The sequence below is a fragment of the Aeromonas sp. BIGb0405 genome (assembly GCF_024807335.1).
GTDB classification, from domain to species: Bacteria; Pseudomonadota; Gammaproteobacteria; order Enterobacterales; family Aeromonadaceae; genus Aeromonas; species Aeromonas rivuli.
On record NZ_JANUEP010000006.1, the window covers coordinates 1 to 57276 of the forward strand.

The 57276-nt window shown below is 57.8% G+C and carries 54 protein-coding genes and 3 tRNA genes (1 of these 57 only partly in view); 13 read left to right on the plus strand and 44 right to left on the minus strand.

Going from position 1 to position 57276, the window contains the following annotated elements; all coding sequences use genetic code 11:
- Nucleotides 1-207: 207 nt before the first annotated feature.
- The 22 genes from gmhB to M2366_RS14495 form a co-directional block, all read right to left on the minus strand.
- The gene (gene gmhB, locus M2366_RS14390; RefSeq protein WP_259237195.1) at nucleotides 208-750 is read right to left on the minus strand and encodes a D-glycero-beta-D-manno-heptose 1,7-bisphosphate 7-phosphatase; all 543 of its coding nucleotides are present in this window, start codon (nucleotides 748-750) and stop codon (nucleotides 208-210) included.
- A gap of 100 nt (nucleotides 751-850) precedes the next feature.
- Nucleotides 851-2035, minus strand: coding sequence for an elongation factor Tu (gene tuf, locus M2366_RS14395; protein WP_042644447.1), 1185 nt, complete (start codon nucleotides 2033-2035; stop codon nucleotides 851-853).
- Between the two features lie 54 nt (nucleotides 2036-2089).
- On the minus strand, nucleotides 2090-4195 hold the full coding sequence (gene fusA, locus M2366_RS14400; protein WP_042043649.1) for an elongation factor G: 2106 nt from the start codon (nucleotides 4193-4195) through the stop codon (nucleotides 2090-2092).
- A gap of 78 nt (nucleotides 4196-4273) precedes the next feature.
- A complete protein-coding gene (gene rpsG, locus M2366_RS14405; protein ID WP_005901834.1) occupies nucleotides 4274-4744 on the minus strand; it encodes a 30S ribosomal protein S7 in 471 nt (156 codons plus the stop codon).
- A gap of 93 nt (nucleotides 4745-4837) precedes the next feature.
- Nucleotides 4838-5212 carry a 30S ribosomal protein S12 gene (gene rpsL / locus M2366_RS14410; RefSeq protein ID WP_005901832.1) on the minus strand — a complete coding sequence of 125 codons (375 nt, stop codon included), beginning with the start codon at nucleotides 5210-5212 and terminating at the stop codon, nucleotides 4838-4840.
- A 183-nt stretch (nucleotides 5213-5395) separates the two neighbouring features.
- Nucleotides 5396-5674: a sulfurtransferase complex subunit TusB gene (gene tusB, locus M2366_RS14415; RefSeq protein ID WP_259237194.1), complete on the minus strand. Its 279-nt coding sequence runs from the start codon at nucleotides 5672-5674 to the stop codon at nucleotides 5396-5398.
- An 8-nt stretch (nucleotides 5675-5682) separates the two neighbouring features.
- Complete coding sequence (gene tusC / locus M2366_RS14420) at nucleotides 5683-6039, minus strand: sulfurtransferase complex subunit TusC (protein WP_224431770.1); 357 nt, start codon at nucleotides 6037-6039, stop codon at nucleotides 5683-5685.
- Between the two features lie 7 nt (nucleotides 6040-6046).
- Entirely contained in the window at nucleotides 6047-6439 is a 393-nt protein-coding gene (tusD, locus tag M2366_RS14425) for a sulfurtransferase complex subunit TusD (protein WP_224431769.1), read from the minus strand.
- Between the two features lie 83 nt (nucleotides 6440-6522).
- A complete protein-coding gene (locus M2366_RS14430) occupies nucleotides 6523-6903 on the minus strand; it encodes a RidA family protein (protein WP_042043656.1) in 381 nt (126 codons plus the stop codon).
- Between the two features lie 23 nt (nucleotides 6904-6926).
- Nucleotides 6927-7643: a transcriptional regulator gene (locus tag M2366_RS14435; RefSeq protein WP_040319155.1), complete on the minus strand. Its 717-nt coding sequence runs from the start codon at nucleotides 7641-7643 to the stop codon at nucleotides 6927-6929.
- A gap of 193 nt (nucleotides 7644-7836) precedes the next feature.
- A complete protein-coding gene (gene rpoC, locus M2366_RS14440; RefSeq protein ID WP_224431768.1) occupies nucleotides 7837-12141 on the minus strand; it encodes a DNA-directed RNA polymerase subunit beta' in 4305 nt (1434 codons plus the stop codon).
- A 91-nt stretch (nucleotides 12142-12232) separates the two neighbouring features.
- The gene (rpoB, locus tag M2366_RS14445) at nucleotides 12233-16261 is read right to left on the minus strand and encodes a DNA-directed RNA polymerase subunit beta (protein WP_042043659.1); all 4029 of its coding nucleotides are present in this window, start codon (nucleotides 16259-16261) and stop codon (nucleotides 12233-12235) included.
- Between the two features lie 220 nt (nucleotides 16262-16481).
- Nucleotides 16482-16844: a 50S ribosomal protein L7/L12 gene (rplL, locus tag M2366_RS14450; RefSeq protein ID WP_042043660.1), complete on the minus strand. Its 363-nt coding sequence runs from the start codon at nucleotides 16842-16844 to the stop codon at nucleotides 16482-16484.
- A gap of 51 nt (nucleotides 16845-16895) precedes the next feature.
- Complete coding sequence (gene rplJ / locus M2366_RS14455) at nucleotides 16896-17396, minus strand: 50S ribosomal protein L10 (RefSeq protein WP_005901820.1); 501 nt, start codon at nucleotides 17394-17396, stop codon at nucleotides 16896-16898.
- 247 nt (nucleotides 17397-17643) lie between these two features.
- A complete protein-coding gene (gene rplA / locus M2366_RS14460) occupies nucleotides 17644-18345 on the minus strand; it encodes a 50S ribosomal protein L1 (protein ID WP_042043661.1) in 702 nt (233 codons plus the stop codon).
- A gap of 4 nt (nucleotides 18346-18349) precedes the next feature.
- A complete protein-coding gene (rplK, locus tag M2366_RS14465) occupies nucleotides 18350-18778 on the minus strand; it encodes a 50S ribosomal protein L11 (RefSeq protein WP_016352267.1) in 429 nt (142 codons plus the stop codon).
- Between the two features lie 134 nt (nucleotides 18779-18912).
- Complete coding sequence (gene nusG, locus M2366_RS14470) at nucleotides 18913-19440, minus strand: transcription termination/antitermination protein NusG (protein ID WP_198135309.1); 528 nt, start codon at nucleotides 19438-19440, stop codon at nucleotides 18913-18915.
- Between the two features lie 33 nt (nucleotides 19441-19473).
- Nucleotides 19474-19845: a preprotein translocase subunit SecE gene (gene secE, locus M2366_RS14475; RefSeq protein WP_005901810.1), complete on the minus strand. Its 372-nt coding sequence runs from the start codon at nucleotides 19843-19845 to the stop codon at nucleotides 19474-19476.
- Between the two features lie 60 nt (nucleotides 19846-19905).
- A tRNA-Trp gene (locus M2366_RS14480) sits at nucleotides 19906-19982 on the minus strand.
- Nucleotides 19983-20034: 52 nt separating this feature from the next.
- On the minus strand, nucleotides 20035-21219 hold the full coding sequence (gene tuf / locus M2366_RS14485) for an elongation factor Tu (protein ID WP_224431767.1): 1185 nt from the start codon (nucleotides 21217-21219) through the stop codon (nucleotides 20035-20037).
- 172 nt (nucleotides 21220-21391) lie between these two features.
- Nucleotides 21392-21466, minus strand: a tRNA-Gly gene (locus M2366_RS14490).
- A 38-nt stretch (nucleotides 21467-21504) separates the two neighbouring features.
- A tRNA-Tyr gene (locus tag M2366_RS14495) sits at nucleotides 21505-21589 on the minus strand.
- A gap of 259 nt (nucleotides 21590-21848) precedes the next feature.
- Here M2366_RS14495 and coaA point away from each other — a divergent pair.
- On the plus strand, nucleotides 21849-22787 hold the full coding sequence (coaA, locus tag M2366_RS14500) for a type I pantothenate kinase (protein ID WP_005897673.1): 939 nt from the start codon (nucleotides 21849-21851) through the stop codon (nucleotides 22785-22787).
- 53 nt (nucleotides 22788-22840) lie between these two features.
- Here the strand turns inward: coaA and birA are convergent, their stop codons facing one another.
- Both birA and murB read right to left on the minus strand, forming a co-directional pair.
- Entirely contained in the window at nucleotides 22841-23806 is a 966-nt protein-coding gene (gene birA, locus M2366_RS14505; protein WP_259270049.1) for a bifunctional biotin--[acetyl-CoA-carboxylase] ligase/biotin operon repressor BirA, read from the minus strand.
- A complete protein-coding gene (gene murB / locus M2366_RS14510; protein WP_259270050.1) occupies nucleotides 23803-24840 on the minus strand; it encodes a UDP-N-acetylmuramate dehydrogenase in 1038 nt (345 codons plus the stop codon). The genes birA and murB overlap by 4 nt, the downstream gene beginning before the upstream one ends.
- Nucleotides 24841-25249: 409 nt before the next feature.
- Here murB and M2366_RS14515 point away from each other — a divergent pair, with 409 nt between their 5' ends.
- Both M2366_RS14515 and M2366_RS14520 read left to right on the plus strand, forming a co-directional pair.
- Nucleotides 25250-25903 (plus strand): TrkA family potassium uptake protein, encoded by a 654-nt coding sequence (locus M2366_RS14515; RefSeq protein WP_042039944.1) that lies wholly within the window; start codon nucleotides 25250-25252, stop codon nucleotides 25901-25903.
- Nucleotides 25900-27258 carry a TrkH family potassium uptake protein gene (locus M2366_RS14520; RefSeq protein WP_259237190.1) on the plus strand — a complete coding sequence of 453 codons (1359 nt, stop codon included), beginning with the start codon at nucleotides 25900-25902 and terminating at the stop codon, nucleotides 27256-27258. Before M2366_RS14515 ends, M2366_RS14520 begins: the two co-directional genes overlap by 4 nt.
- A 65-nt stretch (nucleotides 27259-27323) precedes the next feature.
- Here the strand turns inward: M2366_RS14520 and M2366_RS14525 are convergent, their stop codons facing one another.
- The gene (locus M2366_RS14525) at nucleotides 27324-29321 is read right to left on the minus strand and encodes a DNA topoisomerase III (RefSeq protein ID WP_259237189.1); all 1998 of its coding nucleotides are present in this window, start codon (nucleotides 29319-29321) and stop codon (nucleotides 27324-27326) included.
- Nucleotides 29322-29705: 384 nt separating this feature from the next.
- Between M2366_RS14525 and M2366_RS14530 the strand changes: the two genes are divergently transcribed.
- Nucleotides 29706-30836, plus strand: coding sequence for a NapC/NirT family cytochrome c (locus tag M2366_RS14530; RefSeq protein ID WP_259270051.1), 1131 nt, complete (start codon nucleotides 29706-29708; stop codon nucleotides 30834-30836).
- 22 nt (nucleotides 30837-30858) lie between these two features.
- Entirely contained in the window at nucleotides 30859-33339 is a 2481-nt protein-coding gene (gene torA, locus M2366_RS14535; protein ID WP_224431761.1) for a trimethylamine-N-oxide reductase TorA, read from the plus strand.
- A gap of 266 nt (nucleotides 33340-33605) precedes the next feature.
- On the opposite strand, the gene M2366_RS14540 is transcribed toward torA, so the two are convergent.
- The 4 genes from M2366_RS14540 to M2366_RS14555 form a co-directional block, all read right to left on the minus strand.
- Nucleotides 33606-34067 carry a hypothetical protein gene (locus M2366_RS14540; protein ID WP_042039939.1) on the minus strand — a complete coding sequence of 154 codons (462 nt, stop codon included), beginning with the start codon at nucleotides 34065-34067 and terminating at the stop codon, nucleotides 33606-33608.
- Nucleotides 34068-34199: 132 nt separating this feature from the next.
- Nucleotides 34200-35549 carry a sensor histidine kinase gene (locus M2366_RS14545; RefSeq protein ID WP_042039938.1) on the minus strand — a complete coding sequence of 450 codons (1350 nt, stop codon included), beginning with the start codon at nucleotides 35547-35549 and terminating at the stop codon, nucleotides 34200-34202.
- Nucleotides 35550-35604: 55 nt separating this feature from the next.
- On the minus strand, nucleotides 35605-36261 hold the full coding sequence (locus M2366_RS14550) for a response regulator transcription factor (RefSeq protein WP_005897690.1): 657 nt from the start codon (nucleotides 36259-36261) through the stop codon (nucleotides 35605-35607).
- A gap of 27 nt (nucleotides 36262-36288) precedes the next feature.
- The gene (locus tag M2366_RS14555; protein WP_224431760.1) at nucleotides 36289-36615 is read right to left on the minus strand and encodes a PepSY domain-containing protein; all 327 of its coding nucleotides are present in this window, start codon (nucleotides 36613-36615) and stop codon (nucleotides 36289-36291) included.
- 63 nt (nucleotides 36616-36678) lie between these two features.
- Between M2366_RS14555 and M2366_RS14560 the strand changes: the two genes are divergently transcribed.
- Nucleotides 36679-36939: a PepSY domain-containing protein gene (locus tag M2366_RS14560; RefSeq protein ID WP_042039936.1), complete on the plus strand. Its 261-nt coding sequence runs from the start codon at nucleotides 36679-36681 to the stop codon at nucleotides 36937-36939.
- A gap of 46 nt (nucleotides 36940-36985) precedes the next feature.
- Here M2366_RS14560 and msrQ read toward each other — a convergent pair whose 3' ends face one another.
- On the minus strand, nucleotides 36986-37648 hold the full coding sequence (msrQ, locus tag M2366_RS14565) for a protein-methionine-sulfoxide reductase heme-binding subunit MsrQ (protein WP_259270052.1): 663 nt from the start codon (nucleotides 37646-37648) through the stop codon (nucleotides 36986-36988).
- A 58-nt stretch (nucleotides 37649-37706) separates the two neighbouring features.
- Entirely contained in the window at nucleotides 37707-38717 is a 1011-nt protein-coding gene (gene msrP / locus M2366_RS14570) for a protein-methionine-sulfoxide reductase catalytic subunit MsrP (RefSeq protein ID WP_042039934.1), read from the minus strand.
- Between the two features lie 393 nt (nucleotides 38718-39110).
- Between msrP and M2366_RS14575 the strand changes: the two genes are divergently transcribed.
- Entirely contained in the window at nucleotides 39111-39599 is a 489-nt protein-coding gene (locus tag M2366_RS14575) for a DUF1097 domain-containing protein (RefSeq protein ID WP_042039933.1), read from the plus strand.
- A gap of 114 nt (nucleotides 39600-39713) precedes the next feature.
- Here M2366_RS14575 and M2366_RS14580 read toward each other — a convergent pair whose 3' ends face one another.
- The 4 genes from M2366_RS14580 to M2366_RS14595 form a co-directional block, all read right to left on the minus strand.
- A complete protein-coding gene (locus M2366_RS14580; protein WP_259270053.1) occupies nucleotides 39714-40994 on the minus strand; it encodes a sigma 54-interacting transcriptional regulator in 1281 nt (426 codons plus the stop codon).
- Nucleotides 40991-41509, minus strand: coding sequence for a hypothetical protein (locus tag M2366_RS14585; protein WP_198135211.1), 519 nt, complete (start codon nucleotides 41507-41509; stop codon nucleotides 40991-40993). The genes M2366_RS14580 and M2366_RS14585 overlap by 4 nt, the downstream gene beginning before the upstream one ends.
- A 5-nt stretch (nucleotides 41510-41514) precedes the next feature.
- Nucleotides 41515-42915, minus strand: coding sequence for a HAMP domain-containing sensor histidine kinase (locus tag M2366_RS14590; protein WP_259237185.1), 1401 nt, complete (start codon nucleotides 42913-42915; stop codon nucleotides 41515-41517).
- 97 nt (nucleotides 42916-43012) lie between these two features.
- Nucleotides 43013-43105, minus strand: a complete 93-nt coding sequence (locus M2366_RS14595) for a YnhF family membrane protein (RefSeq protein ID WP_259270054.1) — start codon at nucleotides 43103-43105, stop codon at nucleotides 43013-43015.
- Nucleotides 43106-43232: 127 nt separating this feature from the next.
- Between M2366_RS14595 and M2366_RS14600 the strand changes: the two genes are divergently transcribed.
- Entirely contained in the window at nucleotides 43233-43763 is a 531-nt protein-coding gene (locus M2366_RS14600) for a 2-amino-4-hydroxy-6-hydroxymethyldihydropteridine diphosphokinase (protein WP_259270055.1), read from the plus strand.
- On the opposite strand, the gene M2366_RS14605 is transcribed toward M2366_RS14600, so the two are convergent.
- Complete coding sequence (locus M2366_RS14605; RefSeq protein ID WP_259270056.1) at nucleotides 43689-44393, minus strand: SDR family oxidoreductase; 705 nt, start codon at nucleotides 44391-44393, stop codon at nucleotides 43689-43691. The two genes, M2366_RS14600 and M2366_RS14605, sit on opposite strands and share 75 nt — an antisense overlap.
- Nucleotides 44394-44573: 180 nt before the next feature.
- On the opposite strand from M2366_RS14605, the gene M2366_RS14610 reads away from it, so the two are divergent.
- Both M2366_RS14610 and M2366_RS14615 read left to right on the plus strand, forming a co-directional pair.
- Nucleotides 44574-44978 carry a CBS domain-containing protein gene (locus tag M2366_RS14610; RefSeq protein ID WP_042039929.1) on the plus strand — a complete coding sequence of 135 codons (405 nt, stop codon included), beginning with the start codon at nucleotides 44574-44576 and terminating at the stop codon, nucleotides 44976-44978.
- 100 nt (nucleotides 44979-45078) lie between these two features.
- A complete protein-coding gene (locus M2366_RS14615) occupies nucleotides 45079-45843 on the plus strand; it encodes an ABC transporter substrate-binding protein (RefSeq protein WP_042039928.1) in 765 nt (254 codons plus the stop codon).
- Between the two features lie 324 nt (nucleotides 45844-46167).
- On the opposite strand, the gene asnC is transcribed toward M2366_RS14615, so the two are convergent.
- The gene (gene asnC, locus M2366_RS14620) at nucleotides 46168-46629 is read right to left on the minus strand and encodes a transcriptional regulator AsnC (RefSeq protein ID WP_042039927.1); all 462 of its coding nucleotides are present in this window, start codon (nucleotides 46627-46629) and stop codon (nucleotides 46168-46170) included.
- Between the two features lie 155 nt (nucleotides 46630-46784).
- Between asnC and asnA the strand changes: the two genes are divergently transcribed.
- Nucleotides 46785-47777, plus strand: a complete 993-nt coding sequence (gene asnA, locus M2366_RS14625; protein ID WP_259237183.1) for an aspartate--ammonia ligase — start codon at nucleotides 46785-46787, stop codon at nucleotides 47775-47777.
- A 505-nt stretch (nucleotides 47778-48282) separates the two neighbouring features.
- Nucleotides 48283-49284: an adenosine deaminase gene (add, locus tag M2366_RS14630; RefSeq protein ID WP_224431750.1), complete on the plus strand. Its 1002-nt coding sequence runs from the start codon at nucleotides 48283-48285 to the stop codon at nucleotides 49282-49284.
- Between the two features lie 90 nt (nucleotides 49285-49374).
- On the opposite strand, the gene hemN is transcribed toward add, so the two are convergent.
- From hemN to M2366_RS14650, 4 genes are all read right to left on the minus strand, one after another.
- Entirely contained in the window at nucleotides 49375-50748 is a 1374-nt protein-coding gene (gene hemN, locus M2366_RS14635) for an oxygen-independent coproporphyrinogen III oxidase (protein ID WP_259270057.1), read from the minus strand.
- A 27-nt stretch (nucleotides 50749-50775) separates the two neighbouring features.
- Nucleotides 50776-51216, minus strand: a complete 441-nt coding sequence (locus tag M2366_RS14640) for a DUF2489 domain-containing protein (protein ID WP_259237198.1) — start codon at nucleotides 51214-51216, stop codon at nucleotides 50776-50778.
- A gap of 11 nt (nucleotides 51217-51227) precedes the next feature.
- The gene (gene yihI, locus M2366_RS14645; protein ID WP_042039923.1) at nucleotides 51228-51794 is read right to left on the minus strand and encodes a Der GTPase-activating protein YihI; all 567 of its coding nucleotides are present in this window, start codon (nucleotides 51792-51794) and stop codon (nucleotides 51228-51230) included.
- A gap of 802 nt (nucleotides 51795-52596) precedes the next feature.
- The gene (locus M2366_RS14650) at nucleotides 52597-53214 is read right to left on the minus strand and encodes a cytochrome c (protein ID WP_042039922.1); all 618 of its coding nucleotides are present in this window, start codon (nucleotides 53212-53214) and stop codon (nucleotides 52597-52599) included.
- A gap of 141 nt (nucleotides 53215-53355) precedes the next feature.
- Here M2366_RS14650 and yihA point away from each other — a divergent pair, with 141 nt between their 5' ends.
- Nucleotides 53356-54006, plus strand: coding sequence for a ribosome biogenesis GTP-binding protein YihA/YsxC (yihA, locus tag M2366_RS14655; protein ID WP_042039921.1), 651 nt, complete (start codon nucleotides 53356-53358; stop codon nucleotides 54004-54006).
- Between the two features lie 1024 nt (nucleotides 54007-55030).
- Here the strand turns inward: yihA and aroE are convergent.
- The 3 genes from aroE to M2366_RS14670 form a co-directional block, all read right to left on the minus strand.
- A complete protein-coding gene (gene aroE / locus M2366_RS14660; RefSeq protein ID WP_259270058.1) occupies nucleotides 55031-55852 on the minus strand; it encodes a shikimate dehydrogenase in 822 nt (273 codons plus the stop codon).
- A gap of 103 nt (nucleotides 55853-55955) precedes the next feature.
- Nucleotides 55956-56864 carry an oxygen-dependent coproporphyrinogen oxidase gene (gene hemF / locus M2366_RS14665; RefSeq protein WP_259270059.1) on the minus strand — a complete coding sequence of 303 codons (909 nt, stop codon included), beginning with the start codon at nucleotides 56862-56864 and terminating at the stop codon, nucleotides 55956-55958.
- 81 nt (nucleotides 56865-56945) lie between these two features.
- A protein-coding gene (locus M2366_RS14670) for an L-threonylcarbamoyladenylate synthase (protein WP_259237197.1) crosses the window boundary here: on the minus strand, nucleotides 56946-57276 show its 3' portion. It continues 260 nt past the right edge of the window; 331 of the gene's 591 nt are visible here — the last part of the coding sequence; its start codon lies off the right edge, out of view; it ends in the stop codon at nucleotides 56946-56948.

Below are 57276 nucleotides of genomic sequence, written 5' to 3' on the forward strand. Positions count from 1 at the left end.
TTCTACTCAACCGCCTTCTCGAGTCAAGCCTTATTTGGTAAGGCTTTTTCGAGGCACCGACCGGCTTGTTTGCGTTGCCGCTTGCCCTGTCGATGGAGGCGCATTATAGGGAGTTGAAATGCGCTGGCAAGAGGTTAATTACAAAAATATGGCTTTCGTCGCTCGTTCGCTCATAAAGCCAACAACCTGTGTGTAAAGCAGTCGAAATCAGCTTATGGCTGGCACAGAAACGGCGAAATCGTGCAGATTGTCATAGACAGCATCGGCCAATGCCATGCCTGCATCGGTGATCGGCTTGCCGGTACGCACCATCACTTTATGGCCAACCTTGGCATTAGCCGCAGCGCTCAGGTCGGAAGGCTTGTCACCCACCATATAAGAACGACTCATATCAATGCCAAGCTCTTGCTGCGCCAGCAGCAACATGCCAGGGGCAGGTTTACGGCAATCACAGGGCGCACCGTGATCCGGGTGATGGGGGCAGAAGTAGATGCCATCCAGATCCACACCCCGATCGGCCAGTGACCAATCCATCCACTCGGTGAGATTCATGAAATCATCTTCACTGAAGTAACCACGCGCGATACCCGACTGATTGGTGACCACGATCAGCTGATAGCCTTTTTGCTTCAGCAGTTGCATGGCGTCAATCACGCCAGGCAGAAAATGGAAGTCGTCGACCTGGCTGACATAACCGGTGTCTTCGTTGATGACACCGTCGCGATCCAAAAAGATGGCAGCTTTGCTCACTCGTCATTACCTCTTGTTATAGGGAACTCTCAGGATGGCATGAGCCAAACGTAAAAAGGGTGGCCTAAGCCACCCTTTTAGTGCGTATTGCAGGGATCGATTAAGCGATCACGCTTGCAACAACACCAGCACCTACGGTACGGCCACCTTCACGGATAGCGAAACGCAGACCGTCGTCCATCGCGATCGGCGCGATCAGGGTAACAACCATTTTGATGTTGTCGCCTGGCATTACCATTTCAACGCCTTCCGGCAGTTCGATGGTACCGGTCACGTCGGTAGTACGGAAGTAGAACTGAGGACGGTAGCCTTTGAAGAACGGGGTATGACGACCACCTTCTTCTTTGGACAGTACGTACACTTCAGATTCAAACTTGGTGTGCGGCTTGATAGAACCCGGCTTGGCCAGTACTTGACCACGCTCTACGTCTTCACGCTTAACACCACGCAGCAGGGCGCCAACGTTCTCACCGGCGCGACCTTCGTCCAGCAGTTTGCGGAACATTTCAACACCGGTACAGGTAGTGGTCACGGTATCTTTGATACCGACGATTTCTACAGACTCACCGACTTTAACGATGCCGCGCTCAACACGACCGGTTACTACGGTACCACGGCCAGCGATGGAGAAGACGTCTTCGATAGGCATCAGGAACGGCAGGTCAATGGCGCGCTCCGGCTCCGGGATATAGGTATCCAGGTGGCCAGCCAGCTCGATGATCTTCTCTTCCCAAGCAGCGTCGCCTTCCAGCGCTTTCAGCGCGGAGCCACGAACTACCGGCAGGTCATCACCCGGGAAGTCGTACTCGGTCAGCAGTTCGCGAACTTCCATCTCGACCAGCTCAAGCAGCTCTTCGTCGTCAACCATGTCGCACTTGTTCATGAACACGATCATGTACGGGATACCAACCTGGCGACCCAGCAGGATGTGCTCACGAGTCTGCGGCATCGGGCCGTCAGTCGCTGCAACAACCAGGATTGCGCCATCCATCTGGGCAGCACCGGTGATCATGTTTTTAACGTAGTCGGCGTGACCCGGGCAATCTACGTGCGCGTAGTGACGGGCAGCAGTGTCATATTCTACGTGGGAGGTGTTGATGGTGATACCACGCTCACGCTCTTCCGGGGCCTTGTCGATCTGGTCGAAGGCGAAGGCTTTGCCACCGAAGTGCTTGGCCAGCACGTTGGTGATGGCGGCGGTCAGGGTGGTTTTACCGTGGTCAACGTGGCCGATGGTGCCGACGTTTACGTGCGGTTTGTTACGTTCAAATTTTTCTTTAGACACGACGTAGTCCTTCTAGGTTAAACCCGCCTACCGTCGTAGGCGGGGAATCTTAAATTACTTGGATTTGCGCTCTTCGATCACTGCCTGAGCCACGTTGTTCGGGGCGTCGGAGTACTTAGCGAATTCCATTGCGTAGGAAGCACGACCTTGGGTAGCGGAACGCAGCGCGGTCGCATAACCGAACATCTCGGCCAGCGGCACCAGAGCACGTACGATCTTGCCGGACGGGCCGTCTTCCATACCTTCGATCAGGCCACGACGACGGTTCAAGTCACCGATAACGTCGCCCATGTAATCTTCCGGAGTCTCAACTTCGACCTGCATGACAGGTTCCAGCAGAACCGGCTTGGCTTTCATGTAGCCAGCTTTGAAGGCCAGGGAAGCCGCGATCTTGAACGCCAGCTCGGAAGAGTCGACATCGTGGTAAGATCCGTAATGCAGACGCACACCGATATCCATGACTGGATAGCCTGCCAGCGGGCCGGATTTGAGCTGCTCGCGCAGACCCTTATCAACACCTGGGATGTATTCACCAGGGATCACGCCACCTTTGATATCGTTAACGAATTCATAGGTTTTGCCAGCTTCCAGCGGGTACATGTCGATGATGACGTGACCATACTGACCACGACCACCAGACTGCTTGGCGTGCTTACCTTCGATATCCTTGACGGTTTCACGAATGGTTTCACGATAGGCAACCTGCGGTTTACCAACGTTCGCTTCAACCTTGAACTCGCGACGCATACGGTCAACGATGATGTCCAGGTGCAGCTCACCCATACCGGCGATGATGGTTTGGCCAGATTCTTCGTCAGTCCATACACGGAAAGACGGATCTTCCTGCGCCAGACGGCCGAGTGCCAGACCCATCTTCTCTTGGTCAGCCTTGGTTTTAGGCTCAACCGCGATGGAGATTACCGGCTCCGGGAATTCCATACGCTCGAGGATGATCGGGGATTTTTCGTCACACAGGGTGTCACCAGTGGTCACGTCTTTCAGACCGATGGCAGCAGCGATATCGCCTGCGCGAACTTCTTTGATCTCTTCACGCTTGTTGGCATGCATCTGAACGATACGGCCAAAACGCTCACGCTTCTCTTTGACGGAGTTCATCACTGAGTCGCCGGAGTTAACCACACCGGAGTAAACGCGGAAGAAGGTCAGGTTGCCCACGAACGGATCGGTAGCAATCTTGAATGCCAGTGCAGCAAACGGCTCGTCATCAGACGCATGACGCTCGTCTTTAGTCACGCCATCCAGCTTCAGGCCGTCGATAGCAGCAACGTCGGTCGGTGCCGGCAGGTAGTCAACAACGGCATCCAGCATGGCCTGTACGCCCTTGTTCTTGAACGCGGAGCCACAGGTAACCAGGATGATTTCGTTGTTCAGAACGCGCAGACGCAGAGCAGTCTTGATCTCTTCCTCGGTCAGCTCTTCGCCGCCCAAGTATTTTTCCATCAGCTCTTCAGAGGCTTCAGCGGCAGCTTCAACCAGGTTCAGACGCATTTCTTGCGCCTGCTCCAGCAGCTCAGCAGGGATCTCTTCGTAATCGAAGGATACGCCCTGATCTGCTTCGCTCCAGTTGATGGCTTTCATCTTGACCAGGTCGATAACGCCCTTGAAGTTCTCTTCTGAACCGATGTTCAGTTGCAGAGGAACAGGAACGCCTTTCAGACGGGTTCTGATGTGCTCAACGCAGCGCAAGTAGTTGGCACCGGTACGGTCCATCTTGTTGACGAACGCGATACGGGGAACCTTGTACTTGTTAGCCTGACGCCATACGGTTTCAGACTGTGGCTGTACGCCACCTACGGCACAGTACACCATCACGGCGCCATCCAAGACACGCATTGAACGCTCTACTTCGATAGTAAAGTCAACGTGGCCTGGGGTATCGATGATGTTGATACGGTGCGGTTGATACTGTTTGCCCATGCCGGACCAGAATGCGGTGGTCGCGGCAGAGGTGATAGTGATTCCACGCTCTTGCTCTTGTTCCATCCAGTCCATGGTGGCGGCGCCATCATGCACTTCGCCGATCTTATGGCTAACACCGGTGTAGAACAGTACGCGTTCGGTAGTAGTAGTCTTACCGGCGTCGATGTGAGCGGAGATACCGATATTACGGTAGCGCTCAATGGGGGTTGTACGAGCCATTGTCATCCTCTTACTAAGGAGCTTGTCCCTAGATAATTGAAGGTGCGCAGGATCTTTAGCAGACCCTGCGCAAGCGGATTACCAGCGGAAGTGAGCGAAGGCTTTGTTCGCTTCAGCCATACGGTGAACGTCTTCACGTTTCTTGACAGACGAACCCTTATTGTCAGCGGCATCCAGCAGCTCGCCAGCCAGGCGCTGAGCCATTGATTTTTCACCACGTTTACGAGCGGCATCAACCAACCAACGCATTGCCAGGGCATTGCGACGTACCGGGCGAACTTCTACCGGCACTTGATAGGTTGCACCACCGACACGACGAGATTTAACCTCGACGGACGGACGAATGTTGTCCAGGGCTTCTTCGAATACAGCCAGGTGATCTTTGCCGGATTTGGTGGCAATGATGTCCAGAGCACCGTAAACGATGGCTTCGGAAACAGATTTCTTACCGTCAACCATTACTACGTTGACAAATTTAGCCAGCAACTCTGATCCGAACTTGGGATCTGGCAGGATTTTACGCTGACCAACAACACGACGTCTTGGCATTTCAAATTCTCCGTAACTTCAGGGGTTACCCAAAACTAGAAAGTTATCTAACTAGAAACGAATTAACGTTTGGCCTTACTTAACGGAGAACCATTAAGCTTTCGGACGCTTCACGCCATACTTGGAGCGAGATTGCTTACGGTCTTTAACACCGGCACAGTCCAACGCACCACGAACGGTGTGATAACGAACACCTGGCAAATCCTTGACACGACCGCCACGGATCAGAACAACGGAGTGTTCCTGCAGGTTGTGACCTTCACCGCCGATATAGGAGGTGACTTCGAAGCCGTTGGTCAGACGAACACGGCACACTTTACGCAGTGCAGAGTTAGGCTTCTTGGGGGTGGTGGTGTATACACGAGTGCACACGCCACGCTTCTGAGGGCACGCTTCCAGCGCAGGCACGTTGCTTTTTTCAACGAGCTTAGTGCGTGGCTTGCGAACCAACTGGTTAATAGTTGCCATCAAAAGGCTCCTGATAATGACTTCATAAACATGTGAAAAATCCTCCCCGCAGATACGGGGACGCGAAATTTTATGCCCTGTCGCTGAGGGAGTCAAGATTTATACAATCCGTGCCGTAAAAGGACACAGACCCTGACAGCGATGTAGAGCCAAACCACTGAGTTATAACAATTAATGTTGACGTTAGCATGACCATGAATGTGGCGAACCTTCAGCCTCAATCAGCGCCACCAACCCCGTCATGGTCAGGGATAACCCGGATCCCTCCCCCAAACCGCGGGCCTGCAGATCCTCATTCATCACATAGAGCCGTTCCTCGGCCAATTTGGCCTGCCAGAGCGGGCTGACGGCTGCTACCACCGCATCTTGCATCAGCACCAGGGCATCACCCTGATTTCGGTATCGCAACGCCTGCTCCAGATCCTGGGTCAGGAAGGGCGAGCTCATTATCAAATGGATCATAACCCCTCTCAGAAGCTCAGATGAATGGCATAACTGGCCCAAAGCCGGGTCAGTTCAGCCCTGGGCAGACAACGGGCCTCGATGATGAGGTCATCCGGCTGCAGGCCGCGCTCAGAGAGCGAGTCAGCGCAGACATAGAGCTCCTCCACATCATAGAGCTCCAGCAGCTTGAAGGTCGGGGCGTAATGGCGCTGCAGTATGGCCTGCGGCTGTTGATCCTGGACCAGCTGCAAGACCCCGTCCTCGATGAGAAACAGGGCGAGTGACTCCGTCAGGGCAGAGCTGGCCAGCAGGGCATCGAGCCCTTCTCTGCCCGCCGCAGAGCCATGGGGCCCTCGCCTGCCGATAAAGGCAATCTTGTTCATACCCCTCCTAAAATTGCACGAAACGATCCGCGGTCAAGGTCGCTTCCGCCAGTTGCCCGAGGCCACTCAGGCAGAAGGGCTCGCCCAGATTGAAGTGCGCCTTGCCCACCTCGGAGGCCTGGACCTCGTCCAGTACGCCACGGCGCATGGCCGCCGCCACACAGACATCGATACGGATCCCCTGCTCAACGGCCAGCTCGGCCCATAAACGCACCAGGTCTGTCTCATCGGACGCGGGGGCATGGAGTTGATTGCCGTTGCTCACCCCCTCTTGATAGAAGAACAGGTGAGAGAGGCGATGTCCCTCCGCCAACAGGGCGCGAGCGAAGCGGTAAGCGGTGCTGGCCGATTGGCTGCCATAGGCAGGCCCCGTCACCAACAGGGCAAAACTCAGACTCATAGCCAGATCCCCAAGAGGTAGCCCATCGCAGAGCCACAGACAAAAAAGCCCCTCCGGGAGGGGCTCATCACAGCGATGCCGGATCAGATATGGGCGATCGCTTCCACTTCAACCAACACATCTTTCGGCAGGCGGGCCACCTCAACGCAGGATCGCGCGGGTGCCGAGTCGCCGAAGTAACGGGCATAGACCTGATTGAAGGCCACGAAGTTGTTCATGTCGCTCAGGAAACAGGTTGTTTTCAGCACCTTGCTGGGATCGGAACCCGCCGCCTTCAGCACGGCAACCAGGTTCTTCATCACCTGCTCGGCCTGCGCTTCGACACCCCCACTGACGATCTCCATGGTGCTCGGATCGAGCGGGATCTGGCCAGAGGTGAACACCAGCTCACCCAACTTGGTGCCCTGCACATAAGGGCCAATCGCGGCGGGAGCCTGTTCGGTTGCGATTACTTCTTTAGCCATTCATCTGTCCTCTTCTATGGCGCTCACTCGCTCTCATCTTCACCCTGCTTGCGCTGGCGGATGTAAAGATAGACGGTGTGTTTGGAAATATTAAGTTTGTCGGCGACCAGATTGATCGAATCCTTGATATCGAATATGCCCTTCTCGAACAGCTGGGTCACGATAAAACGATTCTTGGCATTGTTGGCCACGGTCGGATCGCGATTGATCTCGTCGATGGTGTTATCCACCGTCTGGGCGACCAGCTCCTCAACGCTGTTGGCGAAGGTCTCTGGCGACTGGCGCTCGACCTGCTGTGGGGTCGGGAAGAACTCGGCCACAAACTCATGAAAAGGCGCATTGATGTGCAAGTTGATACAGATAAGACCGATCACCTGCTTGTCGCTGTTGCGAATGGCAATGGTGATCGACTTCATCAGCGCACCGGTACGACTGCGGGCGAAGTAGCTTTGTGTGTACTCCTGACCAGCATTCTCTATGTCTTTGAGCATACGCAGGGCCAGATCGGTGATCGGCGCTCCTTCGTTGCGACCCGTGTTGAAACCATTCGCTATCTTGATCACCGACTCGTGCAGATTCTCCAGGGAGTGAAGTACCACCTCACAGTGCTTGCCGAACAACTCGGCCAAGCCCTCGATCAGCCCCTCATAGGAGCGCAACAATTCCCTGTCTTCGTCTGTAAAAGTGCGGCTGACCAGCTGTTCCTCGGGAAGCATTACATCCTCGATACCGACAGTCATCTTTTACCCCTGTAATCACGTTAACTGATCCGAGTTTTCAATTGCGCACTGGCAATGTCAACTTTTTTTGATTTTTTGCTCTATAACCTTGCACTGGATCATCCCCTGCCCCAGCCCGGTGCAGCCTGGGTCAATGTACCAACAACAAAAAGGGCTCCCTGAAGGAGCCCTTTTTAATCACTGCAGCTGAAGATTACTCTTCGTCAAAACTGCCGGATGCATTAAGCAGATCCGCCAGGTTTTGCTGAGCTTCATCGGCTGTCACCTGCGGTACACCGACAGCACGAGCTGCGGCGGCACGCTGGTTGATCCGGCTGTGGTGGTAGGCAAAGCCGGTACCAGCCGGGATCAGACGACCCACGATGACGTTCTCTTTCAGGCCACGCAGTTCATCACGCTTGCCGCCAACGGCCGCTTCGGTCAGAACACGGGTGGTTTCCTGGAAGGAAGCCGCGGAGATGAAGGACTCGGTGCTCAAGGATGCCTTGGTAATACCCATCAGGATATGACGGAAGGTGGCCGGGATCTTACCCTCGGCAACCAGCTTACGGTTGGCAATCTTGACGCGGGCCACTTCAACCTGCTCGCCTTCGATCAGGTCAGTGTCGCCAGCGCTCAGGATCTCGCACTTACGCAGCATCTGACGAACGATGACTTCGATGTGCTTGTCGTTGATCTTAACGCCTTGCAGACGGTAAACGTCCTGCACTTCGTTGGCGATATAGTTGGCGACCGGGCTGATACCGCGCAGACGCAGGATATCGTGAGCAGACTCAGGACCGTCCGCCAGCACTTCACCCTTCTCAACTTTTTCACCTTCGAACACGTTCAGGTGACGCCACTTCGGAATCATCTCCTCGTAGACATCGCCACCATCGGTCGGGGTGATGACCAGACGGCGTTTGCCCTTGGTCTCTTTCCCGAAGGAGATGGTACCGGAGATCTCGGCCAGGATAGCCGGTTCCTTCGGAATACGTGCTTCGAACAGATCCGCAACGCGCGGCAGACCACCGGTGATGTCCTTGGTACCGCTGGATTCCTGCGGGATACGCGCAACCGCGTCACCCACACCCACGTTGGCACCATCTTCCAGGTTCACGATCGCCTTGCCCGGCAGGAAGTACTGGGCGGCAACATCGGTACCCGGGATCATGACATCTTTACCGTTCAGGTCGACCAGTTTAACGGTCGGACGCATCTCTTTACCGGCACTCGGACGCTCGTTGACATCCAGTACGACGATGGAAGAGAGACCGGTCAGCTCGTCGGTTTGACGGGTGATGGTCACGCCATCGATCATGTGTTCGAAGTCCAGGCGACCTGCTACTTCGGTGATGATCGGGTGGGTGTGCGGATCCCAATTGGCCACGGTTTCACCGGCAGTCACTGCCTGGCCATCTTTCACTTCCAGGACGGAACCGTAAGGCAGCTTGTGGCTTTCCTTGGTACGGCCCATCTCGTCCATGATGGTCAGTTCAGTAGAACGTGAGGTGATAACCAGCTTGTCGGCGCTGTTGAGAACGAACTTGGCGTTCTGCAGCTTGATGCTACCGGTGTTCTTGACCTGGATGCTGCTCTCGGCAGCAGCTCGGGATGCGGCACCACCGATGTGGAAGGTACGCATCGTCAGCTGGGTACCCGGTTCGCCGATGGACTGGGCGGCGATAACACCGACAGCCTCACCCTTGTTGACCAGGTGACCACGGGCCAGATCGCGACCGTAGCAGTGGGCACAGTTACCGAAGTCGGTCTCACAGGTGATGGCAGAACGTACCTTCACGCGGTCGACGGAGTTACGCTCCAGCAGATCACACAGATACTCGTCGAGCAGGGTATTGCGCGCGACCAGGATCTCGCCTTCAGTACCCGGCTTGATCACATCATCGGCAACCACACGACCCAACACGCGCTCACGCAGCGGTTCGACCACGTCGCCACCTTCGATCAGCGGAGTCATCCACAGACCTTCGATGGTGCCGCAATCGTCTTCGGTGATGACCATGTCTTGCGCCACGTCAACCAGACGACGAGTCAGGTAACCGGAGTTAGCCGTCTTCAGTGCGGTATCCGCCAGACCTTTACGAGCACCGTGAGTGGAGATGAAGTACTGGAGTACGTTCAGACCTTCACGGAAGTTCGCCACGATCGGCGTTTCGATGATGGAACCATCCGGCTTGGCCATCAGGCCACGCATACCGGCCAGCTGACGGATCTGGGCGGCGGAGCCCCGCGCACCAGAGTCGGCCATCATGAAGATGCTGTTGAACGACGCTTGCTCTTCTTCTTCACCCAGTGAGTTGACATCACGCTCCTTGGACAAGTTCTCCATCATGGCCTTGGAGACGCGCTCGTTGGCGCTGGCCCAGATATCGATAACCTTGTTGTAGCGCTCGCCCGCGGTCACCAGACCGGACAGGAACTGGTCCTGGATCTCGGCAACTTCGGCTTCGGCTGCGGCAATGATCTCTTTCTTGGCATCCGGGATGACCATGTCATCGATACCAACGGAAGCACCAGACAGGGCCGCATAATGGAAACCGGTATACATCAGCTGGTCAGCGAAGATGACGGTGTCCTTCAGGCCCTGCTTGCGATAGCAGGTGTTCAGCAGACGGGAGATGAGCTTTTTGCCCAGCGCCTTGTTGGATACGGATTTGATCCAGTTCTGCGGATTGGCATCCAGGTCAGCCTGCTCTGCAGCAGTCAGCACCTTCGGCTCATCGATCAGAGCATATTCCATGCCTTTTGGCAGGATCAGGCTCAGAATCGCACGACCAACTGTGGTGTTCTTCAGCTCGGTGTGCTCTACCAGCGAATCATCTGCCTGACGCAGGTATTCGGTGATGCGCACTTTGACACGGGCATGCAGATCGGCCAGACCGGCGCGATAGACCTTCTCGGCTTCTTTCGGGCCGGCCAGCACCATACCTTCGCCCTTGGCGTTGATACGGGCACGGGTCATGTAGTACAGACCCAAGACCACGTCCTGGGAAGGCACGATGATCGGCTCACCGGAGGCAGGCGACAGGATGTTGTTGGTAGACATCATCAGGGCGCGCGCTTCCAGCTGGGCTTCCAGGGTCAGCGGTACGTGGACCGCCATCTGGTCACCATCGAAGTCGGCGTTATAGGCGGCACAGACCAGCGGGTGCAGCTGGATGGCTTTACCTTCGACCAGGGTCGGTTCGAACGCCTGGATACCCAGACGGTGCAGAGTCGGTGCACGGTTCAGCAAGACCGGGTGTTCGCGGATCACTTCGTCCAGGATGTCCCAAACGACGGCTTCTTCGCGCTCCACCATCTTCTTGGCGGCCTTGATCGTGGTCGCCAGACCGCGGGTCTCGAGCTTGCCATAGATGAAGGGCTTGAACAGCTCCAGCGCCATCTTCTTCGGCAGACCACATTGATGCAGGCGCAGGGTCGGGCCTACTGTGATAACGGAACGACCAGAGTAGTCGACACGTTTACCCAGCAAGTTCTGACGGAAACGACCTTGCTTACCCTTGATCATGTCGGCCAAGGATTTCAGCGGGCGCTTGTTGGAACCAGTGATGGCACGGCCACGACGGCCGTTATCCAGCAGGGCATCCACGGACTCTTGCAGCATGCGCTTTTCGTTGCGCACTATGATGTCCGGTGCCGCCAGGTCCAGCAGACGCTTCAAGCGGTTGTTACGGTTGATCACACGACGGTACAGATCGTTCAGATCTGAAGTCGCGAAACGACCGCCGTCCAGCGGTACCAGCGGACGCAGGTCCGGCGGCAGCACAGGCAGCACTGTCATGATCATCCACTCCGGCTTGTTGCCGGATTGCAGGAAGGCTTCCATCAGCTTCAGGCGTTTGGTGGTCTTCTTGCGTTTGGTCTCGGAGTTGGTCTGATCCAGCTCCTCGCGCATGGTTTTGACTTCACCTTCCAGATCGATGGCACGCAGCAATGCAAGGATTGCCTCGGCACCCATCTTGGCGTCAAATTCGTCGCCCCACTCTTCCAGTGCGTCCAGATAGTTCTCTTCGGACAACATCTGGCTGCGCTCGAGGTTGGTCATGCCGGGTTCGATCACTACATAGGATTCGAAATACAGCACGCGCTCGATGTCACGCAGGGTCATGTCCAGCAGCAGACCGATACGGGACGGCAGGGACTTCAGGAACCAGATGTGGGCAGTCGGGCTGGCCAGCTCGATATGGCCCATGCGCTCACGACGGACCTTGGTCTGGGTCACTTCTACGCCGCACTTCTCGCAGATCACACCACGGTGTTTCAGGCGCTTGTACTTGCCGCACAGACACTCGTAGTCCTTCACCGGTCCGAAGATACGGGCACAGAACAGACCATCACGTTCCGGCTTGAAAGTCCGGTAGTTGATGGTCTCAGGCTTTTTGACTTCACCGAATGACCAGGAGCGGATCATGTCAGGAGAGGCCAGACCGATCTTAATACTGTCAAACTCTTCGGTCTTAGTCTGAGCCTTCAAAAACTTGAGTAAGTCTTTCACGTGTTTCCCCTGTCAGGAGTCTAACCTCGGCGCCCCTACTGCCAAAGCAGCGGGGCGCCCACGTCAATTCTCGAACAATAAGAGCGGACTCTTACTCTTCGTCCAGCTCGATGTTGATACCCAGAGAGCGGATTTCCTTCAACAATACGTTGAAGGATTCGGGCATGCCCGGCTCCATACGGTGGTCGCCATCCACGATGTTCTTGTACATCTTGGTACGGCCATTCACATCGTCAGACTTGACGGTCAGCATCTCTTGCAGAGTGTATGCCGCACCGTAAGCCTCCAGGGCCCACACTTCCATCTCACCGAACCGCTGACCACCGAACTGTGCCTTACCACCCAGCGGCTGCTGGGTAACCAGGCTGTAGGAGCCGGTAGAACGCGCATGCATCTTGTCGTCTACCAAGTGGTTCAGCTTCAGCATGTACATGTAACCCACCGTGACCTTGCGCTCAAAGGTGTTACCAGTACGGCCGTCGAACAGGGAGATCTGACCGGATTCCGGCAGATCAGCCAGTTTCAGCAAGGCTTTGATTTCGTGCTCTTTGGCGCCATCAAAGACCGGCGTGGCGACTGGCAGACCATTACGCAGGTTCCCGACCAGGGTACGCACGTCGTCATCAGACAGCTCGGCGATGTTCACTTGCTGGCCATCCTTCTCGCCCAGGTCATAGACCTGTTGCAAGAATTCACGCATCTCGTGCAGCTTGCGCTGCTCTTTGATCATGCGATCGATCTTCTCGCCGATGCCCTTGGCCGCGAGGCCCAGATGCACTTCGAGGATCTGACCGATGTTCATACGGGACGGTACGCCCAGCGGGTTCAGTACGATGTCGACCGGACGGCCGAACTCGTCATGGGGCATATCCTCGACCGGGCAGATCTTGGAGATAACACCCTTGTTACCGTGACGGCCCGCCATCTTGTCACCCGGTTGGATGCGACGCTTGACTGCCAGGTAAACCTTGACGATTTTCAGTACGCCCGGCGCCAGATCATCACCCTGGATAATCTTGCGACGTTTGTTCTCGAACTTCTTGTCGAAGTCGGCACGCAGCTCGATGTGCTGTTCGGCGATCTGCTCCAGTTCGATCTGCTTGGCTTCATCTTCGATGGCCAATTCAAACCACTTGGTGCGATCCAGCTTGTTCAGACGATCTTCGCTGTAGCCGGCAGCCAGCAACAGGTTGCGAGTACGGCCAAATACGCCGTCTTCCAGGATCTTGAACTCTTCGGTCAAGTCCTTCTTCGCTTCCTTGAGCTGCATCTCTTCGATTTCTTTGGCGCGCTTGTCTTTTTCCACGCCATCGCGGGTAAAGACTTGCACGTCAACCACGGTACCGTACACACCGTTCGGTACACGCAGGGAAGAGTCCTTCACGTCAGACGCTTTCTCACCGAAGATGGCGCGCAGCAGCTTCTCTTCCGGGGTCAGCTGGGTTTCACCTTTCGGTGTTACCTTGCCAACCAGGATGTCGCCGCCCTTCACTTCGGCACCCACGTAGACGATACCGGACTCGTCCAGCTTGGACAGTGCAGCTTCACCCACGTTCGGGATGTCGGCAGTGATCTCTTCCGGACCCAGCTTGGTGTCACGGGAGATACAGGCCAGTTCCTGGATATGGATGGTGGTCAGGCGATCTTCCTGTACCACACGCTCGTTTACCAAGATCGAATCTTCAAAGTTGTAACCGTTCCACGGCATGAAGGCGACGCGCAGGTTTTGGCCCAGCGCCAGTTCGCCCAGGTCGGTAGACGGGCCATCGGCCAAGACGTCACCGGCCATCACCGGCTCACCCAACATCACGCAAGGACGCTGGTTGATACAGGTGTTCTGGTTGGAACGGGTGTACTTGGTCAGGTTGTAGATGTCGATGCCGGCTTCGCCTGGCAGCAGCTCATCTTCATTGACCCGCAGCACGATACGGGAGGCATCGACATAGTCGATCACGCCGCCACGCTTGGCCACGACGGTCACACCGGAGTCAACGGCTACGGCGCGTTCCATGCCGGTACCTACCAGCGGCTTGTCGGCACGCAGGGTCGGCACGGCTTGACGTTGCATGTTCGAACCCATCAGGGCTCGGTTAGCATCATCGTGTTCCAGGAAGGGGATCAGGGCCGCTGCCACAGAGACAATCTGTTGCGGGCTCACGTCCATATACTGGATCTGATCGGCGTTCATGAAGGTGGATTCACCCTTATGGCGGCACGGGATCAGTTCATCTTTCAGGCGACCATCTTCGGACGCGGCCGCATTGGCCTGAGCGATGACGTATTTGCCTTCTTCGATGGCAGACAGGTAATCCACTTCGTCGGTGATCAGACCGTCGATAACCTTGCGATACGGGGTCTCGAGGAAACCGTACTCGTTGGTGCGTGAATAGACTGACAGCGAGTTGATCAGACCGATGTTCGGACCTTCAGGGGTCTCGATGGGGCACAGACGACCGTAGTGAGTCGGGTGCACATCTCGAACTTCAAAGCCGGCGCGCTCACGAGTCAGACCACCTGGGCCCAACGCAGAGATACGACGCTTGTGGGTCACTTCGGACAGCGGGTTGTTCTGGTCCATGAACTGGGACAACTGGCTGGAACCGAAGAACTCTTTGACGGCGGCGGAGATCGGCTTGGCGTTGATCAGATCCTGCGGCATCAGGGTGTCGAGGTCGCCCAGGGACAGACGCTCTTTCACCGCACGCTCAACACGGACCAGACCGACGCGGAACTGGTTCTCGGCCATCTCACCGACGGAACGAATACGACGGTTACCTAGGTGGTCGATATCGTCCACCTCGTCATTGCCGTTACGGATGTCGATCAGGCGCTTCATGACTTCGACGATATCGTCTTTGGTCAGCACACCCACACCGGTCTCATCTTCACGAGAGAGACGACGGTTGAACTTCATCCGACCCACGGTAGACAGGTCGTAACGCTCGGAAGAGAAGAACAGGTTCTCGAACAGCTGCTCTGCCGCTTCGCGGGTGGGCGGCTCGCCCGGACGCATCATACGATAGATTTCGACCAGCGCTTCCAAACGGTTGGAGCTGTTGTCGATACGCAGGGTCTCGGACATGTAAGCACCGTGATCCAGTTCATTGGTGAACAGAACCTCGAAGTGCTTGAAGCCGGCTTGGGACAGGTTGGCAACCGCTTCCAGGCTCAATGCCTGGTTGGCAGTCACGACCATTTCGCCAGTCTGGGGATGTGCGTAGTTCTTGGCGACAACTTTGCCAACAACATACTCCACCGGCACCTCAATCTGGGTGATGGCGTCCTTTTCCAGCTGACGGATGTGGCGTGCAGTCACACGACGACCGGTCTCGACGACCACAGTGCCATTGGCAATGATGTCGAAGGTCGCGGTTTCGCCACGCAGACGCTCGGGCACCAGATCCATCATCAACTTGCCATCTTTCACTTCGAAACCGATGGTCTCGAAGAAGGTGGCCAGGATTTCTTCGGATCCGAAGTCCAGGGCGCGCAGAATAATGGACGCTGGCAGTTTACGACGACGGTCGATACGGACAAACAGGTTGTCTTTTGCATCGAACTCGAAGTCCAGCCAGGAGCCACGGTAGGGGATAACGCGGGCGTTATACAGCACCTTACCGGATGAATGAGTTTTGCCTTTATCGTGGTCGAAGAAGACGCCCGGGCTGCGGTGCAGCTGGGAGACAATGACCCGCTCGGTACCATTGATAACAAAGGTGCCGTTTTCGGTCATGAGCGGAATTTCGCCCATGTAAACTTCTTGTTCCTTGATGTCTTTGACGGTGCCGGCAGCTGCTTCACGGTCGTACAGAACCATACGAAGCTTGACACGCAGCGGCGCGGAGTAGGTCACTCCACGGATCTGGCATTCTTTTACGTCAAATACCGGCTCACCCAGGCGATAGCTGACATACTGAAGCTCAGCACTACCGGAGTAACTGGTGATCGGGAAAACGCTACGGAAAGCGGCCTCTAGGCCATATTCACCTTCCGGGTCAGCCTCGATGAACTGCTTGAAGGAGTCCAGCTGAATGGACAACAGATAAGGCGTGTCCAGTACCTGGTCTCGCTTACCGAAGTCCTTACGAATGCGTTTTTTTTCGGTATAAGAGTAAACCATAGGGTTCCTCAGCTCGCTGATAAGTGACCCACTCTGTCCCGCAGGACAGCTCTGTCTCAACACCGTTTTGTGTTGACCGGGCGATAATGCGGCCCGGGTTGCTGGTGCACCGAGAGTCGCAAACGGTGTGAAAATGCTCTCAGTCTACAGCGCAAAAAGGCTGGTGAATGAAATTCACCAGCCTTGCCTGTTTTATCAGGCTAATCTACATGAATGCAGATTATTTGATCTCAACAGCAGCACCGGCAGCTTCCAGCTCTTTCTTCAGAGCTTCAGCTTCGTCTTTGGAGATGCCTTCTTTCAGGTTGGCCGGAGCGGACTCAACCAGATCTTTAGCTTCTTTCAGGCCCAGGCCGGTAGCGCCACGAACGGCTTTGATAACGGCAACTTTGTTGGCACCGATAGCAGTCAGAACTACGTCGAACTCGGTTTTCTCTTCTACTGCTTCAGCAGCCGGACCGGCAGCAACAGCAACAGCAGCAGAAACACCGAACTTCTCTTCCATAGCTTCGATCAGCTCAACAACTTCCATTACGGACATGGAAGCAACGGCTTCGATGATTTGGTCTTTAGTGATAGACATGACAAAAATTCCTGATGTTGAATAAACTCAAACAACCTAAATAGGTAAGAATCAAGCAGCAGCTTGCTTCTGATCGCGGACAGCAGCGATAGTACGAACCAGCTTGCCAGCTGAGGCTTCCTTCATGGTAGCCATCAACTTCGAGATTGCTTCGTCGTAAGTCGGCAGTGTAGCCAGACGATCAATTTGTGCTGCGGCGATAAACTCACCGTTAAAAGCGCCAGCCTTGATTTCGAACTTTTGGTTCGCTTTGGCAAACTCTTTGAACAGACGAGCGGCAGCGCCCGGGTGTTCGTTAGAGAAAGCAATCAAGGTCGGACCGGTCAATACGTCGTTCAGGCACTCGTATTCGGTACCTTCTACCGCGCGACGCAGCAGGGTGTTACGCACTACGCGTATGTACACACCGGCTTCACGAGCGGTTTTACGCAGGACGGTCATCTTGTCTACAGTGACGCCGCGAGAATCGGCAACAACTGCGGACAGTGCGCCTTTGGCAGCTTCGTTGACTTCAGCAACAATTGCCTTTTTGTCTTCGAGTCCTAATGCCATTGGCTTAGCTCCTGGATTGAATCTGGGCCACCGAGACCCAGAACTGATACATCCCTCTGAAAACAGAGGAAACGATGCGGTGGCAGGATTCCAGAAGAGAAAATTTTCTCGCTGGGTTTCCGGCACCGTCTACGCAGGAAATATTAAGGTGTTGCCACCTCCTGCGGTCTTGGACGGAGGTCGAAACCCCCAACCAATCAAGGCGCAAAATTATAGATTAAATTTTGCGCCTTGTAAAATCCATCAATTAGGCCTGAGCTTCCAGAGAAGCTTGGTCTACAGCAACACCGGCACCCATGGTGGTGGAGATGCTGACTTTCTTGATGAAGATGCCTTTGGCGGAAGAGGGTTTGCCTTTTTTCAGGGCAACCAGCAGCGCTTCCAAGTTTTCTTTCAGCTGAACTTCGTTGAAAGAAACCTTACCCAGAGTGGTATGGATGATACCATTCTTGTCATTGCGGTAACGGACCTGACCGGCTTTGGCGTTCTTGACAGCCTCAGCAACGTTCGGGGTCACGGTGCCCACTTTCGGGTTAGGCATCAGGCCACGTGGACCCAGGATCTGGCCCAGTTGACCAACAACGCGCATGGCATCCGGGGATGCGATCACGACGTCGAAGTTCATCTCGCCTTTTTTAACCAGCTCAGCCAGGTCGTCCATACCAACCAGTTCAGCACCGGCAGCTTTAGCAGCTTCGGCGTTGGCACCCTGGGTGAATACGGCAACGCGAACGTCACGACCGGTACCGTGCGGCAGCACAGTGGCGCCACGGACGTTTTGGTCGGATTTACGAGCGTCGATACCCAGGTTGACAGCAACGTCAACGCTTTCAACGAACTTGGCAGTAGCCAGTTCTTTCAGCAGGGCAATGGCTTCGTTGATGCCGTACTCTTTGGTACCGTCAACTTTTTCGCGAATAACGCGCATACGCTTGGAAATTTTAGCCATTGTCTTAATCCTCCACTACCAGACCCATGGAACGAGCGGAGCCTGCGATGCAACGTACTTTTGCATCCAGATCGGCACCAGTCATATCCGGTTCTTTGGTCTTGGCAATTTCTTGCAGCTGAGCAACAGTCACCTTACCAACCTTGTCTTTGTTCGGCTTGGCAGAACCAGACTGGATACCGGCAGCTTTCTTCAGCAGGAAGGAAGCAGGCGGAGTCTTGGTTTCGAAGGTGAAGGAACGGTCACTGTAAACGGTGATCACGACCGGAGTCGGTGAGCCTTTTTCCAGCTTCTCTGTACGGGCGTTGAACGCTTTACAGAATTCCATGATGTTGACACCGTGCTGACCCAGGGCCGGACCGACGGGGGGGCTTGGGTTGGCACTGCCAGCTTTAACTTGCAGCTTGATATAAGCTGTGACTTTCTTAGCCATTAGAAAAATACCTCAAAAATGGGTTCAAACGCCTCGGAGACATGCTCCTGCAAACGGCTCCCCAGCTAATAAAGGGGCAGCGAATTATAGAGATAATCGCTGCCCCTGACAACCGTTAAACGTACAGAATTCAATCAGCCTTTTTCGACCTGACCAAAATCCAGTTCTACCGGTGTTGAACGGCCGAAGATCAGAACGGAAACCTTCACGCGGCTCTTTTCATAATCCACTTCTTCGACAGTACCGTTGAAGTCCGCGAAGGGACCATCGGCAACCCGTACCATCTCACCCGGTTCAAACAGCGTTTTCGGACGCGGCTTGTCGTGGGAATCTTGCAGACGATTGAGGATGGCATCGGCTTCTTTATCGGAAATCGGTGCCGGGCGATCGGAGGTGCCACCGATGAAGCCCATTACACGCGGTACATTACGTACCAGGTGCCAGGTGGTTTCATCCATCAGCATCTGAACCAACACATAGCCCGGGAAGAACTTGCGCTCGCTCTTGCGCTTCTGGCCGGCACGCATCTCGACCACTTCCTCGGTCGGTACCAGCACTTCGCCAAACATCTCTTCCATGCCATGCATCTTGATATGTTCGCGCAGGGATTTCGCAACACGGCCTTCATAGCCGGAGAATGCCTGTACGACATACCATCTCATACGTTGTTCACGTTGTTCAGTCATGGCTAATCCTTACACACCGGTAATCAAGTTGACCAACCAGACCAGAGCGCCGTCCAGAAGGAACAACAGCAAGCCCATGATGGCAGTAACCGCCAGCACAATCAGCGTTGTCTGAATGGCTTCCTGGCGGGTTGGCCATACGACCTTGCGGACTTCCAGGCGAGACTCACGGGCAAAAGCCAATGTTGCCTTACCCTTAGTGGTTTGCAGGGCTACCGCACCAGCGGCAGCAATGACAACGACCACACCCAAGGCGCGGACGGCAGCGAGCACATCGTGCAGCAGGTAATTACCCACTACAGCGGCCGCCAGGATGATGAAAACCAGGCCCCAAAGCAGGGTATCCTTGCTTCCGCCCTGATTCTCAGAACTCACATTCATACAACCTACCTGTATCTGACATTACCAAAGACACAAAAGCCCCGTACGAGACGAGGTGCATGGCAGGGGCGGAGGGATTCGAACCCCCAACCATCGGTTTTGGAGACCGCTGTTCTACCAATTCGAACTACGCCCCTGCATAAGAAAGCCCCTATTATAGGGGCTTCGCTTTATTTATGTAAGCCAAGATTAAGCGATCACGCTTGCAACAACACCAGCACCTACGGTACGGCCACCTTCACGGATAGCGAAACGCAGACCGTCGTCCATCGCGATCGGCGCGATCAGGGTAACAACCATTTTGATGTTGTCGCCTGGCATTACCATTTCAACGCCTTCCGGCAGTTCGATGGTACCGGTCACGTCGGTAGTACGGAAGTAGAACTGAGGACGGTAGCCTTTGAAGAACGGGGTATGACGACCACCTTCTTCTTTGGACAGTACGTACACTTCAGATTCAAACTTGGTGTGCGGCTTGATAGAACCCGGCTTGGCCAGTACTTGACCACGCTCTACGTCTTCACGCTTAACACCACGCAGCAGGGCGCCAACGTTCTCACCGGCACGGCCTTCGTCCAGCAGCTTGCGGAACATTTCAACACCGGTACAGGTAGTGGTCACGGTATCTTTGATACCGACGATTTCTACAGACTCACCGACTTTCACGATGCCGCGCTCAACACGACCGGTTACTACGGTACCACGGCCAGCGATGGAGAAGACGTCTTCGATAGGCATCAGGAACGGCATGTCGATCGCGCGCTCCGGCTCAGGGATATAGGAATCCAGGAAGCCAGCCAGCTCGATGATTTTCTCTTCCCAAGCCGCGTCGCCTTCCAGCGCTTTCAGCGCGGAACCACGGATCACCGGCAGGTCATCACCCGGGAAGTCATACTCGGTCAGCAGTTCACGAACTTCCATCTCGACCAGTTCGAGCAGCTCTTCGTCGTCGACCATGTCGCACTTGTTCATGAACACGATCATGTACGGGATACCAACCTGGCGACCCAGCAGGATGTGCTCACGAGTCTGCGGCATCGGGCCGTCAGTCGCTGCAACAACCAGGATTGCGCCATCCATCTGGGCAGCACCGGTGATCATGTTTTTAACGTAGTCGGCGTGACCCGGGCAATCTACGTGCGCGTAGTGGCGGTTCGGGGTGTCGTATTCTACGTGGGAGGTGTTGATGGTGATACCACGCTCACGCTCTTCCGGGGCCTTGTCGATCTGGTCGAAGGCGAAGGCTTTACCACCGTAGTGCTTGGCCAGCACGTTGGTGATGGCGGCGGTCAGGGTGGTTTTACCGTGGTCAACGTGGCCGATGGTACCCACGTTTACGTGCGGTTTATTACGTTCAAATTTTTCTTTAGACATGATCGACCCTCTAAACTAACGCTGAGTACGCAGTGGCAAGCTAACCACAGAACAGTTTATATGATGGATTTGAATTGGGTGGGGAAGAGAAGCGGGTACTGACAGGCCGATTTGAACTGCCGACCTCACCCGAGGCATGGCTCCTGGCATTGCCTGAGCCATATCAGCATCTTGGAGCGGGCAGCGGGAATCGAACCCGCATCATCAGCTTGGAAGGCTGAGGTAATAGCCATTATACGATGCCCGCATTTCTCTAACCCAAAGCACTCAAACCGCAGAGAAATATGGTGGAGGGAGAAGGATTCGAACCTTCGAAGGCAGAGCCGTCAGATTTACAGTCTGATCCCTTTGGCCACTCGGGAACCCCTCCGTACTCGATTGTCACAACGGTAATTCTGCTTGCACCCGTTGCTTTGTCGCCTTTGCCTGGCAAATGGACGACAGACATCTAAGCGTCGCGCATTTTATTGTAAGGTTTTTAGCGATGCAACTGTTGCGGTTGGCAAAATGGCGATTATTGCCATGTTCCCGCCAAAAAAACGGCCCTGCCCTCACGATCCCGACGCGTCCCTTGTCGCTCTCCCCCCCTTGGTGTATGGTCGCCCTGCCCCAAAAACAGTGATGAGCCCATGACGACAGAGCACAATCCCTATCTGCAATTCACCCGCGAACAGTGGGCTGTGTTGCGCGATGCGGTCCCCCTGACCCTGACAGAAATCGATCTCAAAACCTTGAGAGGCATCAACGAGAAGGTGTCACTGCGGGAAGTGGAGGAGATCTATCTGCCGTTGTCACGGCTGCTCAATCTCTACGTCAAGGCCAAGCAGCGCCGTAGTCGGGTGCTGGAGCAGTTTCTCGGCCAGTCCAGGGGCAAGGTGCCTTATGTGATCAGCATTGCGGGCAGTGTGGCGGGGGGCAAGAGCACCACGGCTCGTATCATGCAAGCCTTGCTGGAACGCTGGCCCGAACACCCCAGGGTCGAGCTGGTCACCACTGATGGTTTCCTCTATCCCAACAAGGTGTTGGAAGAGCGTGGGCTGATGCGCCGCAAAGGCTTCCCCGAATCCTATGATATCCGTCGCTTGGTGGAGTTTGTTGCCAACATTCGCGCCGGTCACGAACGGGTCGAGGCCCCCGTCTACTCTCACCTCATCTATGACGTATTGCCCGATGAGACCAAGGTGGTGGAGCAGCCAGACATCTTGATCCTGGAGGGGCTCAATGTGTTGCAAAGCGGCATGGATTACCCTCAGGAGCCGCATCGGGTGTTTGTCTCCGATTTCGTCGATTTCTCCATCTATGTGGACGCCGATGCCGAGCTGTTGCGCACCTGGTATATAGAACGCTTCCTCAAGTTTCGCAGCGGCGCCTTCTCGGATCCTGACTCCTACTTCCACCATTACGCCCAGTTGGCCGAGAGCGAAGCGACCCGGATTGCCAGCAACATATGGCAAGAGATCAACCACCTGAATCTTGAAGAGAACATACTGCCCACCCGGGAGCGGGCCAACCTGATCCTCACCAAGGGTGCAGAGCACGCCATCGAGCAGATCAAGCTGCGCAAATAGCGAGAGGGGGCCAACGCCCCCTCTTTCCATTTCGGCAAAGCACAGTGTTCGCCTCAGTCCCCACGGCGCAGCGACAACTCCCCACCCAGATAGAATTTGATCCCTTCAGCGGTTTCCAGCCGCAAGGCGCCGCGATCATCGATGCCGCGTTCGATGCCACGGATCTCTTGTTCCCCCATCAGCAGCCGCACCGGTCGACCCGCGAAGTGATCGAGCCTGTTCCAGTCAGCAACGAAGTCGCCGAGGCCCGACTGCTCGAACCTCGCCATGGCCTGCTGCAGCGAGGTGATGATCCTGGCGGCCAGCAGGTTACGATCGAGCAGTTCCGGCTGGATATGGCGCAGCTCGGCCCAGGCCTGATCGATCTTCTCCCCCTCCCGCTCCGGCATGGCTAGATTGAGGCCGATGCCGATCACCAGATTGCAGCTCGCACCCGCGCTGCCGCTCATCTCCACCAGAATGCCTGCCAATTTTCGGCCTTGATAATAGAGGTCATTCGGCCATTTCAGCTCGACCCCGTGATAGCCGAGGGATTCGAGCGCCTCGACCACAGCCACCCCGACCGCCAGACTCAGGCCCATGGCCGCCGCCATCCCCTGCTCGAGCCGCCAATACATGCTGAGCAGCAGCTGACAGCCAAAGGGGGAGACCCAGGGCTTGCCGCGACGGCCCCGACCCGCAGTCTGGCACTCGGCCAGGCAGCATTCGCCGGATCTCAGACTCGCCACCCGATCCAGCAGATATTGGTTGGTAGAATCGATGACGTTGTAGACATGGACGGGGGCCAGCGGTATCGCCGATTGCAGCTGTGCCTGATCGTAAAGGGCAAGGGGACAGGCGAGCCGATAGCCCTTGCCCGTCAGGCTGAACAAGTCCAACCCCAGTCCCTTGAGGGCCGCCATGTGTTTGCTGATGGCGGCGCGGCTGATGCCAAGCTGTTCGCCAAGCTGTTCGCCGGAATGGAACTGGCCATCGCTGAGCAGGCCGATCAGGGTTTGTCGAATGGGCGTCAGGCTCATAGCAGCACCTCGTCGAGGCAAGTCTCGCCACGGGCGCCCATGAAGCGCACCTCATGCTCGAGCAGGACACCGAAGCGCTGCTGCACACTCTCACGCACATGAGCGGCCAGGGCGATCAGCTCGACGGCGCTCGCGCCGCCCCGATTGACCAGTACCAGGGCTTGCTGACCATGAACCTGGGCGCCGCCGATGGCGAACCCCTTGAGTTCACACTGGTCAATCAGCCAGCCCGCGGCCAGCTTGCACAGCCCCTCTCCTGCCGGATAAACGGGCAGAGTGGGCCAGGTCGCCTTGAGGCGTTCAGCCTGAGCTACGGGCACCACGGGGTTCTTGAAGAAGCTGCCGGCATTGCCGAGCACGGCCGGATCAGGCAGCTTGGCCATGCGGGTGGCACAGACCACATCGAAGATAGCCTGTGCACTCGGCGCCTCACCCAGGGCGCCGAGGGGGCCATAGCCGAGCACAGGCACCCAGGCCTTGGGCAGCGCCAGTCCCACCGCGATGATCAGGTGACTGTCCTGATAATCATGCTTGAAGATGCTGTCGCGATAGCCGAACTGACAGGCATCGGCGGGGATCCGCTCCTGCTCGCCGGTGTGCCAGTTGAAGGTATCCACATGGCGGCAGAAGGAGGCAAGCTCGACGCCGTAGGCACCGATGTTCTGCACCGGTGCGGCACCCACCGTGCCCGGGATCAACGCCAGATTCTCCAACCCCGGCATGCCCTGGGCCAGGGTGTGGCAGACCAGCTGGTGCCAGGATTCACCGGCGGCCACCTGCAACAACCAGTGATCGCCACCATCCTCTACCTGAATGCCGAGCAGGCGGTTATGCACCACCACGCCGTCGAAATCACAGGTGAACAGCAGATTGCTGCCGCCTCCCAGTATGAGTCGGGGCAGCCCCAGAAATTGAGGATCGGCGGCCAAGGATGGCAACTCATCCACCTGATGGATCTCGGCCAGCCAGCGGCAGTGAGCCTGAAGGGAGAAGCTGTTGAGGGTGGACAAGTCGGCGTGGGCGGTGAGTTTCATCTGCGGATCCCGGCAATAACAGGCCGCCAGTCTACCTCAACTCGATAGATGACGAGAAATCCCCCGCACCATTGTCCACCGCCCCCGGTGATAACAGGCCCTCAAACTACCCTCAGCTCGACACATGACGAGAAATCCCCCGCACCATTGTCCGCCGTCCCCGGTGATAACAGGCCCTCAAACTGCCCTCAACTCGATAGATGACGAGAAATCCCCCGCTCGATTCCCCCTATTCCCCGGCAATGGCTGGCCCTCAAACCCCCTTCAATTCGATAGATGACGAGAGATCCCCTCACCCATGGCGACCCATAAAAGCCCCCGGATCCCGGCTCTCGATGAATAATGCCCCTCTTTGCGGACTCACTCGGCTGGTTTAGAGTAGGCAAATCGCTCTCCTGAGGAAGTACTCATGAATAACCAATTTGCCGTCATCGGCCTGGGGCTGTTTGGCACGGCGCTGTGTGAAGAGCTGGAACGCCAGGATGCCGAGGTGCTGGCCATCGACATTGACGAGGTGAGAACCCGTCAGGTCGCCACCTTCTGCAGCCATGTGATAGTGGCAGACGCCACCGACGAGAATACCGTCGCCGAGCTGGGTCTGGCCGAATACGACATCGTCTTCGTCGCCATAGGTGACAGCCTGGAGACCAGTATTCTCACCACCCTCGTCCTCAAAGAGGCCGGCGTGAAGAAGGTGTGGGTCAAGGCCCGCGACAAGTTCCACGCCAAGATCCTCAAGAAAGTGGGCGCCGACAAGGTGATCAACCCCGAGTGGGACATGGGCCGCCGCATTGCCCAGAGCATGTTTGATACCCGGCTGGTCGATTATCTGGAGCTGGGTCACGACATGGTGCTGACCGAGTTCGTGATTGGCCTGCAGCTCAACGATCGCACCCTGGCCAATCTCGATCTGCTGCAGCAGACCGAATTCCAACTGCTGGCCATCAAGCGGGGCCAGGTGCTCCATAACGTGCTGACCGGCACCATGACACTGGCCCTCGGCGATATTCTGATCCTGGCTGGCAACAAGCACGCCATCGACCGCTGGCTGGACAAGCAATGAGCTCTCTCTGGCGCGACACCTATACCTTTGCCATACGCCCGGATACCGAGTCCCGCTGGAACGAACCCAAGCTCATCCTCGGCAGCTTCCTGATCATATTGCTGATAGGGACGCTGTTTCTGGTACAACCTTCCAGCCACAAAGGCGACGTCACCTTCATCAATGCCCTCTTTACCGCGACATCGGCCATCAGCGTGACCGGGTTGGGGGTGGTCGATACCGGCAGTGCCTTCACCCTGCAGGGCCAGCTCTTCCTGCTGGTGTTGATGGAGATCGGCGGGCTGGGACAGATGACCATGACGGTGCTGCTGCTGGCCCTGCTCAGCAAGCGCGTCGGCCTTCGCCAGCAAGTGCTCGCCAAGGAGGCTCTCGGCCAGGGGGGGTCAATCAACATAGTGCGGCTGGTCAAACGGATCATTCTCTTTGCCTTCCTGGCCCAGCTGATCGGCACCGCCATCATGGCCTTTCGCTGGGTGCCTGAGATGGGCTGGGCCCACGGTCTTTATGTCAGTTTCTTCCATGCCGCCTCGGCCTTTAACAATGCGGGCTTCTCGCTGTTTGCCAACAACCTCATGGACTACCGAGACGATCCTCTGATCAGTCTGACCGTCTGTGCCCTGCTGATCCTGGGTGGCATCGGCTTCACCGTCATCATGGATCTGGTGCGTACCCGCCGACTGCGCAGACTCAAACTGCACAGCAAGCTGATGCTGGTGATGACCCCCGTCCTGCTGTTGATCGGAACCCTGATGTTCTGGCTGCTGGAGCGAGGCAACCCGGCCACCCTGGGCGGTCTTAGCCTGGGCAACCAGTGGCTGGCCGCCTTCTTCCAGTCCGCCACCGCCCGTACCGCCGGTTTCAATACCCTGGATCTGGGCCACTTCACCTCAGCCTCCCTGCTGTTCATGATGATGCTGATGTTTATCGGCGCAGGCACCACCTCCACCGGGGGCGGTATCAAGGTCACCACCTTCGCCGTGGTGATATTGGCCACTCGCGCCTTCCTCACCAAGCGTCCCCACATCACCGCCTTTGGCCGCACCATAGCGCCCCACGTCGTGACCCGCTCCCTGGCCATCATCATCGTCAGTGTGATGGTACTGATGCTGGCCATGTTCCTGCTGATGATCACCGAAGACCTTCCCTTCGATCGCATCATGTTCGAGACCATCTCCGCCTTTGCCACCGTGGGGCTCAGCACCGGGATCACGGCCCAGCTCAGCGAGCCGGGCAAGCTTATCCTGGTGATGGTGATGATATGCGGCCGTTTGGGTCCCCTGACCCTGGCCGTCATGCTGGCCAGGCCGAGCGAGACCCGCATCAAATACCCGGAAGAGAACGTACATACCGGCTGACAGCTAAATAATGAAAAGAGCGGCAAAGTTGCCGCTCTTTTGCCTAATTCAAATGTTCAAAGTTATTACTTTGCCATTTTTTCCCACTTTGATACCAACTCACGACCTATCGATTTAGCGGGGATCAACGATGACTTTTTATTATTCTTCGCCGATATGGAGCCATTTTTGCGGCGAGTAAAGCGTCCCTTTTTGACCCCTGCTGGCTCCTGAGGCAGGGCGCTAAAATCGGCGCCGGTGTTGTGGCGGGCACCGTCGATCAGCTGATGCAACTGCGCCGTCAACGGATCCATAAACTGCTGATAGCTGCCATGACGTTCGGCGATCTGACTCAGGCTCTGCTCCCAAAGCGCCGTCATGTCAGGGGTAGTCGCACTATCCGGCAGCGCCTGCACCAAGGCCCGGCCAGTAGCGGTCGCCTTGATACTCTTGCCCAGGCGATGCAGAAACTGGCGCTTGAACAGCAGATCGATGATGCCTGCCCGGGTTGCCTCCGTACCCAAGCCATCTGTGTCCCGCAGGGTCTTGCGAATGTTGGGATCCTGCACGTAACGGGCGATGCCGGTCATGGCGGCAAGCAAACTGGCATCGGTGAACGCCTTGGGTGCCTGAGTCATCTTCTCCAGCAGTTCGCCTCGCTCACAGTGCAGCGTTTCTCCCTGGCGCAGGGCTGGCAGCGTGCCCACCTCTTCCTCATCATCCTCTTCAACCCCGAGCAGCGCCTTCCAGCCAGCCTTCAGAATGCGTCTGGCCTTGGCCTGGAAGAGGCCACCTTCGATGCGCAGCAACACCCGGCTGTCGTTGTACTCAAACGGCGGATAGAACTGCAGCAGATACTGGCGCGCCACTAGGGCGTAGATCTTGTTCTCATCCGCCGACAGTGTACCGGCGTTGCCTCGTTTCTCGGTCGGAATGATGGCGTGATGGGCATCGACCTTGGCATCATTCCAGGCCTTGCTGCGCAGGCTTCCCTTCGCCTGTGCGACGGCGCCCGCCAGGGGCGGCGCCGTCGCGGCAATGGCCTCCCGCACCCGGCCGGCCCTGTCGTAGTGCTCGGTCGGCAGATGACGGCTGTCAGATCTGGGATAGGTGATGAGTTTGTGTCGCTCGTACAGACTCTGGCAGATGTCGAGCACCCGCTTGGCGTCCATGCCAAAACGCTTGGCGGCATCGATCTGCAGGCTGGAGAGGTTGTAAGGCAGTGGTGGCGCCTGTTTGCGGGCCTGCTCTTCCACCTCCTCGACCAAGGCAGGTTTGCCTTCAATCCGTCGTACCACGTTTTCCGCCAGGGAGCACTTCAATACCCTGCCCTCTTCATCTTGCCAGGGCTGGCAGGCCTCGGACGGCAGCCACTTGGCCGTAAAACTGTCGCGACTCTGCGTCATCAGGTGCGCCAGCACCTCGAAGAAGGGTTTGGGGACGAAGGCATCTATCTCCAGGTCCCGGCGCACCACCAGCCCCAGCAAGGGGGTCTGCACCCGGCCAACCGACAACAGGGCGCTGCAACCGGCCTTGCGACCAAGCAGGGTATAGGCGCGGGTCATGTTGATACCATAGAGCCAGTCGGCGCGGCTGCGCGCCAGGGCAGAGACGGCCAGCGGCACGAACTCCTTGTTATCGCGCAGGGTTTCCAGGGCACGGCGCACGGCAGGCGGATTGAGATCGCTGATGAGGCAACGCTGCACGGGTTTGTGCTTGGGGTAACCAAGGTGAGCTATCACCTCATCCACCAGCAGCTGCCCTTCCCGGTCCGGGTCACCGGCATTGACCACACAATCGGCTCGCTTGATCAGGCCCTTGATGGCGGTGAGCTGGCTACGGGTCTTGGGCTTGGCCACCAGCTGCCACTGCTCGGGGATGATGGGCAAAGGCTCCATACGCCACTGTTTGTAAGCGGCGTCATAGGCGTCGGGCTCCGCCTGCTCCAGCAGATGGCCGATGCACCAGGTCACCACATCCCCCTGGGCTGTCTCTATGAATCCATCCCCCTTGATGTGGGGCTTGGGCAGCACATCGGCGATGGCTCGTCCCAGACTGGGTTTTTCCGCGATGAAGAGTCGCATGGCTGACGCCCTGAATACTGTATATGTAGCCAGTATACCCAGCCAAACAGCAAAGCCCAAGTCCGGCCAGAGCGGCCGAGCCGAACCTTGACGCGCCTCCTCCAGCAGAAGTTCCTCCCTCCCTGAACTAGGCTGCTAATGACCGTGCTTGGCCAATACGGCGCCTCAACGGCTGTTGTCCCCCATTTGGCAGTCTTTGCCGCAGAGTCCAGATAGGCGAAGGGAAAGCAGGACTCATTTGTGAAAAATATTCAAAAATCTTTTATGCTATGAATTAAGAAACAGAAAAATAACGACTTTTTGGATTTTGCAATGATGGGTGTCAAGCTTTGACATCGGCCAAACTACTACCATATGGGTATTAATAACCTAGGAACTGCCACCATGCTTGGATCTCTTCTCAAGAAAACCTGGTTCTGGCTCCTGCTGCTCGGGGCCTTGCTGGGCGTCGCGGCACTGGGCGTCACCGCCACCATACTGCACAAGACCAGCTCGACCGAATTCTGCGTCTCCTGCCATTCGATGCAGACGCCGCTGGCCGAGTATCAGGGCAGCGTCCACTTCCAGAACAGCAAGGGCATACGCGCCGAGTGTGCGGATTGCCATATCCCGGGGGATCCTACCTCTTACCTGTGGACCAAGATCCGCGCCGTGAAGGACATTTACCACGAGGCGATCGGCACCCTGGATACTCCGGAAAAGTATCAGGAACGCAAGCTGTTGATGGCTCAACACGTCTGGGATGAACTCAAGGCCAACGACTCGGCCACCTGCCGCAGCTGCCACAGTTATGAGGCCATGGACATCCTGGCCCAGCGCCCCAACGCCCGTGCCGAACACCCGGTCGCCATCAAGGAGGGGCAGACCTGCATCGATTGTCACAGGGGCGTGGCTCACATCATGCCGGACATGAGCGGTCTGGCCGCCGCCGGAGCGAGCGAACTGGCTCAGGCTGCCGCCAAGACTCCCGCTGATATCACCACCCGCTACGCCATCGCGACCACGCCACTGTTCATGGATGCCAAGAGCGATGCCAATCAGGGCAACCTGATGCCTTCGACCCAGGTGCAGATCCTCGGCAGTGACAACGGCCGCGCCCAGGTCGAGATCGCCGGCTGGCAGCAAGATGGCGTCGCCGACGTCTTCTACGCCGCTCCCGGCAAGCGCATCCTGAGTGTCCTGCTCGGTGATGAGGCCAAGCAACAGCTGGTCACAGGAAAGAGTGAGACCGATGCCAGCACCAATCTTACCTGGCACCAGGTCAAGCTGACCGCCTGGGTCGACCAGAGCCAGCTCATCGGCGATCAGGACAAGTTGTGGCAGTACGCCTCCTCCCTGATGTCCGCCAACTGCACCGGCTGCCACGGCCTGACCGCCCTGGATCACTTCAATGCGAACCAGTGGATAGGCGTCATCAAGGGCATGGAGCCCCGCACCTCCCTCACTCCCGAGCAGGCGCGCATGTTGACCCAATACGTGCAAAAACATGCCAGTGACATGAATTCGGCCCTCTAAGGCAGGACACTAAGGAATTGTTATGACTCTTTTCAACGATACAACCGCCAACCTGTCCCGCCGCCGCCTGCTCAAGGGCCTGGGGGCCTGTGCCGCCCTGCCCCTGCTCGGCGGTCTCTTTCCCAAGACGGCACTGGCCAGTGCCATCAGCACGGCGCTCGATCAGTTCACCACCCTGGTCCCGGCCCAGAAAGGCATCTTGACCGGGGCCCACTGGGGTGCCTTCGAAGCCATCGTCGAAGATGGCCGCATGGTCAGGGTTCAGCCGGTGGCCGATGATCCGGCCCCGAACGAGCTGATCGACATGGCCCCCTATCAGGTTCATGCCAAGAACCGCATCAAGTCCCCCATGGTCCGCAAGAGCTGGCTGGAACATGGCCCCGGCGCCAGCCCCGAGCTGCGCGGTGCCGATGAGTGGGTCAAGGTGAGCTGGGATAAGGCCATCGAACTGGTCGCGGGCGAGATCAAGCGGGTGCAGAGCGAATTCGGCCCCCAGGCCATCCACGCCGGCTCCTACGGCTGGAAGAGTGTGGGCCTGTTCCACAACAGCCGCACTCTGCTGCACCGGCTGATGAACCTCTCCGGTGGCTTCACCGGCTACGCGGGTGACTACTCCACCGGGGCGGCCCAGGTGATCATGTCCCATGTGATGGGCTCCATCGAGGTGTACGAGCAACAGACTGCCTGGCCCAATGTGGTCGAGCATGCCGAGCTGGTAGTGCTCTGGGGGGTCAATGCCCAGGTCACCCTGAAGAACAGCTGGAACATGCCGGATCACGAAGGCCAGGCTGGCTTCAAGGCACTCAAGGAGAAGGGCACCCGGGTCATCACCATCGATCCCGTCTACAACGAGACCGCCAAGCTGCTCGGCGCCGAGTGGCTGGCTCCCAATGCCTACACAGATGTCGCCATGATGCTGGGGGTGGCCCATAGCCTGTACAGCGCCAAGAAGCACGATCAGGCCTTCCTCGATCGCTACAGCAGTGGCTTCGACAAGTTCCTCGACTACCTGCTTGGCAAGACGGATGGCCAGCCCAAGAGCGCCGAGTGGGCGGCGGCTATCTGCGGGGTCGATGCCAAGCAGATCACACAGCTTGCCCTGGACATGGCATCCAAGCGCACCATGATCATGGCGGGCTGGGGCATGCAGCGTCAGCACCATGGCGAGCAGCCAAACTGGATGCTGGTCACCCTGGCCGCCATGCTGGGCCAGATTGGCTTGCCCGGTGGCGGTTATGGTTTCAGCTATCACTACTCCTCGGGGGGCAGCCCGACCGCCAAGGGCGGCATACTGTCCGGCATATCCGCCGGAGAAGCCCCCAAGAATAGCCCCGCGCCCATCCCGGTGGCTCGCATCGCCGACTGCCTTGCCAACCCGGGCAAAACCATCGATTTCAACGGTCGCAAGGTCACCTACCCGGACGTCAAGTTGGTCTATGTGGCCGGTGGCAACCCCTTCCACCACCACCAGGACACCAACAACCTGCTGCAGGCATGGCGCAAACCCCAGACGGTGATAGTGCATGAACCTTACTGGACAGCGACCGCCAAGCACGCCGACATAGTGCTGCCGGTCACCACCAGCTATGAGCGCAACGATCTGGAAATGGGAGGCGACTACTCCCAGCGTTATGTCTTCCCCATGCACCAGTGCGTGCCGCCTCAGCACGAGTCGCGCAACGACTTCGACATCTTCCGGGCCGTTGCCGCCAAGCTGGGGCTGGAAGAAGCCTATACCGAGGGCAAGGACGAAACCCTCTGGCTCAAGCAGATGTATGACGCCATGGCCGCCCAGGCCCGGGGTGCCAAGGTGGCACTGCCACCCTTCAGCATGTTTTGGGAGTCGAACAACTATGTACGCTTCCCCATCCCCGAGGCGAACAAGCAGTGGATCCGCCATGCCGATTTTCGCGAGAACCCACTGCTCAACCCGCTCGGCACCCCGTCAGGCAAGATAGAGATCTTCTCCAATACCATCGATAAGATGGGCTATGCGGACTGTGCGGGTCATCCCAAGTGGTTCGAGCCCAAGGAGTGGAAGCAAGGCACGACAGCGGCTCAATACCCGCTGTCGCTCAACACCTCGCACCCGACTCAGCGTCTGCACTCCCAGCTCGACAACACACCGCTGCGCGAGAAGTTCGCGGTGGCCGATCGAGAGGCCATCATGATACATCCGGACGATGCCAAGGCCCGGGGTATCGCGGATGGCGACCTGGTCCGCGCCTTCAACGGTCGTGGTCAGATCCTGGTGGGTGCCCTGCTCTCCAAGGATGTGCGACCCGGGGTGGTACGCATCTGCGAAGGGGCCTGGTTCGATCCGGCCGAGCCTGGCAAGGCTGGCGCCCTGTGCAAGAACGGCAACGTCAACTGCCTCACCTTCGATGAAGGATCGTCGAGCCTGGCCCAGGGCAACTGTGGTCATATGGCTCAATTGCAGATAGAGAAGTTTGTCGGCACCGCGCCAGCCAATACCGCCCATGCCGTGCCAGCCAACGCCTGAGTTCTGACTAGATTTACCAACACAAACGGCGCCATCAAGGCGCCGTTTTCTATTGTGAACCGTGACACGCGGCAGCCCCTCTCAACTCGCTGACGGTGACCCGAAGTGCTGGCAGGATGACTTAGAAATCCCCTTCCACCATGTACTCTTCCGCGCATTCCACTAAACGTGAGTGGCCAGAGACACTGGCCAGATGAAACTTAGAAGTCCCCTTCCACCATGTACTCTTCCGCGCATTCCACTAAACGTGAGTGGCCAGATGAAACTTAGAAGTCCCCTTCCACCATGTACTCTTCCGCGCACTCTACTAGCTGGGGCCAGAGCTCTTCCGGTACCCAGGCCTCGGGGTCATCTTCGTCACCATCATACTGGGTCCAGAAGTAGGCGCGCAGCCCGCTGGCAAAGTCATCGCTGATCTCGGCCAGCTCGGAGAGCGGCCCCAGCCAGGCGATGCGGCGCAGGCCGCTGGCCAGATCGTTGATGGCATCGATCAGACTCCGGTTATCCGGGTTCTGCTCCACCAGCAGGGTGAAGCGCTCGCGGGCGCTCTCGGTCTGATCCTCCTCCAGCTCGCCCGCATCGGCCAGCAGGTCGATAAAGTCCTCCAGCAGGAACTCGATCAGGTGGCCTCGATCTTCAAACCACTGGATCTGGGCTCCCTTCCGGCCCAGCAACGAGGCATCGAACGAATCATCAAGATGGCACAGTGCCCATGGATCGTCGGTCATGAATCTCTTCCTCAGGCATTCATAGATGCCACATGGTAAACCCGACCCGGTCCCCTCGCCACTCAGGCTGACAGGGCCCGCTTCGGGCATGGATAAAGGGGGTGAACCCGTGATGTGTCAGGGGGGAGGTGACTAACCGTCGACCCGTGCCACCTTGGGCAGCGAGAGGGAAGCCGCCAGCCCCCCCAGCTCGGCACGGCCCATGATGAGGCTGCCACGATAGGCCTCAGCCAGATCGGACACTATATTGAGGCCGAGCCCGGAGCCGGGCACCTTCTCGTCCAGCCGCACTCCGCGCAGCACGGCGCGGGTTATCTGATCTTCTGTCATGCCGGGGCCGTCGTCCTCGATGCGCAGGCTGATCCAGCCCCCCAGCTCGGCGCTGGAGACCCGTAACTGCCCCGCCGACCACTTGTAGGCATTCTCCAACAAGTTGCCGACCATCTCATCGAAATCCTGCTCTTCCACTCCCACCGCCAGATTGGCAGGCACCTGCAGATCCAGGGTGCGCCCCGGATAGAGGCGAGAGAAGGCGCGGCAGATATATTCCACCCGGGCACGCACCGGGGTCGAGACTCCCAGCACCTTGGACGCCCCGGTCACCCGCGCCTTGCCGAGGTGGTAGTCGATATGGCGCTGGATCTGATCGAGCTGCTCCTGAATGCCCCCTTGCTCCTCTGGCGGCAACTGGGAGAGCTGATTGCGCATGATGCTGAGCGGCGTCTTGAGGGCGTGGGCCAGGTTGCCCGTATGGGCCCTGGCACGCTGCAGCAGTTCACCATAGTGATGCAGCAAGCGGTTGATGTCCTCGACCAGGGGCTGGATCTCCAGGGGATAACGCTGCCTGAACCCCTCCTGATGGCCCTGATGCACCCGCACCAGCTCGCGGCGCAGCAAGTGCAACGGGCGCAGACCGTAAACTATCTGGAAGGCAAAGCCGAGCAACAGCCCGGCAGCGGCAAACCCCAGACCGAGAAACAGGCCGATACGAGTCTTGTGCAGCGTCTGGGTCAGGGCCGTACTGTCCTTGGCCATCACCAGGGTGAACACCTTGTCGGAGCCCGGCAGCAACACATTGCGGGTCATGATCAGCAAAGGTTCCTGATTGGGGCCCTTTCCAACAAAGAGATCCGGATCGCCAAAAGCTGACTTGAGGTGGTGGCTCTTGAGGTTGGCATCCCAGAGCGAGCGGGAGCGGCTGACGATCTGCTCCCCCAGCTCCAGCTGCCAGTAGTAGCCGGAATAAGGCTGCCGGTAGCGGGGATCCGCCATGGGTTCGGTGACGGCAGGCAACCCTCCCTGCTGCACCTCAATCCGCGCCAGCAGATCGTAGAGTTGCAACCTCAGGCTGTCGGCCTCGGCCTCCTGCCAATAGTTGCGCATCATGGTCTGCAGGCTAAAGCCGGTGGCCGAGAGGAAGAGCCCGCACCAGATGAGGGCGATGACCACCAATCTGCCCCGCAGGGTACGCACCAGACTCATCCCCTCTCCCGCCTGGTGAAGAAACGCGGCCGTGAAGAAAGAACCCCGCTCGGCATCATTCGTTGATCCGGTAACCGAGACCGCGCACCGTCTCAATCAAGTCGGCATGGGTCTTCTTGCGAATGCGGCCGATGAAGACCTCCACCGTATTGGAGTCGCGGTCAAAGTCCTGAGCATAGATATGATCGATGAGCTCGCTGCGCGATACCACCTTGCCCTTATGCTGCATCAGATAACCCAGCACCCGGAACTCATGGGCCGTCAGCTTGATGGGCGTGCCCTCATACCAGACCTGTGAAGCGGCCATATCCAGACGCACGCCACCGATCTCCAGGATGGAGCTGGCATTGCCCGCGGCGCGGCGCACCAAGGCATGCACCCTGGCCACCAGCTCGGCAACCTGGAAGGGCTTGGTGAGATAGTCATCGGCCCCGGCGTTGAGCCCTTCTATCTTCTCGTGCAACTGGCCGCGAGCGGTCAGCACCAGCACCGGGGTCACCACCTCTTTGCTGCGCCACTCCTTGAGAATGCTCAACCCATCACGACCCGGCAGGCCGAGATCCAGAATGATGGCGTCATAGGGCTCGGTTTCCCCGAGAAAGCCCGCCTCGTTGCCATCATGGCAGAGGTCGGTGACAAAGCCGGACTGGCGCAGTTGCTCAGCCAGCTGGTTGGCCAGGGTCTTTTCATCTTCAACGATCAGAATGCGCATGAATGGGTCCAGTGAAAGAGGGCAAGATCACTCGGCGGCAGGGGCCGGCGGAAGAAAGAGATGTTCGAGATGATGGCCCTTGAGCCACACCATTTCCAGATTATCGGCGCGATAGCCGACCTTGATGACGCTATTTTCATGGTCGATCAGCTTGAGTTCGTAGAGCCAGACGCCCTGTTGCTCGGTCAAATCAACCCGCAATACCCGCCCCGGCAAGTGAGCCGCGGCAGCCATCACCTCATGGAAGGGTTTCACCCGTCCCTCGCTGACCGCCTGCTGCAACTGTGCCTCGCTCGGCTCACCATGGGCAAGCAGGGGCAGCAACAGGGCAAGCAGACCCAGGGCTCTATTCATGGGTGATTCATCTCCAGAAACCTAACATAATTGCGGTTATAGTCTGCCAGCCATGAATCCGGAATGAATATGATCCCGCGCACTGTTCTGCCCATCTGCGGCCTGCTGGCCAGCCTTTCTCCGCTCTGGGCGGGGGCTGCGCAAACACGGCTCGACATGGCCGAACTCATACGGCTGCTAGTGGCGCAAGGGTACCACGATATCCGGGAAGTCGAGCTCAATGCAGACCGTTTTGAGGTCGATACCCTGGACAAGGATCAACGCAGGGTGCATCTGGTGGTGGATGCCCATAGCGGCAAACTGCTCAGCCAGGAGCAGGATTAATCCCCCAACACCATTTTCCTGAGTCCCTCCATCAGAAAAGAGGCCATCAGGCCTCTTTTGCATTCATCTTGTCTCGTCCCTCTGCCCGGCCAGTGCCTGCCTGACGGGAGCGCCAGGGTTTGAGCAATTTGTCTCGCCGAGGCCAGAGCAGCGCCAGCGCCACCAGCAGATAGATGGCGGGCTCAACCCAACCGCTCTTGACCGACCACCAGTAGTGCACGGGTACCAGCAGGGCTACCCCGTAGATCCAGTTATGCAGCCTCTGCCAGCTCGGCCCCATGGCGCGCAGCAACCGCGGGATCGAGGTGATGCTGAGCAGCAGCAGCAGCAGCAGGGCGATGGCCCCGACCACGATGTAGTTGCGCTTGACCAGTTCCCCCCCTATCAGTCGCCAGTCGAACTGCAGATCCAGTCCCAACCAGATCATGAAGTGCAGCAGCGCCCAGGTGAAGCACCAGAGGCCGAGGGGACGGCGCAGCCGCATCAGCTGCCCCAACCGGAAGCGTTTGGCGAGCGGTGACACCAGCAGAGTCAACAACAGCAGATGCAAGGCTCCTTTGCCCAAGTAGTGGGTCAGCCCCTGCACGGGATCGCCACCGAGCAGGCCGGCGGGTACGGCATAACCGAGCCAGAGCAGAAAGGCGAACGCGGCTGAGTGCACCAGCCAGCGCAGCCGGTTTGCCTGGGTATTGGTGATCCTCAGGGTCATAGGGAGAAACCTCCATCATGGAAAGAGTGCGGCCATTTTGCCTGCGACACTGCGGGGATCAGTACCATTTGCGCAGGTCCATGCCCTGATAGAGGCTGGCAACGTCGTCGCCATAGCCGTTGAACATCAGCGTCGGCTGGCGCTTGGCACCGAAGATGCCGCCCTCACCGATGAAGCGCTCGCTGGCCTGGCTCCAGCGCGGGTGATCGACCTGAGGATTGACGTTGGCATAGAAGCCATATTCATTCGATGCCAGCAGGTTCCAGGTGGTCGGCGGCATCTCCTCCACCAGCTTGATGGAGACGATGCTCTTGATGCTCTTGAAGCCGTATTTCCAGGGCACCACCAGGCGAATGGGCGCACCATTCTGGCCCGGCAGCGTCTTGCCATAGAGGCCGACCGCCAGGAAAGCGAGGGGGTGCATGGCTTCGTCGATACGCAACCCTTCCACATAGGGATAATCGATGCCGCCTCCCAACGAAGAGCCCTGCCCCGGCAGCTGCTTGGGATCATAAAGGGTCTCGAAGGCGACGAATTTGGCGCGGCTGTTGGGTGCGGCCTGCTTGATGAGAGAGGCCAAAGAGATGCCGGTCCAGGGCAAGACCATGGACCAGGCCTCGACACAGCGCAGCCGATAGATACGCTCCTCGAGAGGTCCCTTGTTGATCATGTCCCAGACATCCAGGGTGAAAGGCTTATCTACCTCACCACCGACCTTGAGCGTCCAGGGTTCCGGCTTGAGGTAGTGGGCATTGCGAGCCGGATCCCCTTTGTCAGTCCCCAGCTCATAGAAGTTGTTGTGAGTGGTCGCCTTGTCATAGGGCGTCAAGACCAGACCTTCCGGGCGCGCGGCCGGCGTCACCTTGAGCGGCTTGCCTTCTGGTATCGATGGCGCTTTCTCTTTGAAGAGATCGAGCAAGCTCGCCTGGGCGGGAAAAGCCAGGCTGGCACCCAGGCCCGCTGCGCCTAGCCCCAAGCCTTTAAGAATAAGCCGTCGATCCTGATACACGGACTCGGGGGTGAGGTCACTTTCGGTCGGGTGATGGGAAGACGTGGATTTGATCAGCATGAAGGGCTCCCGCACAGAATATGGTGTTATTGATAAGACCGCGCCGGATCAGGATCCATTTCATCTTCCGTCAAGAAATGGCCGCCTGGGTCAAACTGCGCGAGGCTATTGGTAGTAAGGCAGCGCCTTGCACATGGTGCCAACCAGAAACAACATGATGAAGATCAGCAGGGGAACCAGGACGTTTGACGACATGAGACTCACTCCTTCAAGGCGACGGGGCCCATAACTATGGTGCACACCCCCGATGCCAGCCAGTGAACTTTTCGCGAGCGCAAGCGTATTCCTGCCGGGCATAATGTGATGGCGATCACAGCTCCCTCAGCACCAACTTGCCGCTTCTTTGCGCAGGCGTATCCTCGCGCCCTTTCCACCAAGATAGGGGTCGTCGCCATGTCTCCATTGATTGCCATTGCCCTTACCACGGGCATCCTCTCCGCCCTCTGGGGCTGGCTGGCCGTGGCGCTGGGTTTGATTTCCTGGGTCGGTTTTCTCGGCTGTACCAGCTACTTCGCCTCCAAGGGCGGCCTGCGGGCCCTGGGCCAGACCCTGCTCTGCAATGCCAGCGGCATGTTGTGGGGCCTGTTGCTGATCCATGGGGAGTCCTGGTGGGGAGCCGGTCTGGCCGGTTATCTGATGACGGGGGTGGTCGCCACCCTGATGTGCATGCAAGCCAAGCAGCACTGGCTCTCTTACATACCCGGCACCTTTGCCGGTTGCTGTGCCGCTTTTGGCGCCGCGGGTGACTGGCGGTTGATATTACCCTCCCTCGTCATCGGTGCCCTCTTCGGTTACCTGATGAAGGCGAGCGGCCTCTGGCTCTCCGCCCGCAGTCGCCCCATGGCAAAACCGGGCACCAACAAGATGAGCTCCTCGGCCTGAATCCGCCTCATCCCCCCGTCTAATCACCCTCGGCCGGCGCAAGGACCTCCCTTGCCAGCGGCGTGCCATCACCCGGCTGACCCGCGCCACTGCGGGTCAACGTCACCTCCCTCCCTAGCTCTTGGGTTTGAAATTCGCCGCCTCGATGGTGTGACGACTGAGCAGTTTGTAAAAGTCGGTGCGATTGCGACCCGCCATGTTGGCGGCCAGGGTGACGTTTCCCTCTGTGGTGCGCAGCAGGCGGATCAGGTACTCCTTCTCGAACTCGGCGCGCGCCTCGTTGAAGGAGGGGATGCCGCCACTGCTGCCGCTCAAGGCAGACTCCACCATGACAACACCTATCACCGGGCTGCTGCACAGGCTCGCCAGCTGCTCCACCAGGCTGGATAGCTGGCGCACGTTGCCAGGCCAGGCTGCACTGGCCAGCATGGCCAGCGCCTCGGGGGAGAAGCCCATCGCCAAACAGTCGGGGTGGCGGGCCTTGTAACCATCCAGGGCCTGACGGGCCAGCAGGGGAATGTCTTCACTGCGGGCGCACAGGGGAGGCAGGGTGATATTTGCCACGTTGAGGCGATAGAAGAGATCCTCTCGAAAGCGCCCCTCATCCATGGCCGCCACCAGGTCCTGATGGCTGGCACTCAATACCCGCACCTCGGCAGTCCCCTGGCCGTACTCCTGCAAGACTTGCAGCAGCTTGGCCTGCAGCGAGGCTGACAGGTTGCCTATCTCGTCGAGAAACAGGGTCGCGCCCTTGGCCTGGGCGAATATGCCACTGCGGCCATCCTCCCCGAACAGCTCCTGATCCAGCGCCTCCCAGGAGAGGGCCGCGCAATTAATGGCATAGAGCGGCTGCTCGCGCCTGGCGCTGGCCTGATGCAGGGTGTGCGCCATCAACCCCTTGCCGGAACCTGAGGGACCCAGGATCAGCACGGGCACCTCCATGGTGGCGATGGTGCTGGCCTGGATCAGGATCTGCTCCATCTGCGGATTGCGGGTCAGGATCTGGGACTGCCACTCCCGCTTCTGCTTGGGCCGGGTCAGGCTGAGTGCATGCTCGATCGTGCTCAGCAGCTCATCCTTGTCGATGGGCTTGGTGAGGAAACTGAACACCCCGGAGCGGGTCGCCTGAATGGCATCGGGAATGGTGCCATGGGCCGTCATGATGATAACGGGCATGCCGAGCCACTGGGTCTGGATCTTCTCGAACAGCGCCAGACCATCCATTCCCCCCATGCGCAGATCGCTCAGCACCAGATCGGCCCGTTGCTGACGCAGCCGATCGAGGGCCGCCTCGGCGCTATCGGCGTTATCCACCTCATAGCCCTGGCTGCGCAGCCGCATACTCATCAACTTGAGCAGGCTGCTATCGTCATCAACCAGCAGGATGCGGCTCATGGCCGGGTCCCGTCCGTCTCTTGATACTTGCGTTTGTTGAGCTGTTCATCGATAGCGGACAACTGCTCTATCTGGCGCTTGAGTCGCTGCACTTCCTGACTCTGGTTATCGCGCCGACCGTCCCGCTCCAGCAACTGTTCCCCCAGGGCTATCCAGCTACGCAGGAAGGCCTGGGCATCCAGGCCAAGCTCCGGTTGTAGCCCCTTGAGGGCATCGAGCCCGGCGCGACGGCTCGCCACCGATTCTGCCGGGTGGCTGTTAACCATGGCCAGGCTGACACGGCTCTCCAGATCGGGTTGGCCCTTCAGGCGATCGCGCTCTTGTTCGCGCTGCTGGGGCTGGCTGGCCAACAGCCAGTCAGAATACTGCAGGCGCACCTGCATCTCTTTATTGGCAAATTCCATCCGCTGTGCCAGCTCGGTGTCAGTGACCGAGGAGGGCTCCAGATGCGGCAACAGACCGCAGCCTGTCAGTATGGTCGCCAGGAAGGCGGGAAACATCAGTGGTTTGATCATAGGTATCACTTCAACGTCAACCGGAAACAGACGGGGGCCTGGGCATCGTCTACCAGGCTCAGCTCGCCGCCGAGGCTGATGGCAGACTCGCGGGCGATGGATAGCCCCATGCCAGACCCTTTCAATAATCCCTGCCGAGCGATACTGCCCTGCTCGAAGGGTTCGAAAATGCGTTCACGCTCATCCTGAGGAATAGGGTGGCCCTCATTGGCCACCTCCAGCCAGCTCTCTTGCCCGGCCTGACCGGAGCGGATCCAGATCTGCCCCCCCTGGGCGCCATAGCTGACCGCGTTGGAGAAGAGGTTGTCGACGATCAGCCGCAGCCGGTAAGGGTCGGCTTGCAGGACAAGATCCGTCTCTGGCAGATGAACCTTGACCTCTTTGGACTCGATGGCGAGTCGGTACTCGGCACACAGCTCCGTGAGCAGCGGCGTGAGCGCCACCGGCACCCGTTCGAACTCCTCTTGCTGACTCAAGCGGTTGAAGTCGAGCAGCCGTTCAATCAGGGTCTGCAGGCGGCGGCTGTTCTGCTCCAGCATCTGGCAGATCTCCTGCTGATCCGGATTGAGCGGTCCCACCAGCTGCTCCGAGAGCAGATCCGCCCCCTCCCGCAATACCGCCAGTGGCGTCTTGAGTTCGTGGGAAACATGGCGCAGGAACTGATACTTCTGCTGCTCAAGCTCCTTCAATTTGTCGTGCAGCCAGAGGATGCGCTCCCCCAGGACAACCAGCTCGGCCGGGCCGTCCACCGGCTGCTTATCCGGCTCTATGCCGGCGCCAAGACTGAGAATACGCGACTCTATCTGACGGACAGGGTGAATGATCAGATAAGTGAACAGCAGGATCAACAAAAGACTCAATAAGGCGACCAGGCCGCTGACCCACCAGATCTCCTTCATCAACTCATCGATGGCGAGCCGCACCCTGAGCAGATGTTCATCAACCTGGCTGCGGGTCGTCACCTCCAGCTCAGTGCTGACCTGGTCGAGCTCCTCGAAGCGGATACTGGTCGACTCCACCTTGGCCCGGGTCAGATCCTGCAGGCTGTCGAGCCAGCCGAGCAGCTCCCCCAGCTGGCCATAGACGGGAGCATTGGGGATGGAGATCTGGTGTTCGGCAAGCAGTTCACGATAGTGGGTCAGTTGTTGCTGATAGCTGGCGAGGATGCGGTTGTCCCCCAGCACAGCATAGCGACGCAGGGTACGCTCCAGATCGACCGCCAGATTGGTGAGCAAGGTGGCGCGCCGGGTATCGCGGACAGCCCGCTCCATCTCAACACTGGTGAGCTGACTCAGGTGTTCGAGGGCGCGGCTGTCATGCCAGATCATGCCGCCAAGTGGCATCAGCACCAGCACGAAGCCCATCAGGACGACTTGTAACAGTGAGCGCGGCCTTACCCGTGTCATCTTGTTCTCTCAGCTCATTATTGGGTTGGCAAGCATATCCGCAGTCGTGCAAAAAACAAAACCGGCCCAATGGCCGGTTTGATCGTCTCTAACCCGATCAGACGAAGAGCACGGCGATGGTACTGATGATAAATACCATGGCCAAGGCACCGCTCGCCGTCAGCAAAGCCCACTTCATTTCTATACTCATAACCCCTCCTTAGTTGCTCAATCAGAGCCCGATCACAACATACCTGGCCGATGTTAATGCATAGTTAAGGGGATTAACGTGAGCCAAGTAACCATTTCAGATGAGCCCTAACGCAAGGAATCGCGGCATGTTCTATCTGTGTAGCATAGGATCCAATCTCGAGCCTGATCACCATGTCGGTCAAGCACTCGGTGAACTACTGAAGCGCTTCCGGCGTGTGCAGCTCAGTTCGGTGATCCAGACCAAACCCGTCGGCATGCACTCATGCCATGACTTCCTCAACTGCCTGTTCGTGATCGAGAGCGAGGCCAGCCCTCAGCATCTGAAGGCGGAATTCGTGGCCATGGAGCAGGCCCACGGACGGGATCGCTCCGATCCCCTCTGCAAGGTGCATGACAGGCCCCTCGATATCGACATACTGGCGATGCGTGAGGATGACGACTTCCACGCAGCAGAAGTCGACGCCTATCTCAAGGACCTGCTGGCGGAACTCTATGGCGAGCAGGCCCTGAATGTGAAGAAAGTGGCCCTCACCCCTTGGGGTCTGCACCTGGGCCAGAGTCCCGTCACCCTCCGTCAGGAATCAGAGGCTGGCCAGGGAGCGGCCACCATCCACCTTGATGCTAGCCCCCGTCATATAGGTGTTGCTCAGCAGTAGTTGCACCGCCTGCCAGATAGGCTCCAGCCCCCCTTCCCGTGCCAGGGGTGTTTTGGCCAGCACCTGCTGACGCCAGGCGTCGCCATGCTCATCGAGAAACAGGATGGGGCCCGGTTCTATGGTATTGACCCGCACCCGTGGCGCCAACTCTCTGGCCAGGCTCATGGCCAGGGTGTGAGCCCCCGCCTTGGTCGCTACATAGCCGGCAAACTGCGGGGGAGGCGCATGAATATAGATGTCGGTGATCTGGATGATGCTGGCGTTATCGTTGCTGGCCAAGCGGGGGGCCAGCGCCTGATTGAGCGCGAAAGGTGCCGCCATGTGCACCTGATAGAAGCGATCGAGCTGGGCCAACCGACCGGCCGCATCTTCGGCCAGGGGCTCGAACGCCGAGGCGTTGTGAATGATGAGCCCCAGATCCGGGCAATGCGCCAGAGCGGCAGCCAGGGCGGCGACCTCCCTCGGCCGGGTGAAGTCGGCCTGGATGAGTTCAACCCCGAGGGCGCGCAATCTTTCCAGCTCGGGTCGCGCCGATCTGTACTGTCCCGTCACCTGCCAACCGGCGGCCACCAACTGCTCACACAGATAGAAGCCGAGTCGTCGGCCCACTCCCGTCACCAAGGCACGCATAGTCTCTCCCTTCCATACACAGGCCAGACGGGTGTCAAACTTGTCATGAAATTGCCCCGCCGATCGCATCTTGCATCCATCACCAATGGTATTGTCTATCAATCCTTGCGGCACCACCCATTGGCATCATCATGGCGACACCCTCATAGTGAAGCCAACCAGAACCGTGGAGCAATCAATATGTTACAAGTACGCGATCACCTGAGCCGCCTGAGCCATTCCCTTACACCACAGCAGGGGCTGGCCGCCGCCCTGGACAGTCTGCACGCCTCGGGACTGAGCGGCCTGCCGGTGCTGGACGACAAACAGCAACTGGTTGGCTTCTTGTCCGAGCAGGACTGCATCCCCAGCCTGCTGACGGGGACCTACCATTGCGATACCCGCACCCAGGTACAGGACATGATGAGCAAGACGCCGCTGTCCATCGGGCCGGATGAGAGCATACTGGATCTCGCTCGCCAGATGACCGGGGCCAAGCCGCGTATTTATCCCGTGGTTGAACAGGGCAAGGTGATTGGCATCATCAGTCGCCGCCAGGTGATGCAGGCCCTCAACCAGCAGCTCAAGGGTTGCCAGCAGACCTAGTCAGAGGAGTCCCTTATTTCAGGATTGGCCAGGGACGGTCGATCTTCTGTTAAACAGCCGCGGTCGATGCACCGCCATGGATGGCTTTTGGAGAAGCAGATTGCGGACCTTGTCTCTGTTATGCCTATTACTGTCGTTCGCCCTGCCCGCCAAGACCCTGGTCATTGGTGGCATGCTGGAGCCGCCGCTCAAATACCTGGATGCACAGCAGACACCGGCGGGAATGGATGTCGAGTTGTTGACCGAGATCTTCACCGCCCTCAAGGTGCCCATTCGCATCGAACTGACCGATTCGGGCGCCAGGCTCACCCGCAACGCCAAGATGGGTGAGTATGATCTCTTGATGAGCCTCTCCTACAAAGCGGAGCGAGATAGCTATCTGCTCTACCCCACGCAAGCCCATATCCGCCACAGCTGGCACTTCTTCGTCCGCAAGCAGGACAAGGATCGCATCCGCTATCGGGTCCTGAGCGATCTCAAGCCCTGGCGCATCGGTATCACCAAGGATTATGCCTACACCCCTGAACTCAGTGCGGCCGTGCATGATCCGGCGTACCACTTCCAGGAGATCCCCCTCAACCAGCTACAGTTGCGCAAACTGGTCGCCGGCCGGATCGATCTGGTGCCCATGTCCCTGGTCAGCGCCTTTGGCCAGATCCGGGAGGAGCACCTGGAAGAGAGCGTCGACTATTTGCCCCAACCACTCAACGCCAGCCTCTACTATCACGTCTGGTGCAAGGCGCGGGCCGATGACCAGACCCAGGCCCTGATGGCGGCCTATGATGCCCAACTGCTGCAGATGAAACAGGATGGCCGGCTCCAGGCACTGTTCGCCAAGTACGGCATTCCCTATCTCGAGCCCTGATCACTCACCACTCGCTATCGGCCGACGGCCTTGTTCCATCACTCAGGGCTGCACGTCTCTCAATATCGGGTTCTGCAGCGAGATCAGGGTTTCCATGGGAAATGGATCTCATCCCATACACCGGAGCGGGCAATCATCAGGGCTTAACATCTCGCAGGATCGGGTTCTGCAGCGAGATCAGGGTTTCCATGGGAAATGGATCTCATCCCATGCACCGGAGCGGGCAATCATCAGGGCTTCACATCTCGCAGGATCGGGTTCTGCAACGAGATCAGGGTTTCCATGGGAAATGGATCTCATCCCATGCACCGGAGCGGGCAATCATCAGGGCTTCACATCTCGCAGGATCGGGTTCTGCAGCGAGATCAGGGTTTCCGTCGACTGGATCTCGTCTATGGTCTGGATCTTGTGGATCAGCACCGTCTGCAACTCGTCGATGGAGCGGGTCATCACCTTGATGAAGATGCTGTAGTTGCCCGTGGTGTAATAGGCCTCGACCACCTCGTCCAGGGCCTGCAATCTGGCCAGGGCCGAGGGATAGTCCTTGGCACTCTTGAGATTGATGCCAATAAAGCAACAGACGTCATAGCCGAGGCGCTTGGCGTTGACCTGTACCCGGGTGCCTTCGATGATCCCCGCCTGTTTCATCTTCTCCACCCGCACATGAATGGTGCCGGGGCTGACGGCGAGTTGCTTGGCCAACTCGGCGTAAGGAATGCGGGCATTGTCCATCAGGGCGCTGAGGATGGCCTGATCGAGATTATCGATCCGATAATTTTCTGGCACTTTTTTGCTCTCTCATTGTCGATACCTCATTAAAATAGCACTTATTTTGATGATAAAAATAGATAAATGGTATTTTCATTATCGAATATTGAATTAAGTGTCACTTCTGTTGAAGAATCGCCACACATCACGGCAGTCAGAGACAGGAAACCACAATGAAACAGCACTACATTCGCAGCCAACAGCAGATCAGCTTCGTCAAAGAGATGTTCTCCCGCCAACTCGCCCAGCAGCTGGGCCTGATGGAGGTGCAAGCCCCCATCCTGAGCCGGGTCGGCGATGGCACCCAGGACAACCTCTCCGGCTGTGAGAATGCGGTGCAGGTCAAGGTGAAGACCCTGCCTGAACACAGCTATGAAGTGGTGCACTCCCTGGCCAAGTGGAAACGCCAGACCCTGGGCCGCTTCGGCTTCGCCCCGGGTGAAGGCATTTACACCCACATGAAGGCCCTGCGCCCGGACGAAGACCGCCTGACGCCCATCCACTCCGTCTACGTGGATCAGTGGGACTGGGAGAAGGTGATGCCGAGCGAGCGTCGGGATCTCGCCTACCTGCAAGACACGGTGCGCGGCATCTGGACCGCCATCAAGGCCACCGAGCGGGCGGTCTGCGCCGAACATGAACTGACCCCCTTCCTGCCGGGCGAAATCCAGTTCCTGCACAGCGAAGCGCTGCTGGCCCGCTATCCGGATCTGGATGCCAAGGGGCGCGAGCGCGCCATCGCCAAGGAGCTGGGGGCCGTCTTCCTGATGGGTATTGGTGGCGCCCTCTCCCACGGCGAGCGCCACGATGTACGTGCCCCGGACTATGACGACTGGAGCAGCGAGAGCGAACTGGGCCTGGCCGGTCTGAACGGTGACATCCTGGTGTGGAACCCGGTGCTGGAAGACAGCTTCGAGATCTCCTCCATGGGGATCCGGGTTGACGCCGAGGCCCTGCGCCGCCAGCTCGCCATCACGGGGGATGAAGATCGCCTGGGTTATGAGTGGCATCAGGATCTGTTGGCAGAACGCATGCCGCAAACCATAGGTGGCGGTATTGGCCAATCCCGTCTGGCCATGTTGCTCCTGCAGAAAGAGCACATAGGACAGGTACAAGTCGGTGTCTGGCCGGCCGAGATGAAGGCCGGCATCCCCGGCATGCTGTAAGCAGGTGCATGTATTGCGGCTGGCCAGCTTGTTGCCACCAAGTAGCAGGCGAGTCAGAGGCAAAGAGAGTGGCAGTCCGATATGAAAGAGCGCATGTCGGACATGCTGTAAGGCGCTGGTAAACCACGCCGAACCGGGGTCAGCCCCTGCGACCCGCTCAACCCACCTCAGGTCGCATCACTACATTCCTCCTATTATTTTCACTGCCATGCAGTCCCGCCCGGCCCTGATGGCCGGGTTTTTCTTATCTCCGGGCAGTGCTCGAGGAGACCGGCAGTGCGGCTTCAGCTGCCTCTGGCAGCCCTCCTCACCCGCAACCATGGTTGTCGGCCAGCAACCGGTTGTTGGACGGCATCACCTGGCGTGCCAGAAAAACGCTTACCATCACGCCCCCAACACACCGGCTGTGATTCAACCCCCTTTGATTTCAAACAGGGTATCTTTTTTGTCATCCCTGCCTAAAATGACTAGCTTCTCATTCATCGGCTCGAAGAAGGCACCCCTCATGATTGACAGATCCCTCCCCCTGACCGACCTCCATCGTCACCTGGACGGCAACATCCGGGCCCAGACCATCCTCGAGCTCGGCCGTCAGCACAACATCGCCCTGCCCGCCTTTGAGCTGGAGGCACTGCGCCCCCATGTGCAGATAGTCGAGAACGAACCCAGCCTGGTCGCCTTTCTGAAGAAGCTCGATTGGGGGGTGGCCGTGCTGGCAGATTATGACGCCTGTCGCCGGGTCGCTTACGAAAATGCCGAAGACCTGCTGCGCGCCGGTATCGACTACGCCGAGCTGCGCTTCAGTCCCGCTTACATGGCCATGGCCCACAAGCTGGATCCCCAAGGGGTGGTTGAGGCGGTGATAGACGGCGTCCAGGCGGGCTGCCGCGACGTTGGTGTCAAGGCCAAGCTCATCGGTATCATGAGCCGCACCTTTGGCACCGAGCAGTGCCGCCGCGAACTGGAAGCCTGTCTGGCGCACAGCAACCAGCTGGTCGCCATCGATCTGGCCGGTGATGAGCTCGGCTTCCCTGGCGAGCTCTTTACCGACCATTTTCGCCGGGTGCGTGATGCCGGTTTGCAGGTCACCGTCCATGCCGGCGAGGCGGCGGGCCCCGAGAGCATGTGGCAGGCGATCCGCGACCTCGGTGCGACTCGTATCGGCCACGGGGTCAAGGCGGTGCAGGATCCCCGCTTGATGGACTATCTGGCCGAGCACGGCATCGGCATCGAGTCCTGCCTCACCTCCAACCTGCAGACCAGCACGGTCGAGAGCCTGCAGAGCCACCCCATTCGTCAGTTCCTGGACCATGGTGTGCTCGCCTGCCTCAACACCGACGATCCTGCGGTGGAAGGCATAGAGCTGCGTCATGAATACGAGGTAGCGGCCCCGGCGGCCGGTCTCACCGCCAGCCAGATACGCACCGCCCAGGAAAATGGCCTCAAGCTCGCCTTCCTGAGCAAGCAGGAAAAAGCCGCACTGGCCGCCAGTGCCGTCGCTCGCTGACGCCTCATCAAGCCGAGGCTCGATTCAGCAGCAATAAAAAACCGCCTGTATGGCGGTTTTTTATTGCTTGGCCAGCCGCTCGCAGCCGGGTCAGATCACCCGGGAGAACTGCTGAGCCCGCGCCGCATTGCGCAGATAGACATCGAAGCACATACAGATGTTGCGAATGAGCAGTTGACCCGTGCCGATCACCTCCAGGCCGGTGTCGGTCAATCGCACCAGACCATCATCGACGAAGGTCTGCAGCAGCTTGAGATCTTCCGCAAAGTACGTGTTGAAGACCAGGTCATGGGCCTGCTCGACGGCGGTAAACTCCAGAGAGAAGTCGCAGATGAGCCGCTTGATCACCTCCCGGCGGATAAGGTCATCGGGCTTGAGCGCGCAGCCTTTCCATTGGGCATGCCCTCGCGCTTCCACCTGGGCGTAATAGGCCTTGAGATCCTTCTGATTCTGGGAGTAGGCATCCCCCATCATGCTGATCGAGGAGACCCCCAGCCCCAGCAGGTCGCAATCCCCCTGGGTGGTGTAGCCCTGGAAGTTGCGATGCAGCTTGCCCTCACGCTGGGCCACCGCCAGCTCGTCATCGGGCTTGGCGAAGTGATCCATGCCGATGAACTGATAACCCTGACCGGTCAGGAAGGCGATGGTGTCCTGCAGCATGGCCAGCTTCTCCCGAGGCGCCGGCATGTCCGCCTCTTTCAGCTTGTGCTGGGCGGCAAACCGGCTCGGCAGGTGGGCATAGTTGAAGATGGAGAGCCGGGCCGGATCCGTTTTCAGCACCTCTTCCAGGGTGTGGTGGAAGCTCTCCCGGTTCTGGTGCGGCAGGCCATAGATGAGGTCGAGATTGGTGGAGCGGAACCCCAATGCCCGGGCGTGCTCCAGCATGGCGCGGATGAAGTCGTTGTCCTGCTCGCGGTTGACCGCCCGCTGCACCTGCTTGTTGAAGTCCTGTACCCCCAGGCTGATGCGGTTAAAGCCCAGCTCCCGCAGTACATCCAGCATATGCAGCTCAATCTCGCGCGGATCCACTTCGATGCTGATTTCGCCAGCGTCTGCGAAGTGAAAATGGGTGCGCAGCATGGCCATCAGACGTCGGCTCTGGGCCTCGTCCAGATAGGTGGGTGTGCCGCCGCCCCAATGGAGCTGGGTCACGGTACGGCCGGCAAACAGCGGAGCCTGGGCGGCAATTTCCCGCTCCAGATAATCGAGATACTGATCGGCCTTGTGCTGATGACGAGTGATCACCTTGTTGCAGCCGCAGTAGTAGCAGAGCTTGTGGCAGAAGGGGATGTGCACGTAGAGGGAGAGGTTGCGATCGGGATACTGGCCTGCGGCGTGCACGAAGTCCGGATAACCGAACGTTTCGTTGAACTCCAGGGCGGTGGGATAGGAGGTATAACGGGGGCCGCTGTGATTGTATTTCTCGATCAGCGCCTGATCCCACACTAGGGGTTCGACTCGCACACTTGTTTCCTCATGGGTTGGCCGGGATCAGTGACCCAGCTGGAAATCCTTCAACAGGGCGACATCCTTGAGGATCTGCGCCTCCAATTCAACCTCGTAGCCGCTGCGCTCCAGATCCATCTTCATGATCTCGTTGCGCTTGAACGCCTTGCGGGCCTCATGGGTCGGCATATCCTTCACCTTCTCGTACAGATCGTACAAACCGGGGAACTCCTCGGCGAAGGCTCGTCCCTCTTTGATCTGCAGGGCATTGAGCAGGTTGGTCAGTCGTATGGCCCCTTCCGAATAGTCACACTGGCCATCACGCACCGCATGGGCGATGAGCCGCACGCTGTCGAGGATGCGCTCGTTGCGCTCGCGAATGGCCCTTGCCTGTAGCTCGCCCTGACGACGCACCCGGGCCAGCAGCATGCCCGCATAGATGGCCAAACCCAGTAAAATAAGGCTACCCGCCAGGGTAGCCAGTATCAGCGCCGTGCTCACTTCTTCTTGGGCTCAACGGGTTGTGGCTGATAGTCGGCCTTGTTGAAGCGATCCCACAGATCTTCTTCGGTCGCCGGGGCCTGGGCCTCTTCGAAGTCATCCATGATCGCCGGCTCCTCCTCATCCTCGTCATCTATGATGCCGAGTTCGTCCATCAGTTCCTGATAACGATCGACCCGCTGATCGACCCAAGCCTGATCGGCGGCGCTCAGGGTCTCACCCTCATCCAGACGATCGAGGAAGTCGTTGAGGCGATCGTCGTTCTCGATGGCGGCCAGCTCCTGCTCGGGAGTCAGCTTGAGGATCTTCTCTCTGGGGGCTTTGGCTGGCTTCGGCTTGCTCTGTTTGTCATCCACAATCAAGACGACCGGCTTGCGGGAGCCCAGACGGGGATCCTGCGCCTGTTTGTTGCCACTGTTTTTGGGCTCGGCAACCTGCTGGCGAGTCCCTGCCTTCAAGCCTTTGCGCTTGGCAGCACGTTTACGCTCGCGGCCTTCCAGGGCGCTGGTATCTGATTCTTTGCGCTTACCGGTGGGTTTGCGAGTGGGTTGTTTGGCAGACATGAATGACTCCGGGACATTGCTGAATATATAAAACCCGTCACAAGACACTTGGGGCGTCTGGCGGGATAGGATGCTGACAGTGAATAATGAGGACGAGCACAGGATCCAGCATCATTTGTGCCTCGCAAGGCAGCTGAACACCGCAGGATCGGTATCCTCTGGGCATGTTGCTGGTATTTTGACACAAAATGTCGGCCCGGGTTAATCATCCAATAGAAAAAAGGCAGCCGAAGCTGCCCCGATATGCTTGTGCGAGTCCTATTCCTGTCGATGTCGCCCTTCCCTGACGCCTCGCTTCATATCTTTTTATGGTCATCCTGACCTTATTGATCGTTCCTGAATATGCGTGTGCTTGCTTGACTCGACGCTCTACTCGCCTGTAACGCGTCAAGGTGGTTGCGTCCCGCATCACCCTCTCTTCCCGAGAGGTCACCATCCTGATCTTTCACTCCCTTGCCTGGCACCCTGCCATTCCCGGCGTCCTGCCCTCACCACTCCCTGGGTGAAGCCTTGACCCAATCCTTGGGCCGTTTCCTTGTCACCACTTTACCAAGTTCGATGACTGGCTCAATCTGAGCTCAGTCTCAAGGGAAGGGGCCAAACTGCATAGGCAATGAATAACCAATTAAAAAATAATAACTTTATTTTATTTAATGCAATTTTTTCAGCTTGGGCCACCGAGGGAAATGGTGGATCTCGCACAGGGAAGCTGGTCAAAGCCACCGAAAACAAAACAGGGAGCCCAAGGGCTCCCTGTTTGTTGCGCTGATGCAATCACAGCAAAGATTCTGTCGCGCGCCAGTTAGTGCAACCCTGGCACATATTTGGACAAAATCTCGATGTCCTTGTCCGTCAGCTTCTTGGCGATGTCTCGCATCATGCCATTGGGATCATTGTCGCGGGTGGCGGCACGGAAGCCTTCCAGCTGCGCCTTGATGTAGGCAGGATGTTGACCGGACAGGCTGGGGTACTTCGCCTGCTCTACACCGGCACCACGGGGGCCATGACAAGAAGAACAAGCAGGCAGACCGCGGCTCATGTCACCGCCCATATAGAGCGCCTTGCCAGCGGCAACGACCTCATCAGGAACGGCAACCGGTGTAATTTGTTGGCTGGAGAAGTAGGCGGCCAGGTCGTCCATATCCTGCTCTGACAGGGGCAAAGCCATGGCTCCCATGATGGGAGAAGCGCGACCCGTGTTACCAGAAGCGGCAGCCTTCAGTTCCACTAATTGTTTTTTAATATATGATGCGTGCTGGCCAGTGAGCTTGGGGTAAATATCAGCCGGGCTGTTTCCGTCCGGTCCATGACATGCAGCGCAGACCGCCGACTTGGTTTGTCCCGCAGCGGCATCGCCTGTGGCTTGTGCCATCCCCGTTACGCCAACCATCAGAGCAAGAGTAATGACTAGGTTCTTCATGGCGTTCCAACTTCTCGTTATTAGGCTTCCGATCCCATGCCGCTGAAGGCATGTTAAAATAAACGCGTTTAAGCGACGCCATTTTACACGATTTCACAAAAAAGTAACTCTATAACCCTCTCTCTCCATGGGGAATTTACGTTGGATACACAAACTCTGAATTTCAATAAGGTGCATTTTGTGACCAGCGCACCCGACATCCGTCACCTACCAAATGATGGGGGTGTCGAGATTGCGTTTGCCGGGCGTTCCAACGCAGGCAAGTCATCAGCATTGAACACCTTAACCAAGCACAAGAACCTGGCCCGGACCAGTAAAACCCCCGGCCGGACCCAGTTGATCAACCTGTTTGAACTGGAACCAGGCAAACGTCTGGTCGACTTGCCGGGTTATGGTTATGCCCAGGTTCCGCTGGAAATGAAGCTAAAGTGGCAAAAGTCGCTGGCCGAATATTTGCAGCGTCGTGAGTCTTTGAAAGGTCTGGTGATCCTGATGGATATTCGCCATCCACTCAAGGAAACCGACATGAACATGCTGGAGTGGAGCTCTCACCGCGAACTGCCTGTCATGCTGCTGCTGACCAAGGCGGACAAGCTGAGCCCAGGCCCGCGTAACACCCAGGTGATCAAGGTGCGTCAGGCGGTTGCCAATCTGGGTCCCCAGATCCAGGTCGAGGCATTCTCCTCCCTCAATCAGATCGGGCTGGAAAAGCTGGCGCAGACCCTGACTGGCTGGTACCTCGCGGGTGACACCGCTGAAGGGAACTTCGACGTCGAGCATGACGCCGATTAAACCCCGCCATTTTTCAATTAGCGGAGCTGGGCTCCGCTAATTGAAACCCTTTCCCCCACCTGCTCACCTGCTCACCTGCTCACCTGCTCGATGGTTTCCATTCGAGGGTGTTTATGCAATTCATTGTTTTAAATAGATAAAATATTTAATTCTCTTTAAGAATAAACAATTAAGCAACTTGATAACGTTTTCATATCTTCACTGATGAAGGGCAATAAAAAACAGTTCCATACAGAAAACTGTAATTAAATTACCAAAAGAGACCGCGGCAGGCGCGAGACAGGCACAAAAATGAGGCCAGTACCCTGCATAGGGTACCGGCCTGAAGAAGCAATGCAAAATTGGGAAGAAATGGGTCTTGAGAACAAATGACAACTGGGTTTACCCAAGAAACCGCTCTATTTTATCAAAGAGTCGCCATTTTTAAAGTTTTTACTCTAAATCGGACGCATAAAAAAACACCCCGACGAGAACTCATCGGGGCAGCTATTCAGCCACATTCAATTACGTGAAATAAAAGGTCTGAAAGATAGAACATCTTACCTCTGTACCCTACGTCAATAACTGTACATCAAAGCGGCAAAAAAGTGAAAGTAATTTATGTAACAAAGTTTCACTGAAGTTCAATGTGACTTTTCTTTATAATTTTCAAGTGGATAAAAAAAACCCCAGTACGAATACCGGGGTGTTATAAAGGTGACTAACTAGCACTTCCTCAACTATCTAGTTAGTCAGCGCGATAATGACAAAGTTCCACTCTCCTGAAAAAAAACTTGGCTGGTCTAGACAAAAAGAACGATGAATAAAGTAAGGCATTGATATTTATTCGTTTTAATGGGGTAGCATGTCAATGTCGAGTCGAAGAAGGCTCTGAGGAAGTCCTTATACCGCAGTATGTACAGATCTAGTTTCCCCACCGATAGCGATGCATGTAGCCAGGGATCCGAGCCCCCATCCGTAGCATGGGGAAAGAGGGCCGCTGCGCGGTCCCCTGCCCCATCGCCTGGTCTGGAAATGCTCTACGTCATCCCCCTTCCAGGTTACGTTTCAGTTCCCGTAGCACCTGGGTTGTGCCAGGGCGTATGCCCCGCCAAATGGTGAAGGCCTCGGCGGCTTGTTGCACCAGCATGCCGAGCCCATCCATGATCTTGCGCGCGCCTTGTTCCCTGGCCCAGGCATTGAATGCCGTGTCATCTGCGCCATACATCATGTCATACACGGCAACATCATCATGGATGAGCGTGGGCGAGATCGCTGGCAGAGCCCCCTGCAGACTGGCTGAGGTGGAGTTGATCACCAGGTCGAACGGCCCCGTGAGCGCATCATATTGCGCCGCGACTATAGGCCCCAGGCTGGCGAAACGCTGGGCCAGCTGAGCCGCCTTGTCATGGGTACGGTTGGCGACAACCAGAGCGCTGGGCCCTTCCGCCAGCAGGGGAGCGATGGCACCACGAGCCGCGCCACCCGCGCCGAGCAGCAGAATGCGACTCTCGGCCAGGGTAATTCCCTGAGCCTTGAGGTCAGCCACCAGACCGGCCCCATCCGTATTGTCGCCAAGCAGCAGGCCATCATCGGTCAGCTTGATGGTGTTGATGGCCCCCGCCAGCTTGGCACGCGGGCTCAGGCTGTCGACCAGGGCGAACGCCTGCTCCTTGAAAGGCACGGTAATATTGCAACCCTTGCCTCCCTCGGCAAAGAAGCGGCGCAGCGCAGCGGCAAACTCGTCCGGCTCGGGATCGGCCAGTCCATACTCCAGCTGCTGCTGGGTCTGCCTGGCAAACAGGGTGTGAATGAAGGGCGACTTGCTGTGTCGCACCGGGTGACCGAATACCGCATACCTGTCCATCACGAGTGTCCATCTAGGAAAGAGTGATCCGATTTAACGGCTTTTCCCCGCATGGGACAAGTTCAATCCCCATGAAAAAGGGCCGCCTCAGCGACCCTTTCCATTAGAACCACTGCCGTGGCTTGAGGTAATCCGTGTAGAGCAGAGCCTCAGCAGAACCTGGCTCGGCCTGCCAATCATACTCCCAGCGAGCCAGGGGCGGCATGGACATCAGTATGGACTCGGTACGGCCACCGGTTTGCAGGCCAAACAGGGTTCCCCTGTCATAGACCAGATTGAACTCGACATAGCGACCGCGACGATAGAGCTGGAACTGGCGCTCCCTCTCACCATAAGGGGTGTCTTTGCGGCGAGCCAGGATCGGCAGGTACGCGGCAAGATAACCCTCACCCACTGCCTGCATGAAGGCGAATGAGTGCTCGAACGGCCAACGGTTGAGATCGTCAAAGAAGAGGCCGCCAACGCCGCGAGTCTCATCCCTGTGCTTGAGATAGAAGTAGCGATCGCACCAAGACTTGAACTCAGGGTAAATATCATCGCCAAATGGCTGACACAACTCATGAGCCACCTGGTGCCAGTGTCGCACGTCCTGCTCGAACGGATAAAAGGGCGTCAGGTCAAAGCCACCACCAAACCACCAGATGGGATCTTCACCCTCCTTCTCGGCGATGAAGAAGCGCACATTGGCATGGCTGGTCGGTACATAGGGGTTGTGGGGATGGATAACCAGGGAAACTCCCATCGCCTCGAAGCGGCGCCCGGCCAGTTCGGGCCTATGGGCGGTAGCCGAGGCAGGCATGGCATCGCCATAGACATGGGAGAAGTTGACGCCGCCCTGCTCTATCACCTTGCCGGATCGCATCACCCGGGTGCGGCCACCGCCACCCCCGTCTCTCGTCCAGGCGTCTTCGACGAAGCGGCCCAGGCCATCGGCCTGCTCCAGCCCTTGGCAGATACGGTCTTGCAGCGCCAGCAGGAAGGTTTTGACTGCGGCCACATCAGGTTTGCTCATTGCTTCTCCAGCCAACGGGATCAAAGAGTCCCGCCTCGTTATCGTCTTGTCGCAATTTCCCCTACGGGGGACAACGGGATGTCAGGAGGGACGGATCAGGGCCCCAGTGCGGGCATCCTTGATCTCGGACGGGTTGCACAACCCGCCCACCTCCCCGGCCTGTATATGCGCCAGTTGTTCGGCCAGCCCGGACGGTATCTGGGCAATATTGCGGGCCGGCTCTTCACCAGTCAGATTGGCGCTGGTCGATACCAGCGGCTTGCCGAAGGCACGACACAGGGCCTGAACCTGGGGGTGGGCGCTGACCCGCACCGCCAGGGTATCGAATCGGCCAGTCAGCCAGTCAGGGGTATGAGCCTTGGCTGGCATGATCCAGGTGAAGGGGCCGGGCCAGCTGGCCAGTACCTGGGCG

Excerpts from the sequence above, each read along its gene's own strand:
- M2366_RS14580 (WP_259270053.1), bottom strand. The coding sequence starts at position 40,994 with ATGAGCCGCATCCTGCTGGTTGATGACGATAGCAGCCTGCTCAAGTTG.
- rpsG (WP_005901834.1), bottom strand. The coding sequence starts at position 4,744 with ATGCCAAGACGTCGTGTTGTTGGTCAGCGTAAAATCCTGCCAGATCCC.
- rpsL (WP_005901832.1), bottom strand. The coding sequence starts at position 5,212 with ATGGCAACTATTAACCAGTTGGTTCGCAAGCCACGCACTAAGCTCGTT.
- coaA (WP_005897673.1), top strand. The coding sequence starts at position 21,849 with ATGACGACAGAGCACAATCCCTATCTGCAATTCACCCGCGAACAGTGG.
- tusD (WP_224431769.1), bottom strand. The coding sequence starts at position 6,439 with ATGAGTCTGAGTTTTGCCCTGTTGGTGACGGGGCCTGCCTATGGCAGC.
- rplL (WP_042043660.1), bottom strand. The coding sequence starts at position 16,844 with ATGTCTATCACTAAAGACCAAATCATCGAAGCCGTTGCTTCCATGTCC.
- M2366_RS14530 (WP_259270051.1), top strand. The coding sequence starts at position 29,706 with ATGCTTGGATCTCTTCTCAAGAAAACCTGGTTCTGGCTCCTGCTGCTC.
- M2366_RS14600 (WP_259270055.1), top strand. The coding sequence starts at position 43,233 with ATGTTCTATCTGTGTAGCATAGGATCCAATCTCGAGCCTGATCACCAT.
- M2366_RS14545 (WP_042039938.1), bottom strand. The coding sequence starts at position 35,549 with ATGAGTCTGGTGCGTACCCTGCGGGGCAGATTGGTGGTCATCGCCCTC.
- nusG (WP_198135309.1), bottom strand. The coding sequence starts at position 19,440 with ATGAGATGGTATGTCGTACAGGCATTCTCCGGCTATGAAGGCCGTGTT.
- tusC (WP_224431770.1), bottom strand. The coding sequence starts at position 6,039 with ATGAACAAGATTGCCTTTATCGGCAGGCGAGGGCCCCATGGCTCTGCG.
- M2366_RS14435 (WP_040319155.1), bottom strand. The coding sequence starts at position 7,643 with ATGACTGTCGGTATCGAGGATGTAATGCTTCCCGAGGAACAGCTGGTC.
- M2366_RS14525 (WP_259237189.1), bottom strand. The coding sequence starts at position 29,321 with ATGCGACTCTTCATCGCGGAAAAACCCAGTCTGGGACGAGCCATCGCC.
- M2366_RS14585 (WP_198135211.1), bottom strand. The coding sequence starts at position 41,509 with ATGATCAAACCACTGATGTTTCCCGCCTTCCTGGCGACCATACTGACA.
- birA (WP_259270049.1), bottom strand. The coding sequence starts at position 23,806 with ATGAGCCTGACGCCCATTCGACAAACCCTGATCGGCCTGCTCAGCGAT.
- tusB (WP_259237194.1), bottom strand. The coding sequence starts at position 5,674 with ATGATCCATTTGATAATGAGCTCGCCCTTCCTGACCCAGGATCTGGAG.
- add (WP_224431750.1), top strand. The coding sequence starts at position 48,283 with ATGATTGACAGATCCCTCCCCCTGACCGACCTCCATCGTCACCTGGAC.
- M2366_RS14430 (WP_042043656.1), bottom strand. The coding sequence starts at position 6,903 with ATGGCTAAAGAAGTAATCGCAACCGAACAGGCTCCCGCCGCGATTGGC.
- aroE (WP_259270058.1), bottom strand. The coding sequence starts at position 55,852 with ATGGACAGGTATGCGGTATTCGGTCACCCGGTGCGACACAGCAAGTCG.
- M2366_RS14520 (WP_259237190.1), top strand. The coding sequence starts at position 25,900 with ATGAGCTCTCTCTGGCGCGACACCTATACCTTTGCCATACGCCCGGAT.
- M2366_RS14595 (WP_259270054.1), bottom strand. The coding sequence starts at position 43,105 with ATGAGTATAGAAATGAAGTGGGCTTTGCTGACGGCGAGCGGTGCCTTG.
- M2366_RS14555 (WP_224431760.1), bottom strand. The coding sequence starts at position 36,615 with ATGAATAGAGCCCTGGGTCTGCTTGCCCTGTTGCTGCCCCTGCTTGCC.
- M2366_RS14560 (WP_042039936.1), top strand. The coding sequence starts at position 36,679 with ATGAATATGATCCCGCGCACTGTTCTGCCCATCTGCGGCCTGCTGGCC.
- rplA (WP_042043661.1), bottom strand. The coding sequence starts at position 18,345 with ATGGCTAAAATTTCCAAGCGTATGCGCGTTATTCGCGAAAAAGTTGAC.
- secE (WP_005901810.1), bottom strand. The coding sequence starts at position 19,845 with ATGAATGTGAGTTCTGAGAATCAGGGCGGAAGCAAGGATACCCTGCTT.
- tuf (WP_224431767.1), bottom strand. The coding sequence starts at position 21,219 with ATGTCTAAAGAAAAATTTGAACGTAATAAACCGCACGTAAACGTGGGT.
- rplK (WP_016352267.1), bottom strand. The coding sequence starts at position 18,778 with ATGGCTAAGAAAGTCACAGCTTATATCAAGCTGCAAGTTAAAGCTGGC.
- M2366_RS14590 (WP_259237185.1), bottom strand. The coding sequence starts at position 42,915 with ATGACACGGGTAAGGCCGCGCTCACTGTTACAAGTCGTCCTGATGGGC.
- M2366_RS14605 (WP_259270056.1), bottom strand. The coding sequence starts at position 44,393 with ATGCGTGCCTTGGTGACGGGAGTGGGCCGACGACTCGGCTTCTATCTG.
- msrP (WP_042039934.1), bottom strand. The coding sequence starts at position 38,717 with ATGCTGATCAAATCCACGTCTTCCCATCACCCGACCGAAAGTGACCTC.
- fusA (WP_042043649.1), bottom strand. The coding sequence starts at position 4,195 with ATGGCTCGTACAACCCCCATTGAGCGCTACCGTAATATCGGTATCTCC.
- rpoB (WP_042043659.1), bottom strand. The coding sequence starts at position 16,261 with ATGGTTTACTCTTATACCGAAAAAAAACGCATTCGTAAGGACTTCGGT.
- yihI (WP_042039923.1), bottom strand. The coding sequence starts at position 51,794 with ATGTCTGCCAAACAACCCACTCGCAAACCCACCGGTAAGCGCAAAGAA.
- M2366_RS14610 (WP_042039929.1), top strand. The coding sequence starts at position 44,574 with ATGTTACAAGTACGCGATCACCTGAGCCGCCTGAGCCATTCCCTTACA.
- M2366_RS14650 (WP_042039922.1), bottom strand. The coding sequence starts at position 53,214 with ATGAAGAACCTAGTCATTACTCTTGCTCTGATGGTTGGCGTAACGGGG.
- torA (WP_224431761.1), top strand. The coding sequence starts at position 30,859 with ATGACTCTTTTCAACGATACAACCGCCAACCTGTCCCGCCGCCGCCTG.
- M2366_RS14515 (WP_042039944.1), top strand. The coding sequence starts at position 25,250 with ATGAATAACCAATTTGCCGTCATCGGCCTGGGGCTGTTTGGCACGGCG.
- M2366_RS14575 (WP_042039933.1), top strand. The coding sequence starts at position 39,111 with ATGTCTCCATTGATTGCCATTGCCCTTACCACGGGCATCCTCTCCGCC.
- M2366_RS14550 (WP_005897690.1), bottom strand. The coding sequence starts at position 36,261 with ATGCGCATTCTGATCGTTGAAGATGAAAAGACCCTGGCCAACCAGCTG.
- M2366_RS14540 (WP_042039939.1), bottom strand. The coding sequence starts at position 34,067 with ATGACCGACGATCCATGGGCACTGTGCCATCTTGATGATTCGTTCGAT.
- rplJ (WP_005901820.1), bottom strand. The coding sequence starts at position 17,396 with ATGGCATTAGGACTCGAAGACAAAAAGGCAATTGTTGCTGAAGTCAAC.
- asnA (WP_259237183.1), top strand. The coding sequence starts at position 46,785 with ATGAAACAGCACTACATTCGCAGCCAACAGCAGATCAGCTTCGTCAAA.
- murB (WP_259270050.1), bottom strand. The coding sequence starts at position 24,840 with ATGAAACTCACCGCCCACGCCGACTTGTCCACCCTCAACAGCTTCTCC.
- hemF (WP_259270059.1), bottom strand. The coding sequence starts at position 56,864 with ATGAGCAAACCTGATGTGGCCGCAGTCAAAACCTTCCTGCTGGCGCTG.
- msrQ (WP_259270052.1), bottom strand. The coding sequence starts at position 37,648 with ATGACCCTGAGGATCACCAATACCCAGGCAAACCGGCTGCGCTGGCTG.